Consider the following 56,803-nt stretch of genomic DNA (forward strand, 5'->3'; position numbering starts at 1 on the left):
GCCGCCCCTGCACACCACAACCGCCCGCAACAGTCGGAATCAACAACAACCGACTCCAGACAGCTTGACATTGAGCGTTTTTCCGCAAACGCGCGCGCGTTCGCCATACGCGCGCGAATTCGACACCGATCCGTTGACGATTCCGAACGCGTCTGACAATTCCGCGCGCATCTGTTCCTGCGCGCAACTCGCCGACTCACGTGAGCCCGCGGGCCGCCAGAATTGCCGCTTCACGGTCTGCCGAGAGCCCGTCTGGACGTCGATCACTCCTCATCGGCGATCGACCTGTCAGCGATTGCAGCCACGTCCACGTGTCCGCGACGGTCTCCTGAATCGGTCGCGTCCGAAGCCCCACGGCGAATGCCTTCGATACGTCGGATGCATGCAGCGAATCATGATCCGCGCCCGGCGGAATCCAGATCGGGAGCTCCGTCCACGGCTGCACACCTGCAGTGCGGAGCACGTCCGGCTCCACCCAGCACAAGCGTGCGTCGGACCGGGTGGCGGCGATGCAGCACTGCAGAAGCTCGCCGATCGTGGCGTGACCCGGCCGACTCACCACGTCGAATGCCCCGCCGAGACCCCGGGCGGCAGCGTCCAGACTCCAAGCGACCAGATCACGGCCATCGATGTACTGCAGTGCCAGATCGACCGGACCGGGCGCAAGCACAGCCCCGGCGTGCTCGATTCTGTTCAGCCACCAGGGAAGTCGACCGATATTTTCGTAGGGTCCCAGGATCAGACCGGCACGAACCAGCAACGCATCAGTACCGAAGCCGGCGACTACGGCCTGCTCGCCGCCGAGCTTGCATCGCGCATAGTCCTCGCCAGGTCCCTGCACCGTCGGCCAGGTCTCGGTAGCTCCCGCTTGCGGGGCGTCGTACACCGAACAGCTGGAGACATACACGTAGCTACCGACTCGACCGGCGAGCAGCGCCGCCGACTGTGCCACCACGTCCGGTTCCCACGACCAGGTGTCGAAGGCTATGTCCCAGTTACCTTCTCGGGTCTCATTCAGTCCGTTGGGCGAGCGTCTGTCTCCCCGAAGTTGCGTGACACGAGGATCCGACGCGGTTGTGCCGCGATTGAGTACTGTGACGTCCCACTGCAGATCGAGAGCATGTTCGACGGCAGTTCGCCCCACGAAGTCGCTGCCACCGAGGACCAATAGCTTCATGAATCCAGTGTGCCGGTGAGCAGTCCGTCCGTTCTGCCGAACGCCCGGTTCGGATCTCTGCTGACAGCAGAGCGGCTCGGGCTACACAGGAAGCTTGCTGTGTCCCGTCTCCTTGATGGTCAGTACCGTCGCTACACCGATGACGCACACGCCCATGACCCAGTACGCCGGTGACATGGCATTGCCGGTCGATTCGACCAATTGTGCTGCAACGTAGGGGGCAGTTCCGCCTGCCGCGATCGTTCCGATGTTGAAGCCCAACGACACTCCGGTGTAGCGAACTGCCCGAGGAAAGAGTTCGGTGAACAGCGGGAAAGCCGGGACCTGCACCACACCGTTGAGCACCATGTAGACGAAGTAGACGACGCCGACGACGAGAATGCTCGACGTGGCACCGAGAATCATGAACACCGGCAGCGCAATGATCACGTAGGCCACATAGCCGAACAGCAGCACCGGTTTGCGGCCGAATCTGTCGGTGAGCATCCCACTCAGCGGGAATGTGGCGCAGGCCAATGCAATTGCCACAGCCGACGTCCAGTACACCGAGTCTTTCGAGAAGCCGAGGTCGTTGATCAGATACACGCTGAAGTAGGTCAGTCCGATGTACCCGGATCCGTTCATGGCGATCGCAATGCCGACGACGCGGAGCACCGACCACGGTTGCTTCTTCACCACGTCGCTCAACGGGCTCTTGGCGACCTCGTTCTTGGCTGCCATTTCCTCGAACTCCGGGCTGTCCTCGAGCTTGAGCCGCACACGGAGGCATACGAAGGCCAGGGGCAGAGCCAGCAGGAACGGGATGCGCCATCCCCACGACGACATTTGTTCGTCGGTCGTGATCAGAGCCACGAGCCCGACGACGGCTGCGGCGACGGCGAAGCCGAGAGTCGATCCCACCGGCGTGAAGGACCCGAAGAATCCCCGACGGTTCGGCGGTGCCGACTCGGCAATGTAGGTTGCGGCACCGCCGATCTCACCACCTGCCGAGAATCCCTGGGCGAGCCTGATGATGACCAGCAGAACGGGGGCCAGCACCCCGACACTCGAGTGCGTCGGCAGCAGTCCGAGAATGCCGCAGGCAACACCCATGCACACCACGGTGATGACGAGGGCGTGCCGACGACCCTTGCGGTCTCCGAGCCGACCGAAGAAGATTCCGCCGAGCGGACGGGCGACATAGGCGACGCCGAACACGGCCAGGGTCGCGAGAATCGACACGCCTGGGCTGGTGGATGGGAAGAACAGCGGTGCGATGATGACGGCGAGGAAGCCGTAGACCGCGAAGTCGTAGTACTCGATGAGCGTACCGACACCTCCGGCCAGCGCAGCTCGACGCGCGGTCGTGGTGTCCGCCTTGGGCGGTGCAACTCCTGCGCGGGAGTGTTCGGTGTTCGTCATCGCGCTGATCCTTCTGTGAGTGGTTGCTTGCTTCGGTGTTCGGAGAGAAGAAGTTCGTACGAACCGCCCGCTTCGATGACGGCGACGGTTCGGGCATTCGGTGGATGGCCGGTGATCGTGGTGCCGTCCTGCTTCGACACCTCGGCCCGACGCCAGTCGAGTCTGACATCGTCGCCAACGGCCACCGCGTCGGATATCCCGGGAACGGTGATCAGGGGCATACCGTTGAAGGTCTCTCCACGCCAGAATCCAGGCGAGAACGATTCCGCCACAACGCCGCTGATGCCCAGGTTGCGCAGCGCGACCATCGGCGGATAGTGCGGATGTCCGTAGCCGAAGTTCCGCCCACCGACGATGATGTCTCCGGGTCGAACTCGATCCACGAATTCCGGGTCGTACGCCGCCATGCAGACCGACCTCAAATGATCGGGGTCGTAGGACTTGATGTTCGCAACGCCCACGACCAGGTCGATATCGAAGTCGTCACCGAATATCCACGCGACCGCACCGTCGATGACGTCGGGCGGGGGCGGGTAGGCGCTCACGACCCCACCTGCGCGATCGTCCCGGCGAGGGCGCTGGCCGCGACGGTGAAGGGCGAACCCATGTAGATGTTGGCGTCGGAGCTACCCATTCGCCCGGAGATGTTGAGCACCCCGGTGGAGATACAGTTCTCGCCGGCCGCGAGGGGCTTCTGGTATCCGAAGCAGAAGTCGCAGCTCGACACCGCGATGTGTGCACCAGCTGACCGCAGGATGTCCAGCAGCCCTTCGCTTTCGGCTTGATCATGCACCTTCTGGGAGGTCGGTACCACGTTCAACTCGACGCCGGGGGCGACAGTCCGCCCGTCGAGCACCAGTGCAGCAGCGCGCAGGTCCTCGATGCGGCCGCTGGCGCAGGATCCGATGAACGCCTTCGTGATCGGGATTCCGGCCAGATCGGCAGCGGTATGGGTGTTGGCTGCGCGAGCCGAACCGGGTTGCACCACCTGCGGAACGATGGTCGACAGGTCGATGGTGTGGTGCGCCGCGTAAGTGGCACCCTCGTCGGGGAGCACGGGGGTGAACGCCTGCCGGGCGACGTCGTGGGCGTAGGCGAGCGACAGTTCGTCGGGTTCGAAGATCGCCGAGACCGCGCCGGTGAACATCGCCATTCCGCACAAACCCTGGCGGTGGTCGATCTTCATGGACCGCGCTCCTGGACCACCGAACTCCATCACCTGGTGGGCACACCCGTCGGCACCGACCAGATCGATGATCGTGTGAACGAGATCGCGACTGTCGACGCCGGCACCGAACTCACCCACGAGGTCGAACCGTGTGGTGGCCGGGATGTCGACGTACAGCTGTCCCGTCACCCAGGCCTCGATCAGATCGCGCCTGATGCCCCATCCGAGAGCACCGAAGGCACCGATTCCGCTGATGTGCCCGTCGAAGTGGACGAGAAAGTCTCCTGGCGTCGCGAGTCCGAGTTCGGCTGTGAGCTGGTGGCCGATGCCTCGGCCCTCGTGCAGCTCGATGCCGTAGAACTCGCACCAGTCTCGCGTGACCTGATGCACCTCTTGCTCTTTGGCGTTCTTCTTGGTGAGCATGTGGTCGATGAAGACGACGTAGCGAGATGGGTCGTCGAGTTCGGTGATGCCGAAGTCCTCGCGCATCTGCCGGAACATCACGTCGGTGTAGCCGGGGAAATCGTAGGCAATCATGCGAGCGGGCCGAACTGCGTGATTCTCTCCGGCGTGCACCACATCGGCATCACAGGTTCGGCCGAGGATCTTCTCGACCATCGTCAATGCGTCGGAGCTCATACCGATCACGCCTTCGCGTCGGCGGGAAGGTACTTGCGTTGTGCTGCTTCCACTTCCGGGAAGCCGATGAGATCGACGAACTCGTGGTGCTGCAACGCGTCGGCGCTCACGTCGGCCGGCGCTTCACCTCCGGCCAATCGGCGCAGAGCCTCACGAGCTGCTCCGGTGGCGGCCATCAGCACCTGGGTGGGCAGCAGGGCGAGTCGAACGCCGATCTGCTGCAACACGTCCGGTGTGAACTCACGCTCGGTCCAGGTCGACGCGGTCAGCGTCGCCATCAGCGGAACGCCTACAGCGTCGTGACAGCGAGCCCACTCGTCGGCGGTCTCGAAGGTCTTCGTGACGGGCATGATCATGTCGGCACCGGCGTCGACGTATGCAGTAGCGCGTCGGATCGCGTCGTCGCCACGAGCATCGGTGCGGGCGATCATCAGGACGTGCTCCGGCAGCGAATCCCGGACGGCTCGAACCTTGCCCGACGCTTCCTCGATGCTGATGAGGTCCACCGGCTCGCCAACGCAGATCGGGCACTTCTTGGGTGAGAGCTGGTCTTCCATGAAGACGCCCTGCACGCCCGCGGCAGCGAATCGGCCCGCGGTCCGCGCCGCGTTGACGGCGTTGCCGTAGCCGGTGTCGATGTCCGCGACGAGCGGGAGGGAGGACGCTTCGCCGATCGTGCGCACCGCCTGGAGGTTCTCGGTCATCGTGTAGAGCTCCGCGTCGGGCAGCCCGAGGGCCGCCGACACGGCGAACCCGGATGCACACAGGGCCGAGAACCCGGCCTGTTCGGCCAGCTTCGCCGTCAAGCCGTCCCACACGCCCGGGGCGTACACGAGGCCCTGTTCGGTCAGATCTCTGAGTGTCGCGGTCATGAGCACCATCCATTTCGTATTGCGGAACGCATTCCGAAACTAGAGTGGTGGCGATCACAAGTCAAGGGGGGTTCGTAGGATGGCGGCAGCACTTCCCAGTCCGATCGAAGGAGCACACGTGGCATCGCCCACCGAGTCCGACGACCACGCCGGCCGCGACATCGTGGGCGCGGTGGTCAAGGCCTGCACGCTGCTCGATCATTTCGATACGACGCACCCCGTGTGGACGCTCAACGAGCTGACGACGGCAAGTCGAATGAACAAGACGACAGTGCACAGACTGATGACCACACTGATCCACGCCGGCTGGGTGGACCGGACGGCCGAGGGCTCGTATCGAATCGGCATGCCCGTGTTCGAGATCGGGTCGTCGGCATTGACCCAACTCGACATCCGCGGTGCGGCACAACCGTACCTGTCGGAGATTGCGGAAAAGTTCGGCGACACTGCGTATCTCATGGTTCCCGCAGACGAGGGAGCCGTTTGCATCGATCGCCATGAAGGGAGCAATCCCCTTGTGGTCGCGGGTATTTCCATCGGTTCGGTTCTCCCGTATCACGCCACCGCAGGCCCGATGGCCATGCTGGCGTTCTCAGCTCGGACTCGCGACCGCTGGCTCACCCAGGATCTACCTGCCTTCACGGATCGAACACCGACGGCGCCGGACGAGTTGCTGACACGCCTCGAACAGATCCGATCGAAGGGGTACGCATTGAGCAATTCGGACTACCTCACCGGCGTCGCGGCCGTCGGCGCACCGATACTCGGACGGGACGCCGCGGTCGTTGCGTCGATCAGCGTAGGCGGCCGAGCGGAGACATTCGAGGGCGATGCCCTCAGCGCAAAGGTCGCGACGATTCTGGCCGCCGCGAAGAGTTTGTCTCGGGTTGCAGAGGCCCTACCTGCGCCAGGAGGAGAACATTGAACTATCCGCGTATCTATGAGCTGCGCTAGAGAGCCGAATACTCATCTACCGATTCGTTCGATCAGTTTCATTGCGTCGAAGGGTGCGTGGCCCTTGATGTCGTTGTCGAAGTACACGTGGACGTCTCTGCCGGTTGACGTCCAGTCCGAGATCTTCGCGGCCCATCGATCGAGCGCCGCATCCGTGTAGCCGCTGGCGTACAGCTCCTCGTCGCCGTGCAGGCGGGCGTACATGAAATCGGCTGTGGGGGTGTCGACGTACGGGTACTTACCGGCGGTGTCGGCGACGACGAACGCAATATCGTTCTCTCGCAGCAACTCCACTGCCGCGTCCGAGGCGAAACTCTGATGCCGCGCTTCCACACAGTGCCGAAGCGGCCGCGACGACGAAGCAGGCAACAACACACGATCCTCGGCCAATTTGTCGTCCCTCATGCCCGCCAACGAGACTGCGGCAGAGACCGTTCGGGGCAACATGGCGAAGAAATCCGACATCTTCTGCGCGTCGAATTCGAGGTTCGGCGGCAACTGCCACAGGAACGGGCCGAGCTTGTCGCCCAGCGTCAGTACCCCGGTGGCGAAGAAGTTCGCGAGTGCCGCCTCGACCCCGACGAGCCGCTTGATGTGGGTGACGTACCGACCACCCTTGATGGAGAACACGAAGTCGTCCGGCGTCTCGTCGTGCCACTTGGTGAAGCTCGACGGCTTCTGCATCGCATAGAACGTGCCGTTGATCTCGATCGATGTCAGATGTTCCGACGCGTACCCGAGTTCCTTGCGATGCGCCAAGCCCGCCGGATAGAAATCTCCTCGCCAGGGCGCATACGTCCAACCGGAGATGCCGATCAGAACTCGGGGTCGATGCGACGCGGGCATGAGCAGACTGTAGACGGCCGCACAGGCAGGCACCGCTGGCCGTGATTGCCAACTAGCTGGCACCACCATCGCCACCGGACCATAATCGGTCTCTATGCGGTCGGGTGGACGAGCGGTGGTGCTGACGCTGGTCGCTGCCGGTGTGTGGCTCTTCGCGACGCCGTCGCTCGATCCCGGAACCGCGGACTTCGTCGCAACTCCGGCACCGGCCGTCGCACCCGTCGTCGAACCGCCACCCCTGACGCTCGAAGAGCTCACAGCTCGCGTCGATCCCACCGTCGTCACCTTGTCGGCGTCCGCAGGATTCTCCGGGGTCGCGGGCACGGGCTTCGTCGTCGCCCCCGACGGAATCGTGCTCACCAACTTCCACGTCGTCGAGAACGCCACCGACATCAGCGCAGTGCACATGGGCAACGGACTCATCTACGACGCCACCGTGTTGGGTTACGACAAATCTCGTGACGTGGCGGTCGTGCAGTTGATCACCGCGGCCGACCTGCCGGTGGTCGAGCTTGCCCCGGACCCGCTTCCCGAGGTGGGTGATGCGGTGACCGCCGTCGGGAATGCCTCGGGTGCAGGGGTATTGGTTCCGGCACCGGGAGCGGTGACCGCCCTCGATCAGCAGGTGCGTACGCGCAGTTCGGTGGACGGTTCGGGAAATACGTTGGAGCGAATGATTCGCGTCGATGCCGATGTGCGAGCGGGGGATTCGGGCGGGCCCCTCTTCGATGCCTGGGGCCGAGTGGTGGGCGTGAACACCGCGGGGTTGTCGGACGAGGCGCGCAACGGCACCGAGTTCTCGCCGCCGCAGGCACCCGAGGCGTATGCCGTCCCCATCTCCGAGGCGGTCTCGGTACTCGACCAGGTCCTCGCGGGCCAGTCCGGTGGCACCGTGCATGTGGGTCCCACACCGTATTTCGGAGTGTCGGTGCGCGATGTGTCAGTCTTCGAGAACAAGCCGGCGATCGGGGCGGGGGTGGTATCGGTGACGTTCGATTCCCCGGCGGAGGTCCTGGGACTGTCCGCGGGGGACATCATCGTGACGTTCGACGGCGCGGAGATCGGATCCTCATCGGACCTGTCGGAGGCGCTGCTCGGACGTCGCCCCGGCGAGCCCGCCGTCGTCGAATGGGTCGATGACGCAGGCGTAACCAGCTCCGGCACAATCACACTCGCCGCGGGAATGCCGACAGCCTGAGGGTCAGTCCTGCAGCACCGACAACACATTGCCCGCCGGGTCGGTGAACCAGGCGATCAGCGGTCCGCCATGGCGAAAGATTCCCTTGTCGTCGGTACCCATGGCAGGAGTGGAGCCTGCGGAACGACCCTGTATGTCCGGATACTGCTCGAACACAACTCCTTTGGCGATCAAGGCGTCGACAGCGCTCTCGATATCGGCCACCGGAAAGTTCAGGATGGTGTACTGCGCGGGTACGTGCCCGGGACGCGGATAGATCAGCACGATCGTCCCGGTCCCCAGGTGCAGCTCGAGCATGCCCATCTCGTTCTCGGTGACCGTCAGTCCGAGCGTCTCGGCATAGAACGTGCGCGCCGCCTGCAGGTCGTTTACGCCGAATCCGGAGAACGGCTGCCTGGTCAGCTCCAAGGATGTCATCGTCGAATTATCGCGCTCCGGCACATGCCACGGGCCGATATCCGAGTAGCGTGGATCTCGTGACTATTCGCCTCGGTTACCAGATGCCCAACTTCAGCTACGACGGTTCGGTCGCAGAGCTCTTTCCCCAGGTCATCGCGCAGGCGCGCGAGGCCGAAGCGGCCGGGTTCGACACCGCATTCGTGATGGATCACTTCTACCAACTTCCCGGGATCGGCAAGCCCGACGAGCCCATGCTCGAGGCCTACTCTGCGCTGTCCGCGCTCGCGACGGCCACCGACACCATCCAGCTCTCCGCGCTGGTCACCGGCAACACCTACCGCAACCCGGCGATCCTCGCCAAGACCGTCACCACGTTGGACGTCGTCAGCGGCGGTCGCGCGATCCTCGGGATCGGAGCCGGCTGGTACGAACTCGAGCACCAGAGCTTCGGACTCGAGTTCGGCACGTTCACCGACCGTTTCGAGCGACTCGACGAGGCACTGCAGATCATCGAACCGATGCTCCGCGGCCAGCGTCCCACGTTCGACGGTCTCTGGTACCAGGTCGAGAACGCGATGAACGAGCCCCGCATCCGCGACGACCTGCCGATCATGCTCGGCGGCGGTGGCGAGAAGAAGACGTTCGGCTTGGCCGCACAGTTCGCCGATCACCTCAACATCATCTGCGACGCAAACGAATTGCCGCGCAAGATGGCTGCCGTCCAGGCCCGTTGCGAGGAGGTCGATCGCGACCCCAAGGACCTCGAGACGAGTTTCCTCGCGTTCGTCATCGTCGACGAGGACGGCGACAAGGCCAAGGAACTGCAGCGTGAGTTCGTGCTCAAGCAGGGCCTCGACCTGACGAACCTGTCCGAGGAGGACGCGGCGAAGGCCACCGATCGGCACTTCTGCGGAACCCCCGACGACGTGGCCGAGCAGGTGCAGAAGCGCGTCCTCGATCAGGGCGTCGACGGCATCATCATCAACCTGATCACCAACGGACACCAGCCGGGAGCCGTCGAACTGGCAGGTAAAGCTCTGAAGCCGCTCGTCTAGAATTTTGCTCCAGCAGTAGCCGCGGGGGCGCGTGCGGTGGCATAGTTCCCCCGTGGCTCAGCTGAGGATGAACGGGCACCGTGTCTTGGTCGCCGACCTGACCGGCGACTCCCTGCGCGCGATGTCGGGCTCGATGGTGGCGTACGAGGGCGATGTCGCCTTCAAGAGCGCCGGCATGGGCGGTGGCGGCGGTTTCCGCGCCGCGCTCAAACAGAAGGTGACCGGCGAATCGCTGTCGCTGATGGACGTGTCCGGCAAGGGCACCGTCTACTTCGCCGTCGACGCTCAGGACATCACCCTCGTCGAGGTCCAGGGCGACAACCTGCACGTAGAGTCGTCCCAATTGCTGGCTCTCACAGGGCAACTGAAGACCGACATCAAATTCTCCGGCTTGCGCGGTGCCGGTTCCGGCCAGGGACTGTTCACCACCGTCGTCAGCGGGTCCGGCACCGTGGCATTGCTGTCCAAAGGTGGGCCGATCATCGCCCTCGCCGTCGATCCGCAGTACCCACTCGTCGTCGATCCCGACGCGTTCGTCGCCCATCGCGGCCAACTGAACCAGAGCTTCGTCACCGACGTCACGTGGCGCTCCGCCATCGGCGGCGGCAGCGGCGAGGCGTTCTCCCTCCGCTTCGACGGCCAGGGCGTCGTCTACATCCAACCCGAGGAGCGCTGACGTGCCACTCGAACTGGTCAACAGCAAAGTAGTGAAATCCGTTCTAACACCCAATCAGAACGTGCTCGCGCGTCGAGGATCGATGCTCTACTACACCGGCGACGTTCGGTTCATTCCGCACTCGATGGGTGGCGGCGCGGGTGCCATGCCGGGCATGGGCGGCGTCGCCGGGATGGCCGGACGGATGATGGCAGGCGAGCACGTGGCGATGATGGCCGCAGAGGGGCAGGGCGAAGTCTTCTACGGTCACGCCGGGTTGTACATCGAGGTGATCCATCTCGACGGTTCGTCGATGCTCACCGTCGAAGCCGATCGGCTCCTGGTGCACGACGGCTACCTCCAGAGTTCCATCGTGGCTCTGACCTCGCAGGGCGGTGTCCGCGGAGCAGTGCGCGGTGCGATGACCGGGCAAGGCTTGTTCACGACACAGCTGACCGGCCAGGGCAGCGTCGCGGTTCTCTCGCACGGGGGCGCGACTCCGCTGCAGATCGGACCGGATCACCCCCAGGTGGTGGTCGATCCGCAGGCGTACGTCTGCCACATCGGCAACATCAACGTCGACGTCTCTGCGAACGTCGGGTGGCGCGACGCCGTCGGCAAGGGCAGTGGCGAGGCGATCCAATTGAAGATGACCGGCATGGGCACCGTATGGGTGCAGGCGTCCGAGCAGAAGTTCTAGGGAGCACTGTCGTGGAAATACACACCCCGTACACCCTCCCGGTCAACGACAACGTTCCCGGCAACGACTATGCGTTCTGCGTCGAACTCGCAGGCCAGCCTTGGTTCACGTCGAAGGGCGCGATGATCGCGTACTACGGCAACGTTCGATTCGAGCCGCTCGGGCAGACGTCCATGCCCGCCATCGTCGCGGCGCGGTTCTCGTCTCCGCTGTACTCGAACGACTGGGTACTCGCGCAGGGTCAGGGCAAGCTGATCCTCGGCGATCGCGGTTTCAACATCAACAGCTATGACCTCGACGACGGCAACCTCACCATCCGGGCCGCGAATCTCCTTGCCTTCGAGCCGACTCTGGATCTCAAGCAGTCCATCGTCCCGGGATTCCTGACGCTGCTGGGCACCGGCAAGTTCCTGGCCTCGTCCAACGGCCCCGTCATGTTCGCCGAGCCGCCGCTGCGTATCGACCCGGAAGCCCTTGTCGGATGGGCGGATTGCCCCTCGCCGTCGCATCACTTCGACGCCGACTGGATGCAGAACTTCCTCGGTGCAGCCCGCGGATTCCTCGGGGCGAACAGCGGCGAGGAGCGTCAGTTCGACTTCACCGGGGCCGGCACTGTGCTGATCCAGTCCAGCGAGAAGGTGCTCGACGATTCACACCTGCTGCGGTACGTCGAGTCGCAGACGGTCTCGCTCGGCCAGAACTCGCTGCGGGCGCTGCACAACACCATCGGGGCTCGGCTACAGCAATAGCCGCCTAGCAGCACCTCGACGGTGGACACGGCAGCTGTTCGGCGAGAACGCGCATACTGGAGTTTCACCTTCAGGAGGTACAGCCATGGCCAACCAAGGACCGTTCGGATTCGGATCCGACGACTTCGACAAGTTCGCCCGTGAGGCAACCGAGGGACTACGCGAGGTGGTCGGATCGCTGTTCGCCTCCAACGCCGGGGCACCCAAAGCTCCGCCGGAACCCGAAACCACAGGTCAGAAGGGGGACGGAGTCTGGGCGATCTACAGCGTCGACGACGCCGGATCACCCCAGATCGACCAGCTCTACGCCACCGAACTCGATGCCCTGCGTGCGCACAAGGACAACACCGACCCGCGCCGACGCGTCCGCTTCCTGCCCTACGGCGTGAGCGTCAGCGTTCTGGAGGACTGAATCGGGTGCACTGGACCGCGCTCAGCGCGGCTGGCTGCACCGGATTCACGCATGCTCGACTCGGACCGCGGCTATACCCGGACCTCACCGGTACCGATCGGTGCCGCAAACCGCGATGCAGGACTGCGAGTCGGTCTCGAACAGAAGGTTCGCAGGTTTCTCGATGCGTTTGCTGCGCCGCGCCCGAAAAGTGCCAAACGGTCTATTTTGAGGCAGACTCTGATGCGAACGATGCCACTCGACGACGAGGACCCTTCATGCGAACGACATTGCGCACCTTGGCCATTGCATCAGCTTGCACCACCCTCGCCCTCGTTGCACCCGCGTCGGCGCTCGCGGCCGAGCCCGAGGACATCAGATTCTCGTTCGCGGTCGACGGAACCAGCGTGACCAATACAATCACCAATTCCTCGGGCACGGTTATCGGCTGCGGGACATCGCTCGCACCTGCGCCGAACGGAGTTCTTCCTCCGGTTCTCGAAGTGATCGGCAACGGTCAGTCCCTGTACACCAACGGAGACACCCAGCCGGGTTCGACGGTCCAGACGATTACCGACGTCCCGGCCGGCTCCTATGTCGCGCTGGCGTCGTGCACTTCCGTCGATGGGGACACCACCACCGCATGGATCTCGGATTACCCCGGACTCGACGAATTTCTGAACGGGCTCCCCTGGACTTCACACAAGGTGGAGCAGTCCTCCACAGTTGTCACCGTCGAGCCGAGTACGCCGACCCCCGATCTCGGATCTTTGCTGGACAGCGGTAGCGCCAACTGAATCACCCGAGAAACGCCTCTACCGCATCGGCCGCCTGGTCGACGCCACCGTGTGCTCGCACCTGGGCACTCATTGCCGCTGCGCGCGGTGTCAATTGGCGAGCTTGGGCAACTGCGTCGACCAGGCTCGAAGCCGTGACCTTCTCGAATTCCAGGTGCACGCCGACGCCGAGTTCGGCGAGCATCGCCGCATTGCCGAATTGATCGACGGCCTGGGGGATGGCCACGGTCGGGACACCGAACCACAGCGCCTCGGTACAACCACCCATCCCGGCGTGAGTGACGAAAACGGTCGCAGCATCGAGCACCGCGAGCTGCGGAACATGTTCGTGTACCTGGACATTCGCTGGTAGCTCACCGAGCACGGCCGGGTCGACGCGTCGGCCGATGGAGATCACCACGTGCCAGTCGGTGTTCGCGAAGGTCTCGATGCACAGTCGGTAGAACTCGGGTCGCTCGTTGTAGCCCGTACCGAAGGAGATGTACAGGATCGGCGCGTCGGGTGCCGTCCAGCTGCGGTCCTGCAGGCGTACCGGATCGAGGCACGGCCCGACGAACCGCACCGAATCCGGTACCCGATCCGCGTTGGGCTGCATCACTTTCGGGATGAGCGACAGACAGTGCTGCGGGTAGGTGATCCATTCCCAGGGATCAGCGTCGATGTCGTTGTCTCGCAACCAAGCCGTGTACGAAGCGTGGTATTGCAGGCCACCAGCGGATTCACGCATCGGCGTCAGTACATCGGAAAGATCCTCGGCGTATCCATCCCACGCCACGTACGTCGGCGAGAGCTGTACTGCCGTCACCCCGTAGCGCACCCCGAGGACGGGTGCCGTCATTCCGCCGATGTCGTACAGAAACAGATCCGGCTGATCGTCGTCGTAGAACGCGGTGAGCACCGGATACGACGCGATCGCCTCGTCGAGGAAGACCTGCATCGCCGCGGCCGGATCATCCGGCCATGACGCCTCTCCGTCGGGAAGTATCGAGGTGAACGGCACCACCTCGACGCCCGCGGGTTCGACCACGTGTCGCAGAGAATCACCGACGGCATAGGTGACGCGATGCCCGCGCCGCACCAGCTCGGCAATGACGGCCAGCGATGGATAGATGTGGCTGGGAGCTGTCGTGCCGATCATGGCGATGTGCATGATCCCCACCGTAGGGCGCATCACACACTGCGAGCTAGCGAATTTCGTTGGCGATCAGATCCAGCAGGCCGGGAAATCGATCGTTCAGCTCCTGCCGTCGCAGCGTCACTTTGCGACTGTTGCCGCGGTCGACCTGGAACACCAGACCTGCCTCGCGCAGCACCCGAAAGTGATGCGTCAGAGTCGATTTGGTTACACCGAGTTCGAACGACATGCACGTTCGCTCGGCACCGTCGTCGTCGCCGACGAGTTCGGTGACCACCTTGCGGCGCAGCGGATCCGCCAGTGCAGACATCACCGCACCGAGCTGCATTTCCTCGGGCTCTGGATGCCCGTTCTCGTCCGCCATGAGCTCCTCCCACATCAAGGTACGACTTGCATCATACCTTCAAACCTGTTCTAGTACGAAAAGTATCGTACCTAGTCGCAGGGGGATTCATGAGAACAGTTCTGCCGGTCGTACTCACAGCTCAGTTCGTCGTTCCGATGTCCATCTCGGGCACCGCCATCGCGCTTCCGGTCATCGCAGCCGATCTCGGCTCCGACCCGGCACCGCTGCAATGGGTCGTCAACGGCTTCAACGTTGCCTTCGCGTTGTTCACTGTCGTCTGGGGAGCTGTGTCGGATCGCATCGGCCATCGCACCTCGTTCCGCATCGGCGTCATGCTCACGGCCGCGGCCAGCCTGGCCAGTGCACTGGCACCCTCCCTGCTCCTGCTCGACGCCGCGAGAGTGCTCGCAGGCATCGGTGCCGCAGCAGTACTGGTGGGATCCACGTCAATTCTCTCGCTGTATTTTCACGGGAAGGCACGAGCGACTGCGTTCGCTCTGTTCGGCACCGTGAACGGGCTGGGGTTTGCTCTCGGGCCGACCATCTCCGGACTGCTGATCGCCGTGCTCGATTGGCGCGGAGTGTTCGCCGCTCAGGCGGTCGTCCTTCTCGTCGCCGCCGTCGGCACCCTGGCCCTGCCAGCACTACGCACCCCCACCGCACCGTCGACGCTGCTGGACTTCGCACTTCTGCGCAACCGCCGATTCCTCGCGCTGTGCCTGGTCCCCGTAGCCGGAGCCATCGGCTTCGTCACCCTGCTCACCTATTTGCCCGCCGCCCTCAGCGCCGTCGCGTCCCTGACTCCCGGCCGAGCCGGACTGTTCATGCTGGCGATGACGATCCCGGTACTGATCGCTCCGTTGACGGTCGCCAGGTCTATGACCGCCTTCGAGACCGTCACCCCGAATCGTGTGATCCTGACGAGTCTCGGTTTCTTGATTCTCGGGAATCTCGGCATGCTGGCCCTGCAACCGGGATTCTCGCTCGCCGCCCTCGTGGTCCCGATGATTTCGTTGGGGCTCGGATTCGGGCTCCCGATCGGACTGGTCGACGGCGAAGCACTCGCGGCAGTTCCACCGCACAGCAGCGGCACCGCAGCAGGAGTACTCAATCTCTTCCGCATCGGTAGCGAGGCCGTGATGGTCGCCTGCTACGCCTGGCTGCTGACGATCTTCGTCCGCGGACGCGTGCCCGACCGAACCGACGCCGAGGCAGCCGCGGCCGGGCAACCGGGATTCGCCGACGCCTACGCCCACGCCTTCACCGAAGTGATTGCACTCGTCGTGATGACCGTAGCCGTCACCGCAGCGCTGATCGTCATGCTTTCCCGGACGGGCAGATCCGACGTATCGTCGGCGAATGTCCTTTCTGCAACCGGTGACCCTCACTGACGATCTCGTGACCCTCGAGCCTCTGAGCCACGATCATCTCGAAGGTCTGTGCGATGCCGCCCGCGACGGGGAGCTGTGGAATCTCTGGTACACCAGCGTTCCGAAGCCCGAGGACATGGCGGCCGAGATCGACCGTCGACTCGGATTGCTCGACGCAGGCACGATGCTTCCGTTCACGCTGCGCCGCAACGACACCGGGCAGATCATCGGAGCGACGACATTCTGCAACGCAGACGCCACCAACCGTCGCGTCGAAATCGGATACACGTGGAATGCCCGCTCCGCGCACGGAACCGGCACCAATCCGGCGAGCAAACTGCTGCTGCTGACGCATGCATTCGAGGAACTGGGATGCATCGCCGTCGAGTTTCGTACCCATTGGATGAACCTGCAGTCGCGGACGGCGATCGCGAAGCTGGGTGCGAAGCAGGACGGGATTCTGCGCAATCATCAACGCATGTCCGACGGTTCGTTGCGCGACACCGTCGTGTTCTCGATCATCGAATCCGAATGGCCCACCGTCCGCAACGAACTCCGCAGGCGTACCGCACGGTAGGTTGACCCCATGCGTGTGGATGGGCGGGACATTCCCGTAGCGGGAAACCTGCTTCAGCCGCTGGTGCGGAGAACCAGCGACATCATTCGGGTCGTATCGGCCGCGGCACTGTTGGGCGTGGTGATCGCCGGTTCGCTGATCACCAGAAATCAGTGGGATGCGCTCGAGCAATCGGTCTCGAACATCGTCGGCGTGCTCAGTCCCGACCAATCCAACGCCGTCTACATCGTCTACGGCGTCGCCATTCTCGCGCTCCCGTTCGGCGTCCTGATCGGACTGATCGCCGGCCGCAAATGGAAACTGCTCGCCGGGTACGCGGCCGCAGCACTGCTGGCCGCTCTGGCGCTGTCGATCACCGGAACCGGGATCTCCACTCCCACCTGGGACCTCGACGTTCCCGACCGACTCGACACGTTCCTCGCGCAATTCCTCGACGATTCGCGCTGGATCGCGATGCTGGCCGCGGCTCTGACGGTCTCCGGCCCCGGCCTACCCGCGAAGTGGCGTCGGGCATGGTGGACGCTGTTGCTCGCATTCGTACCGATGCACCTGGTCGTCTCCACCGTGGTCCCGGCTCGCTCGATGCTCGGACTGGCGGTCGGCTGGCTCGTCGGAGCCGTCATCGTGTTGCTCGTCGGCACCCCGGCGCTCGAGGTTCCGCTCGACGCGGCGGTTCGCCTGTTCCACAGCCGCGGTGTCACCGTGCGCAGCTTCACCGTCGTCCGTCCGGCCGGCCCCGGCCCGTTGGTGTTGAACGCACACACTCCCGACGCCGATGTGGTGGTCGAGTTGTACGGGCAGAATCAGCGCAGCGGCGGTGCCCTACGTCAGTCCTGGCGGTGGATCACACTGCGTGGCAGCGAAACTGCGCCATTGCACGCGTCGATGCGCCGGGCCGTCGAGCATCGCGCCCTGATGGGCCTTGCCATCAAGGGGTTGGGTGCGGCGGGAAGTCACCCACTGGCGGTGGCCGCGCTCGACAGAGGATGGACCCTGTACGCGCACAGCCTTCCCATCGGTGATCCGATCGAGGCGGAGCACGACGACGCCACCCTCGGCGCTCTGTGGTCGGCCCTGCACACTCTGCACGAGAACCAGATCTCCCACGGTGACCTGCACCGAAACGAACTCCGGATCCACGACGGCAAGGCCCTCTTCTGCGGCTTCGGCCATGCCGAACTGGGTGCCTCTGATTCCCAGATGCAATCCGACGTCGCGCAGTTGTTGCTCACCACCGCAGACCTGTTCGGCTCCCAGCGCGCCGTCGCGACCGCCATCGACGTACTCGGCTTCGAGACCGTGGTTGCGGCCTCGGGTCGTTTGACCAAGTCCGCCATCCCGCCGCGTATTCGCCAATCGGTGCGCGACGCCGACAAGACGATGAAGGCAGTCCGGCTAGAGGTTCTCGAGCAGACCGGTGCCGCCAAGATCGAGGCCGAACAGGTCACCCGATTCAGCCGCAACCAGATCATCTCGCTCGTGCTGTTGATCGGATTGGTCTACGTCGCATACCCGTTCATCAGTGCGGTGCCCGCGTTCGTCACCGAACTCGGTTCGGCGAACTGGTGGTGGGCTCTGCTCGGTCTGGCGGTGTCCGCGCTGACGTACGTCGGTGCCGGAGCCGCGTTGTGGGCGTGCGCGTTGGGCAAGGTCAGCTTCTGGAATCTGACGGTGATGCAGGTCGCCAACACCTTCGCGGCGACGACGACACCCGCCGGCGTCGGCGGACTGGCCCTGAGCGTGCGCTTCCTGCAGAAGGGTGGGTTGGGAACGGTTCGCGCGACGGCGGCTGTGGCGCTGCAACAATCGGTCCAGGTGATCACGCACGTGAGCCTGCTGATCTTCTTCAGCGTCGTCGCAGGCACCTCGTCCGGTCTGTCGAACATGGTGCCGGGCAACACCGTGCTGTATCTCATCGCAGGTGCCGCTTTCGGCGTCGTCGGGACGTTCATGTTCGTACCCAAGCTACGACGCTGGCTGCGGGTCGCCGTTCGTCCGCAGATCAAGGAAGTCCTCGGCGAACTGGGCGAACTCGCCCGCGACCCCAAACGGTTCTCGATCATCATCCTCGGCTGCGCGGCCACGACGTTGGGTGCCGCGCTCGCACTGTGGGCGAGCATCGAGGCCTTCGGCGGCGGCACCACGTTCGTCACCGTGACGGTGGTGACGATGATCGGCGGAACTCTGGCCTCGGCCGCGCCGACGCCGGGCGGTGTGGGTGCCGTGGAGGCCGCACTCATCGGCGGTCTGGCCGCCTTCGGAGTGCCCGCCTCCATCGCCGTGCCGTCGGTCTTGCTCTATCGCGTCCTGACCTGCTGGTTGCCGGTGTTTCTCGGGTGGCCGACACTACGGTGGCTCACCAAGCGAGACATGGTCTGATTCGTCCGATTCAGGGTGCGTGTTCACCGTGAGTGCTAGCGTTCATGCAGGTTGGGAGCCTCATACGACGGAGGGCGTTGCGATTTCCGATCCGGGAGAGTTCATTCCCACCGCAGAGGAGCGATGGGTTCGGCTGTTCATCAGCGGAATGACGCTGACGTTCGGACTGGCCGGTGTGCTGATGATCCCGGCGGGACAGTTCTCCGAGTCGGCCTCGATCGCGGTACTCGTCGCGTCGGCCACCACGATGCCCGTGGCCATCGCCTGGTACATCCGTCCTTGGACTTCCCCGCGGCTGGCGACCGCCTACGTCCTGTACGCCGATGTCGGCATCGTGTCGGTTCTGTTCTCGTTCCGCACCCACTTCGACGCCATGCCGGGTTGCGCGATGTTCGCGATCGTCGCCGCCTTCATCGTCGTCGGAAGTTCCTACCGAATGGTGTTGATTCACCTCGGCGTCGCCACCATCACGCTGCTGACGCTCGGTGTGCTGGCCGTCTCGGCCGGTGCCGACCCGTGGTCGACCGCGTCCCGCATCGTGACCATCGGTTCTCTCTACGCGGCACCCTTCATGATCAAGGCGTACATAGGGCAATTACGTCTCAAGGCCGCGCGGGCGCTGACCGACCCGTTGACCGGCCTGTGGAATCGCCGCGGTCTGCTGGACACCGTGGACACCCTGGGTGTCTCACCGTCCGAGGCCGGTCAAGCGGTGGGGGTCACGGTCCTCGATATCGACCGTTTCAAGCAGATCAACGACCGATTCGGGCATCCATCGGGCGACGCCGTTCTCATCGAAGTCGCCCGACGCCTGTCCGAGGCTGTGGGCGATCGGTCGGCGGTCGCACGCCTGGGCGGTGATGAGTTCGTGGTTGTCAGAACCGGAACTCGAGAGGAGATCACTCAGTCGGACAACAGGATTCGGGCTGCGCTCGAGGAAACGTTCGACGGTCCTCGGTTCACCACCAGCCTCGGTTCGGCCGTCGAGGCACTCGACTCCGACACCAGCATTCATGTTCTGGTTCGACGGTTGATCGCGCTGGCCGACATCGAGATGTACCGATTCAAGGCACGAACCTCCGGAAGCGCGGCGTCCGATCGTCTTCCCGAAGCGAACTCGCACGAGCAGACGCGGAGCCGGATCGACGAACTCATCGCATCCGGCGGCCCCGACATCTTCTTCCAGCCCATCTGCGACACCGTCAAGGGATCCGTCGTCGGTTTCGAGGCACTCTCGCGCTTTCCGTTCGGTGCCGGATCGCCGCTCTCGTGGTACCGAGACGCCACCGAGGCCGGCATCGGTCCCCGCCTCGAACGTGCCGCACTCGACCGGGCGCTCGACTCGATACATGCGCTACCGCCGGGATCATTCGTCTCGCTGAACGCATCCGCGGACACCATCCGCACGACGAACCTGCTCGATCGACTACGCCCGCACCTGGCGTCGCGGACGTTCTTCCTCGAGATCACCGAACACGAGCGAGTCGACGACTACCTCGCGGTCACGCGAGCCATCGACAGCCTGCGTGCTGCGGGAGTACAGATTTGCATCGACGACGTCGGTGCCGGATTCGCCGGTCTACGCCACGTCATCGAATTGCGGCCCGACATCCTCAAAGTGGACTATGCGCTGGTCCACGGAATCGACCGCGATCCCCTGCGTCGAGCAGCCGCGACCGCGATCGTCGACTTCGCCCGGCAGATCGACGCCACCGTCATCATGGAAGGCGTCGAGACCGAAGCGGAACTGCAAGTGGCGCACGAATTGGGAGCCCAAATGGTTCAGGGCTTCCTCACCGGCCGACCGGAACCTGCTTCTGCACACTCCCACCACCAGGTGACGAGGTAGCCGAATACTTGCTGATCAGATCGACGAGTCGACCGTGAATTTCGTCAGTGTCGGAGCGGCAGCGAGCATCGGCGGCAGTTCGGTGATCTGGCCGGGACCGGCGCGGAACTCGCGGTACTTCGCATCGGCCTCGGCCGACTCCCACGTCTCGTAGGCCACCACGTGGGCTTCGTTCTCCTCGTCGACCCACACGTCGACGCCGAGGCAACCCTCGAACGCGCGGGTATCGGCCAGCACCGTGCGCAGCAGTGCTCGCGCGTCGGCGAGAGACTCGGGCTTGAACGTCAGATCCAGTGTTGCAATGAGAGCCATGGCTCCAGGGTAGACCGCGACGGGTCACCGCAGCCGTAAAGCCAAGTAGAACTCGATCCTGTCCTCCAGTCGCGACAGATCGCGGCCGGTCAGTTCTTCGATGCGCTGGATGCGATATCGGACGGAATTGACGTGCATGTGCAGTTGTTCGGCACATCGCGTCCAGGCTCCGTTGGTGTCGAGGTACACCGACAGCGTCTCGACGAGATCACTGTTGTGCAGGTCGTCGTAGTCGACCAGGGGAGTCAGCAGTCTCGAGGTGAACATGCGTCGCACGTCATCGGGAACGTTGGCGAGAAGTATTGTCAGCGTGGCCAATTCATCGTGCCCGACGACACTGCAATCCGAGCCACGACGCTCGGCGAGTCTGCGGGCGTAGCGCGCTTCCTCGATCGCGCTTCGGATGTCGGCGGGCGCGGTCGGAGCGCTGACACCGATCGAGGTGCCGCTACCGATCAGTCCCGGCGCCAACGTGTGGACCGCTCGCCGGACGGAATCGGTTCGATCGGTTCGCGCCTCCACCAACGCGATGGCCTCGCCGTCGACGATTCCGAGCGTGATCTCCAACGGTGCCAGCACTTCTCGCAGCAGCGGGCGTAGCTCGCCGAGCCGCAACGTCTCCCCGGACGTGGCCACAGCCACTGCAGCGTACCGTGTTTCGATATCGAGCCCGATGACGTGCATCTGGGCGAGGATGTCAGCGGCCGTCGCACCGCCGACGATCGTGCGCACGAATTCCTGCGCCAGAATTCCCGACCCGGACAGGCGATCGTCGACGCGACTGCGTTCCACCGCCACGATCGACGCCAGCTGCCCGGCCAGCGAAAGCCTCGGCGCATCCCATGTCTGCCAATCGCTTTCGAAGGCCACGAACCAATCCACCACCCGCGGTGCGGACTCACCGTCGACGGCGAACACCGAGACTCGCTGCTCCGGGCAGTACCGCGGCAGCCGCACCGAGCTCATGAATTCCTGCGCGACGGCTTCGGTGTCCGGCGGATTGTCGGATCCGGCGAGTACCCGTCCCGACGAGGTGACCACCCAGCAGTTCATACCCAGATCGGAGCTGACCATCTCCAGCAGCGGACCGAGACCCCCACCGGGCCCCGCGCTCGCCACCAGGCGTCGGTGCCGATCGAGCACCAGGCTCAGGTCCGAGGCCCGGGCCGTGGACAGTTGCCGGACCACGCTCTCGGTGACGGTGGCGAAAGCGATGTCTGCGGGGACCCGAAAGAGCGGCAGGCCGTGCTCGAGGCAGGCGTCGACCAGATCGTCGGGCACCACGCCGTCGTCGGATGCCGCCAGCGCCGAGATCCCGGCCTTGGACACCGCCCGGACGAACGTCCTCGAGTCCTCGGGGCCCGTCCGCCACATCAGACCGGTCAGCACCAGCTCTCCGCCGCTGAGGTATCGGCTCGGATCGAGCATGTCGGTGGTCACGACCCATCGGATGGTCGGATCGAAGTGTTCGGGGGTGACGATCGGCTGCAGTTTCAGGTCGGGGAGATCGGCCAGATCACGCAGTCTCACGGTGCATCGACCTCCTCTTCGTAGGATCCTCCAAAACCTACACTGTGATCGGCGTCATACTTCGTCGTTCCTGTCTCTCGTTCGCGTGGCCTCCGGCGGCTGTACTGGGTGAACACGACCGAAAGACACGTGAGCGGAGAACAGCACGATGGAATTTCTACGACCACAGACCTGGGGCGACGCGTTGGCCGCGAAGGCCGACGACGTCGACGTGGTGCCCATCCAGGGCGGCACCGACGTCATGGTCGAGATGAACTTCGACCTGCACCGGCCGGGCGCATTGCTGGATCTGAACCCGATCACCGAACTCACCGAATGGGAGCACCTTCCCGACGGGACGCTGCGGGTCGGCGCAGGCGTGCCGTACGTCCGCATCATCGCCGAGCTCGGAGACATGCTCCCCGGCATCTCCCAGGCCTCCCGCACCGTCGGTTCACCGCAGATCCGCAATCGCGGGACCGTCGGCGGCAACCTCGGCGGCGCGTCACCAGCAGGCGATCTGCACGCGCCTCTGCTCGCGGCGGGCGCGACCGTCGAGGTCGAATCGGCCGAGCGCGGAGTACGCATGATCCCCGCCACCGAGTTCTACCTCGGCGTCAAGCGCAATTCCTGCCTGCCCGACGAACTCATCCGCGCCTTTCACGTAGCGCCGGCAGCGGGACCGCAGTACTTCTCCAAGATCGGCACCCGCAACGCGATGGTCATCGCCGTCTGCTCGTTCTCGATCGCACTGTTTCCGCAGGAGGGTCGCGTGGGTACCGGACTCGGCTCCGCTGCGCCGACGCCGCGCCGGGCTTACGATGCCGAGAACTACCTCGCGGCCGAACTCGAGTGGGACGGTGCCCTCGATCCGCGGGTATCGGAGGAATTCGGCCGATTGGTCAGTGCGGCAGCAAGTCCCATCGACGACGTACGAGGCACTGCCGATTACCGCAAGCACGCCCTGTCCGTGATGGCCCGGCGAACACTGGGCTGGGCATGGCGAGACCTCACAGCCGCACGGAAGGTGGCCTGAACATGCGAGTCAACTGCACCATCAACGGAAAAGACATGGAAGCCGACGACGTCTGGGAGGGCGAGAGTCTGCTCTACCTGCTGCGTGAACGCATGGGACTCCCCGGATCCAAGAATGCCTGCGAGCAAGGTGAATGCGGTTCGTGCACCGTCTATCTCGACGGCGTCCCCGCATGTGCCTGCCTGGTGGCCGCCGGTCAGGTCGAGGGCCGCGAGATCCGTACCGTCGAAGGCCTCGCCGAAGGCGACAAGCTCGATCCGATGCAGGAGGCGTTCGTCGAATGCGGAGCCGTCCAATGCGGCTTCTGCACACCCGGGCTCGTGGTGCAAGCACACGATCTGATCGAGCGCGTTCCCAATCCGTCGGACGTCGAGATCCGTGAATCACTCGCCGGAAACCTCTGCCGCTGCACCGGATACGAGAAGATCCTGGACGCCGTGCGGCTTGCAGCAACTCGAAAGGCCGAAGCCAAATGACCACTGTCATCTCGGGTGCCTACATCGCGCCCATCGTCGGAGACGAAATCCCCGACGGCTACCTCGTCGTCGAGGGCACGATGATCACCGCCATCGGATCGGGTCCCGCCCCGATCATCCCCGGCGCCGAGACCATCGACGCCTCCGGTTGCCTGGTCACCCCGGGCCTGGTGAACACACACCACCACCTCTACCAGTGGGCGTCCCAGGGCCTGGCCAAGGACAACACGCTCTTCGAATGGCTTGTCGCTCTGTACAAGCCGTGGTCCAAGATGGACGCCGAGGTCGTCGGCGGTGCCGCCGCGGCCGGGCTCGGATGGCTGGCCAAATCGGGATGCACCACCAGCACCGATCATCACTACATCTTCCCCCAGGGCCGAGGCGATCTGTTCGCCGCCGAGATCGACGCGGCGCAACGCATCGGAGTCCGCTTCCAGCCGTGCCGAGGCTCGATGGACCGGGGTGTGTCCGACGGCGGCCTGCCACCGGACGAGGTCGTCGAATCACTCGACGACATCCTCACGGCCACCGCCGAGGCCATCGACACCTACCACGACGCCTCCTTCGGTTCCATGCTCCGCATCGCGGTCGCGCCCTGCTCACCGTTCTCGATCAGCAAGGAGCTACTCGTCGAGTCCGCGACCCTCGCTCGTGCGAAAGGTGTTCGGCTGCATACGCATCTGGCCGAGACCCTCGACGAAGAAGAGCACTGCCTCGCTCAGATGAACTGCACCCCGGTCGAATACATGGAGCAGGTCGGCTGGCTGGGCGACGACGTGTGGTTCGCACACGCAGTGCACCTGCACGATTCCGACATCGCAAAGATGGCGGCCACCGGAACCGGCACCGCCCACTGCCCGAGCTCCAATGCTCGGCTCGGCGCGGGTATCGCCCGGATCTCGGACCTGCTCGCCGCCGGCGCACCCGTCGGCCTGGGGGTCGACGGTTCCGCCTCGGCCGAAATGGTGCCGCTGGCAGGCGAGGTCCGTCAGGCCATGTACATGCAGCGGGCCAAGTACGGACCGACAGCACTGACCGCGCGTCAGGCACTCGAGATCGGAACACTGGGCGGCGCAACGGTACTGGGCCGTCAGAGCGAGATCGGTTCGCTCGAGGTCGGCAAGCTCGCCGACATCGCGATCTGGCGCACCGACGGGTTCTACTCGGCCGTGGACGACCCGGTCGTGGCGTTCGCGTACGGGCAGACACCACCGCTCGCGCGCTTGATGGTGGGAGGCCGGACGATCGTCGAGAACGATGTCTTGACCAGCGCACCGCAGGACGAAATAGGCCGCGCCGGAGCCGATGCGCACCGTCGCCTGATGAAACTCGCGGAGGACGTGCTGTGAGCGCCCCGACCACCACACCCCGGCAAGCTCCCGCCGACATCCCCGCCCCGGGTCGCGGTCGCGTCGGCGACAGCCCGCTGCGACCCGACGGCACGCTGAAGGTCAAGGGCGAGTTCGCCTACTCATCGGATCTGTTCATCGACGGGATGCTCTGGGGCGCAACCCTTCGTAGCCCACATCCCCGCGCGAAGATCGTCTCTGTCGACATCTCGAAGGCGCTGGCAACTCCCGGCGTCGAGGCGGTACTCACCCACGAGGACGTGCCCGGGCGCAAGTGCTTCGGACTCGACCACACGTGGGATCAGCCCGTGCTGGCCTTCGACGAGGTGCGGCACGAGGGCGAACCGATCGCGTTGATCGCAGCCGATCATCCCGAAACCGCCCGGCGCGCAATGGAAAAGATCGTCGTGGTCTACGACGTGCTCGAGCCTCTCACCGATGCCCGACGCGCAGCATTGGACCCGGACTACCCGAAGGTGCAGGAACGCGGCGGAGTGGCGCGGCATCAGCCGGTGCGCGTCGGCAACGTCGCCGCCGCCCGGGCCACCGCGGATGTCATCGTCAGCAGCGACTTCGCCGTCGGCATCCAGGATCAAGCGTTCCTCGGACCCGAGTCCGGCTTGGCCGTGCCCGCCGAGGACGGCGGCGTGGATCTCTATGTCGCAACGCAGTGGATGCACAACGATCTGGCGCAGATCGGGCCGTGTCTCGGCCTGCCCGAGGAGAAGATCCGAATGACGCTGGCCGGCGTCGGCGGTGCATTCGGTGGCCGTGAGGACCTGTCGATGCAGATCCACGCGGCGATGCTCGCCATGCACACCGGCAAGCCGGTCAAGATCGTCTACAACCGGTACGAGTCGTTCTTCGGCCACGTACACCGACACCCGGCGCAGATGCACTACGAATACGGTGCAACCCGCGACGGCAAGCTCGTGTTCGCCGATGTCGAGATAATCCTCGACGGCGGTGCGTACACCTCGGCCACCCTCAACGTGGTCGGCAACGCGGCCTCGCTCGGTGTCGGACCGTACGTCATCCCCAACATCGAGATCGACGCGTACGGGGTGTACACCAACAATCCACCGTGCGGTGCGATGCGTGGCTTCGGCGCAGTGCAAGCATGTTTCGCGTACGAGTCGATGATGGACAAGCTCGGCGAGGCCTGCGGTATCGGACCGGTGGCGATCCGCCAGATCAACGCCGTCAGCCAAGGTTCCATCCTCGCGACCGGCCAGGTCATCGAAGCACCTGCCCCACTGGCCGAAATGCTCGCCCGAGCCGAGGCGATGGAACTACCTGCCCCGCTGGACGCGTCGGACATTCGGAATCTGCCGGGTGGGGCATCGCAGACCACCCACGGCGAAGGCGTCGTACGTGGGATCGGGTACGGCGTCGGCATCAAGAACATCTGCTTCTCCGAGAACTACGACGACTACTCCACTGCTCGCGTCCGTCTGGAGGTGATCGGCGGCGAGGCAACGGCATTGGTGCACACGGCTGCTGCCGAGGTGGGCCAGGGACTGGTGACGTTGGAGGCGCAGATCGCGCGCACCGAACTCGGCGTCACCAAGGTCGTCATCCACCCCGCCGACACCAAGGTCGGTAACGCGGGCTCTTCGTCCGCGTCGCGCCAGTCGTACATGACCGGTGGCGCAGTCAAGACCGCGTGCGAGGCCGTGCGCGAGGCGGTGTTCGTCCTGGCCGGACTGTACCTGGGCCGCGCGGTGGCCGACCTCAGCCTCGACGGCGGCAAGATCGTCTCGGCAACCGACGGCGTGCTGGCCACGATCGAGGACGTACTCGGCGATCGCGTCATCGAGCAGACGCGTGAATTCCACCATCGCCCCACCAGCGGAATGGATCCGGTCACCGGACAGGGCGCGAGCCACACGCAGCTCGCCCTGTGTGTGCATCGCGCAGTGGTGGACGTCGACGTCGAACTCGGACTCGTCAAGGTCGTCGAGATGGCGGCCGTACAGGACGTCGGCAAGATCCTCAACCGGCTTTCACTCGAAGGCCAGATCCACGGCGGCACAGCGCAGGGCCTCGGCCTCGCGGTGATGGAGGAGATCGTCGTCGTCGACGGTCTGGTGAAGAACCCGTCGTTCACCGACTACCTCATCCCCACGATTCTCGACATGCCGCCCATGAAGCTGGACATCCTCGAGAACCCGGATCCCCTGGCACCGTACGGCCTTCGTGGTGCCGGCGAGCCACCCACCCTCTCGTCGACGCCCGCCGTCGTCGCCGCCATCCGCAACGCCACCGGACTCGCGTTGACCCGCGTACCCGTTCGACCCGAACACATCATCAACAGCTGATCTGAGTTCCATCCCCATTCGACGAAACCTTCTCCGGCACAACCGTACCGACGCCAACTCCCCCGGCATGTCGGCCCGGCCCGACGCTCGACGAGGTTGATCACGCCCTGGGAGGGCCGATCATGACCGACGTACACACATCCAGCACTCGCCAAAGCGGACGAGGTCGATCCCAGATCGACAAGTTCTTCGACATCACCGGCCGCGGTTCCACGCTGTCACGCGAAATTCGAGGTGGTGTCACCACATTCGTGGCCATGGCCTACCTGATCGTTCTCATCCCTCTGATCATCGGTGATGCACGCGATGTCACCGGTGCCACGCTCGATCCGGCTCAGTTGTCGACCATGGTGGCACTGTCCGCCGGGCTGACGACCATCCTGATGGGGGTCGTCGGAAACGCGCCCCTCGCGATGGCAGCCGGCCTCGGGGTGACGCCGATCGTGGTGTTCCAGGCGGCCCCGTACATGACCTGGCCGCAGGCGATGGGTCTGGTGGTTCTCGAGGGCGTCGTCATCGTCGTCTTCGCTCTCACCGGCATTCGGCAACTCATCATGGATGCCATACCGCTGGTGCTCAAGCAGGCGATCGGCGTCGGGATCGGTGCATTCATCGCGCTCATCGGCCTGGTCGACGCCGGGTTCGTCGGGCACCACGAGTCAGCAGCAACCGCCGTCACCCTCGGCACCTTCGGCAAGCTCGCCGGCTGGCCGGTGTTCGTGTTCTGTGTCGGGCTCATCCTGATGATCATGCTGTTCGTTCGGAGGGTGCCGGGCGCGATGCTGATCGGCATCTTCGTGGCCACCAATCTGGCCATCATCCTGAACTCGGTGTTCGATATCGAGCCGGAGGCGTGGGGCCCGGTGGTACCGAAAGTGCCCGACTCCATCGTCGCCACACCACAATTCGACCTGCTGTTCAACGTCGACCTGTTCGGCGGCTTCGCCCGAGCCGGAATCGTCACGGCATCGGTTGTCCTGTTCACACTGGTGTTGTCGGGCTTCTTCGACGCCATGGGCACCATCCTCGGAGTCGGCGAAGAAGCGGGCCTGGTCGACAAGCAAGGCAGGATGCCCGGACTGAGCCGCATCCTCACCGTCGACGGTATCGGTGCCATCGTCGGAGGCGCAATCAACGGCTCCGCCAACACCGCCGTCGTGGAATCTGCGGCCGGCGTCACCGAAGGAGCCCGAACCGGTCTCGCCAGCGTCGTCACGGGCGGGTTGCTGACCAGCTTGATCTTCTTCACTCCGTTGGCCGGGGTGGTTCCCGTCGGTGCAGCTGCGCCGGCCCTGGTTCTGGTGGGCGCGCTGATGATGACGCACGTACGCAAGATCGATTGGGAGAACACCGAAATCGCGATCCCGGCCTTCCTGACCATTGTCCTGATGCCCTTCACCTACTCGATCACCGTCGGTGTTGCGGCCGGTGTCATCTCGTACACCCTCGTTCGTCTGGCCAAAGGGAAAGCACGCCAGACGCATTGGCTGCTGTATCTGATGTCGGGTATATTCTTGGTCTACTTCGCCCTGCACCCGATCGAAGAAGCGTTGGGAATCTCGTAACGTGAAAGAGATCGTCGATCGTCTGTCGGCCTGGGATCGCGCCGGCATTCCCTATGCGGTAGCGACTGTCATCGCGGTATCCGGAAGTGCCCCAAGGCTTCCGGGTGCCGCGATGGCGGTCTGCGCCGACGGCGAAGCAGTGGGCAGCGTCTCCGGTGGCTGCGTCGAAGGAGCAGTGTACGAGCTGTGCCGCGAGGTTCTCGAGACCGGTGAGTCCAAGCGAGAATCGTTCGGCTACAGCGACGTCGACGCTTTCGCTGTCGGTCTGACCTGCGGGGGAGTGATCGAGGTGTTCGTCCGCCTCGGACCTCCGCGGGCCGTGCTCGCCGCCATCGCGTCGGACACTGCGGTGGCCACGGTGACGATGCTCTCCGGGTCAGGGGAATCGCTTGCAGTGTCCTCCTCGGCCACGATCGGCAGCACCGGGTTCTCCGATGTCGACGCGGTTGTCGTCGGTGAGGCGCTGGCGATGTTGGACTCCGGCGGTACCGGTATCCGCTCGGTGCGGTGCCGGCCTGATCTCGACGTGTTCGTGCAGTCCTACGCCACTGCCCCGAGGCTGCTGATCTTCGGGGCAATCGACTATGCAGGCGCACTCGCCCGCGTGGGTAAGTTCCTCGGGTATCACGTGACGGTCTGTGACGCGCGACCGGTATTCGCCACTGCTGCACGGTTTCCCGACGCCGACGAGGTGGTCACCGAATGGCCGCACAGCTACCTGGCGCGGACGGCCGTCGACGCCCGCACGGTGATTTGCGTCCTGACGCACGACGCCAAATTCGATGTGCCGCTGCTCGAGGTGGCCCTGCGGTTGCCTGTCGCATTCGTCGGGGCGATGGGATCACGCAGGACTCACGACGATCGCGCGGCCCGGTTGCGCGACGTTGGGTTGACCGAGCAGGAGCTCGCACGCTTGAAGTCGCCGATCGGCCTGGACTTGGGGGCAAGAACCCCCGAGGAGACCGCGCTGGCCATCGCTGCGGAATTCGTCGCCGTGCGACGCGGGGGTAGCGCTCTGCCCCTGACACGAACGGCCGGCCCGATTCATCACGACGGGGCGGCGGGGGACGCGAAGTACGCGTAAGTATCGGCCCGACTCAGCCCACACGTATCGTGCGTTCGAGCAAAGGCAACAGACGATCCCAATGCCGTTGCAGTGCAGCTGCATCGAATGCGGTGGTGTCGGCCATCGTAAATCCGTGTACAGCACCGGGATAGACCTCGGAGGTGTACTCGAGTCCAGCCGCGTCGAGGGCTCCGTCGAGCTCGTCGAGGGCCTCGGGCGTCATATCGCCATCAGCGTGGCCGATGTGGACAGCGGCAAGAGTGGAGCCTGCGGAACGATCCGACGTAGCCGCAACGTCAAGGAGTAACCGATGGGGACTGCCCGGCTCGTCGGTCACGAGCTTCCCCGGATGGAAGCTTGCAGCAGCGCTGACTCGATCGGGGAATGCGGCCGCCGTGCGGATCGCCAGGACTCCGCCCATGCAGTAGCCGACCACTGCTACCTTTCCGGCGCCCACTGCCGGCTGTTCGTCGAGAAATGCGAGATAGTCCTCGGCGTCGGCGCGGGCTCGGTCAGCGGTGTGCTCGGCCAACAGCGGCATCAGCTTCTCCACGAGCGCCGGGCGTGACTCGCTGTCGATGAGCTCGGGTAGCTCGACCACCGGTGCTGGTCCGTGTCGGTAGAAGAGGTTGGGGACCAGCACGTAGTAACCGTGCTCGGCCAGTTCGCGGGCCATGGCCTCCAACACTGGTCGCACGCCGAATATGTCCATGTAGAGCAGGACTGCGGGATGCGGCCCATCGCCGTCAGGGTAGGTGACGAACGCGTCCGCCGCGCCGTCGGTCATGGGAATCTGCACATGTGAACTGGGCACTGGAGTCCATTTCGAGTCGAGGAATCGGGCCCTTGCGACCGTACGCCTGTTGCGATTCGACCTTTCGTGGTGTGAGCAACGTAGAAGTGCCCGGCGAAATCTCGAACTAGTGCTCGCGTCGTGAGCGCCATTGACCACGCGCGATGATCGCGATGACGATCACGACCGCCGAGGCAACGGTCGCACCGAACGCCCCTCCAGTGGGAAGCGCGTTAGTCAGGACCGGAACCGGTGCGAGCACAGCCAGCATGACGGCCACAACCACAACCGGGAAGATGACCACCGCCAAGAACTTGTCCTTCTGCCGATCCCAATTCGGTCCGGCTTGCAGTGCCTTCTCCTTACGCATCACCCACGCATAGAACGGGACCAGCGGTACCACGAGCAGTAGAACCGACAGTGGGTATCCGGTTCTGCCGAGGAGCGCGTAGATCAGCGTCGCTGTCGACGCCGAAGCCCATGTCATGATCACCGCCATGCCGAGAGCCAACAAGAATGGGGACTCTCGTTGCGGTCGATCAGATCCGGGCGGAATCTTTTGATCGTTCACTGTCACAACCTCCACGCTGGAAGCACGCCGCGATGATGCCACCGACGCCCGACAAACATGCGGTCGGCTTCCGCGGCTTCAGCGGAAATCGCTCGGAACGTACCACCACTGATACAGGTGAACATGATTCGCGCGGAACTCGCAATGCCGCCGAGCTCGCGGGCGCACCGAGCAGCAGTTCCTCCTGTTGCCCTTGCTCAGAGCGCCCGAGCCAATGTATTTACGTTTCTGTCGGTGGGTCGAGATACCATTCTCTTATTCGAACAGGCGTTCTTGTTTCGGCTCACCGGGGGGTGAAAAAATTGGGTGCTGTACCGACTGTGTCACTGGAGGCGTTGACCGCGGCTGCGCGTGAGGAGAATCGGCAGGCGGCCCGCAAGATCACCGCCTGCTATCGCGTGCACTGCGACTGGATCGCCCGGGACGCCAAGCACAAGCATTACAGCCGATACGGGCGCACGGAGATGGCAGTGGCATTGGGCTGCTCGGCGACGGTCGCCGAAGCGTATGTGTCCGTCGGTGTCGCCCTGCACACCCGGCTTCCTCTGGTGAAGACCACGTTCGAGGCAGGCGAGATCGATCTCCCCCGCGTGCGGACGGTATGCCGGATCCTCGACAACCTCTCCGACGACATCGTCACCCGCGTCGAAGCCGAGGTGGTCGAGGCGGCGCGGAGGTCGTCCCCGGGCCCGCTCGAGCAGGCGATCTGGGACATCCTGCTGCGCGTCGCACCCGAAGAAGCCGCGGCGCTGCGGGAGTTCGCGAAGAAGTTCCGGACCGTCACCTACAGTCCCGCCGGCGAACTGGCCCGCATCCGAGCCGAGCTGACCGCCCCCGAAGCCGCCGCCGCATGGCAACTCCTCGAAGAGATGGCCGACACCCTCTGCCCGAAAGACCCGCGGGGGAAGAAAGAACGCCTGTGCGATGCCTTCATGGCCCGCATGCACGGAGAACCCCGACTGGCATGCCTGTGCCAACGCGAGGATTGCCCGAAGAAAGACACCGCGTTGCCGGATCGACGGGTGCCGCTCACGATGATCACCGTCGACATCGCCACCCTCATCGGGCTACTCGCCAACCCCGCCTACCTCGCCGGGCACGGATCCATCGACCCCGACCTCGCGCGAGAGTTGGCACGCAACAGTCACTGGCAGATCCTGCTTACCGAAGCAGTGACCCTCGCCGAGAAACTCGGACTCGCTGTGCAGAACCCAGAGACCGGGGAATGGGAACGACGCCCAGACAGCGAGAAGACATCGGCTGCAACAGAACCCGAGACGGAAACAGCGACGGACGAAGACAACGACACGGGCTTGGGCTTGGGCTTGGCTGCAGACTCGGCTGCGGCTGCGGCTGCGGCTGAGGGAACTGGGTCGGGGGCGGACTCGAGGTCGGCGACAGATTCCTCGACCGAACCGACCCCGGCCAGTTCACCGGCAGCCGCAGGTGCACCTGCACCTGCACCTGTACCTGTACCTGTACCTGTACCTGTACCTGTACCTCGAAATACCTCGACACCGGCACCGGAGCCCGCAGCACCGGCACCAGCGGCACCTGAGTCACTCGCAGCTGAGGTCGCCGATGCCGAGGAGACCGACGAGACCGGCGAGACCGGCGATGCCGAGGAGAACGACGAGTCCAAACCCGCACCTGCGACCGCCCCTCCAGCTCAGGCAACGTCGGCCACCGACCCAGACACCGATCCTGTTCGGAAGCACGCAGCGACACGCGCAGGGACGCCAGTGATCGCCCCTCCCGCTCAGGCAACATCGGCCACCGGCCCTGACCTCGCTGCGTCGCCTGAACCGGCGTCAGCGTCACCACCACCTGCGAGACGGACACCGCCGGCACCTGCTATCGCACCGAACTGTTCGGAATCACGCTCTCCCGCAACTCCATCCGACTCTGCGACATCCGGGGCGACGTCAGCCCAAGGCCCGGAACCGAGAACAGGCTCCACTGCCACTGCCACTGACGTTGCCGCTGACGCTGCTACTGCCGCCAGCGACAATCCACGCCAGCGTCGCCTGGGATCACTGACCTCCGCTGCAGCCCTGTTCTGCACCCACACACCCGTCGGCCGGGGCACACGGCACAGCTCTGCCCTCGACCTGGACGACATCAGACATCCCGCCCGCAACATGAGAGCACTCGACCTTCGCTCGGCAATCCGGCTGAACAACCCAACAATCCCCACTGCAGACAACACACCCGCAAACCGCACACCCTCAGGCCTCTACCTCGGCAACGCCACCCTCGCCGCAGCGCTCGAAGCCGCCATCGCCGCCGACCCCACCCTCGGCAAATCAGTACCCCGCGATCCACTCACCGACCGCGCCCTGATCTACCGGCCCGACGCCCTCACCACCGCCGCCGTCCGCCTGCGCGACAAACACTGCCGCTTCCCCGGCTGCCACCGACCCGCCGCACGCTGCCAACTCGACCACATAGTGCCCTTCGACCACGCCAACCCTCGCGGCGGCGGCTGGACCACCGTCAACAACCTCCAATGCCTCTGCGACTACCACCACTCCGTCAAAACCGCCGGCTACTGGACAGCCATCATGCTCCCCGGCGGAGCCATCCTGTGGACATCGACATCCAAGACCACCCGAATCACCCTGCCCACCAACGCAACATCCGTACCCATCCTCGGCAACGACCTCAGGCCACACATCCCCACAAAACCGAAACGATCCGGCCACATCGCCTACCCCAACCCACCCGACAACCTTGAGCCCGACAACCACGAGACCGGACGCCACGAGGACACGAAGCCACCGTTCTAGAAGGTCAGCGCTGGCGGCGCAACAACTGTCCGGTCGACAACTCCGAGCCCGCGATCCACGACCGTCGCACCACACCCGATAGGCCCAGTCGATCGTAAGCAGTCACCGGGTTACGGTGGTACAACTGCGCAACGTCGACGCTGAACTCCTCCTCGGGTGCGAACACCACAAGGTCTGCAGCGCAACCGATTTCGATGCGTCCACGATCTGCCATACCCACCTGATCAGCCGTGTTCGTGGCCATCCACCGCACGATGTCGGTCAGCGCGAACCCACGGGCACGCGCCTCAGTCCACACCGCTGCAAGTGACACCTGCAGCGACGCAATCCCACCCCACGCATCGCCGAAGTCTCCGGTGTCGAACCGCTTCAGGTCGGGCGTACAGGGGGAGTGATCGGTGACAATGGTGTCGATCGTGCCGTCGGACAGACCCTGCCACAACAACTCACGGTTACCGGCCTCGCGGATCGGCGGGCAGCACTTGAACTGAGTCGCCCCGGCCGGAACAGCCTCGGCGTCGAAACACAGATAGTGCGGACAGGTTTCGACCGTCACCCGAACACCGTCCCGCTTGGCCGCCGCAATCATCGGCAACGCATCCGCGCTCGACAGGTGCAGAATGTGCACCCGACACCCCGTCCGCCGAGACAGCTCGATCACCTGCTCGATGGCCCGGTTCTCGGCCGCACGCGGACGCGATTCCAGAAATCCCGAGTACTCGCGGCCCGACGCGGACGGTGCCTCGGCGATCACCTCTGCGTTCTCCGCATGGACGATCATCAGCCCGTCGAACGATGCGATCTCGATCAGAGCCTTCTCGAGCTCCGGAATCGTCAGCGGCGGAAATTCGTCCACGCCCGACGCCAGCAGGAAGCACTTGAAGCCGAATACGCCTGCATCGTGCAGTGGCCGCAGCTGATCGACGTTCCCCGGCACGGCACCGCCCCAGAACCCGACGTTCACGACCGACTGATCCGCTGCCACCCGCCGCTTGATTTCCAGAGCTGCTACGTCGACAGTCGGCGGAATGCTGTTGAGCGGCATATCGACAATGGTCGTGATGCCACCCGCCGCGGCAGCCCGGGTGGCGCTCGCGAACCCTTCCCATTCGGTGCGCCCCGGCTCGTTGACGTGAACATGCGTGTCCACCAAACCCGGCAGCAACACCTCGTCCGAGCCGAGCTCGACCACGATGCCGGAGAGCACCGAAGCACCAGCATCATAGGAGTCGATCGCCACGATCCGGCCGTCCACCACCGAGACCGAAGCGGCGACCTCCCGTCCGCCGATCACCGCTCGCGAAGCGCGGACAACGAGATCCGCCGAATCAGACTGCACTGGAGGCACTCTGAAGCTCGGACGACTTCCACGCAACATCTGCCGCATCGAGAGCCTCGGCGTCGAGTTCACCGAACAATCTCAATCGGGACAGTCCGCCGTCGGGGTACACGTCCAATCGCAGGTGCGTGTACGCGTCGAACTCGTTCAGCAGGAAGCGATGACGCGTATCCGGCTGAACGGCGGTGCGGGGCAGAATCTCGCTCCATGCCGTCGGGTCCGTGATGTGTCGACGACGAGAATCGATGGCGCTGAGTCGAATCCACCCCGGCGCGTTTCCGACGTAGTAGCTGGTGTCGACCTCCACGTGCCGCGGAACACCGGGTGAAGCGAGGGCGAAGACTGCGAAGTCGTTGCCGCCGTTGCGTCGTCGCGAGTTTTCCCAACCTTCACCCATGTTGCGTGCCCGCCCGGGCAGGATGATGTTGGCCGGGGAGGAGTAGAACGCGTCGGAGCAGTCGATCAGCCGAGCTCCGTTCTCGGCGGCCAGCAGATCGACGGTGCCGGCGAGGAACCGCGGATCCTGCACCACCTGGCCGTGCACACGGAACCGGGCAACGCCGCCGTCGGGGTAGATCGACAGACGCACATGCGTCCACCGGTGCCGATCGTCCACCGCATACATGTTCGCAGTGTCACCGGCTGCGGGGGACTTGTCGACGATGCTGTGCCATTCCGCATTCTGCACGTCCTCGATGGACGGGTAGCCCTCGATCGATGCAGCCTCGACGGAGACGAACGGCGGGTAGTTCCCAGTGAAGTGAGCGGTGTCGACCACGACTCCGTGCACGATGCCGGGGGCTCCAAGTCGCACGATCGCCCAGTCGTGACCGCCTTCGTCGCGGCGACGCCGAGTCTCCCAGCCGTCGTACACCTTTCCCTTGTGCCCGAAGTCCTCGGGATCGAACAGCGGAGCGTCCGGCTTGATCAAGTTCTCGCGCTGGGCGAACAGCTCGTCGTTCGCTGCGGAGACGCTGCCGCCGAGCGCCCGAGAAGCAAGGTCGGTCAGCGTGGTGAAATCGGTTCCGGTCATGAAGTTCCTTCCAAAATGTGTGTGGTGGCCAACGTTCGACCTACCTCGTGCAACAACCGAGCCGCGTCACGCATGGAGATCTGCGGGTCCGGCTCCAGGTCGGTCAGCGAATAGGACGCGGTGATACCGAAGGGGCGCAATCGATCCAAGCCGACGACGCTGCGTCCCGCCACGGTGATCACCGAGACCCCCGCCGCGCGCGCTGCATGAGCGACTCCGATCGGTGCCTTTCCGTGCAGGCTCTGCTCGTCCAGCGAACCCTCACCGGTGACGACAAGGTCGGCCGACGCCAGAGCGCTGCCGAAGTCGATCAGCTCGAGCACGGTGTCGATCCCCGGCTTGGCCGCAGCACCGAGTACAGCCATGGCACCGAAGGCGGTTCCGCCGGCCGCCCCGGTGCCGGCGAGACCGCTCACGTCGCGGCCGATTGCGTTGCGTACCAAATGCGCCCACTGCCGCATCCCGTGTTCCAGATACAGCAACTCCTGCGGCCCGGCACCCTTCTGTGGGCCGTAGACAGCCGCGGCTCCGGTGACACCGAGCAACGGATTATCGACGTCACAAGCCAGCTCGAACACCGCATTCCGAGCCGACGGCATTAGACCGCTCAGGTCGAGGTGGACTGCACCCCGCAGCGGACCGCCGCCGAGCGCAACGTCGTTGCCGTCGGCATCGAGGATGCGGGCACCGAGCGCGCTGAGCATTCCGGCACCGCCGTCGGTGGATGCGCTGCCCCCGAGTCCGACGACGAGATGCCGCGCACCTCCCTCCAGAGCGTGCCCGATGACGGTACCGAGACCGAACGTACTGGCCCCCAGCGCATCCGGCTGTCCATTCGGCAGCAGCTCGAGCCCTACCGCCGAGGCCAACTCGACGACCGCAGTATCACCACGACGGGCATACGACGTATCGACCGGCTCACCGGTCGGCCCCGAGCAGGTCACTGCCACTCGATCCCACCCGGCGGTGACGGCAGCATCGACGGTGCCGTCACCGCCGTCGGCGACGGGTAGGCACACCGTTTCGAGCGACGAGTCGACCGAGAGCATCCCCTCGGCCACCGCCTGCGCGACCTCCGCTGCCGACAGCGAGCCCTTGAACTTGTCGGGAGCGAGCAGAATGCGCGTCATCTCTAGTCCAGCAGGAGCAGCGCAGTGGGGGCATCGGCCGATGTGTTGGCCAGCTCCTCGAACTCGCCGACGTTGTCGATTTCGGTGCCCATCGAGATGTTCGTGACCCGCTCGAGAATGATCTCCACCACGACGGGGACCTTGTGCTCGTTCGCCAACGTCCTGGCCCGCACCAACGTCTCGCCGATGAGGTCGGGCTCGGTGACTCGAAGCGCTTTGCAGCCCAGCCCTTCTGCCACCTGCACGTGGTCGACGCCGTAGCCCTTCGGGATACCGGGCTGAGCGTCCAAGGTCTCCTGGTGGTTGATGTTGTCGAATCCGAGCTGCACGCAGAAGTCCATGTCGAAGGCGCGCTGCGCCTGCCGGATCAGCCCGAGGTACGAGTTGTTCACCACCACGTGCACGTACGGCAGGTTGAACTGCGCACCGACGGCCAACTCCTCGATCATGAATTGGAAGTCGTAATCACCGGACAGTGCAACGACATTCGCCGACGGATCGGCAGCCACTGCTCCCAGTGCCGCGGGAATGGTCCAGCCCAGTGGGCCGGCCTGACCGCAGTTGATCCAGTTGCGGGGAGAGTAGACGTGCAGGAACTGCCCGCCCGCGATCTGCGAGAGTCCGATGGTGCTGATGTAGCGGGTGTCGCGGTCGAAGACCTTGTTCATCTCCTCGTACACGCGCTGCGGTTTGATCGGCACGTTGTCGAAGTGCGTGCGCCGATGCATCGTGCGCTTACGCGTCGCGCAGTCATCCACCCAGCCCGAGAGATCACGCAGCGTGCCTGCCGCACGACGCTCCTCGGCGACGGCGACGAACTGCTCGAGGGCCGCCTTGGCGTCGGAGATGATGCCGTAGTCGGGTGCGAAGACACGTCCGATCTGGGTCGGCTCGATGTCGACGTGGACGAACTTGCGTCCCTTGCGGTAGGTCTCCAGCCCGCCGGTATGCCGATTGGCCCAACGGTTTCCGATGCCGAGTACGAAGTCCGAGGCCAACATCGTTGCGTTGCCGTAGCGGTGGGCGGTCTGCAAGCCGACCATGCCTGCGGCGAGACGGTGATCGTCGGGGATGGTGCCCCAGCCCATCAGGGTCGGGATGACCGGAACGTCGAGAATCTCGGCGAGCTGCACGAGCAGGTCGGAGGCGTCGGCGTTGATGATGCCGCCGCCGGCCACGATCAACGGGCGCTCGGCAGCCAGGAGCATGTCGATGGCCTTCTCTGCCTGAGCGCGCGAGGCAACGGGCTTGTGCACGGGCAGCGACTGGTAGGTGTCGGGATCGAAGTCGATCTCGGCCAGCTGCACGTCGATGGGCAGATCGATCAGCACCGGGCCGGGCCGTCCTGAGCGCATCAGGTGGAACGCCTGCGCGAAGGCACCGGGAACCTGGGCCGGTTCGAGCACCGTCATCGCCATCTTGGTCACCGGTGCGGCGATCGACGCGATGTCGACGGCCTGGAAGTCTTCCTTGTGCAACCTCGCGACGGGGGCCTGTCCGGTGATGGCGAGGATCGGAATCGAGTCGGCCATGGCCGAATACAGCCCGGTGATCATGTCGGTTCCGGCCGGGCCGGAGGTTCCGATGCAGATGCCGATGTTGCCCGGAGCAGCCCGGGTGAATCCCTCGGCCATGTGCGAGGCACCTTCGACGTGGCGGGCCAGCACGTGGCGGATCCCCCCGTGGTTGCGCATCGCCGCGTAGAACGGGTTGATCGCGGCACCGGGCAAACCGAATGCCGTTGTTGCACCTTCGAGTTCGAGGATCTTCACTGCGGCATCGGCCGCGCGCATCTTGGCCATGTCAGTTGTCCTTGCTCGAGATCGCGGAGCCCGAGAGCCGAGCGACACCGCGGTACAGCGCCGAATGGTCGAGACCGCCATCGCCGTTGGCGCGGGCCGAGGCCATCAGCTGCGCCAACACGGCACCCATCGGAATCACGACGCCCGCCTCACGTGCAGCGGAGGTGACGATGCCCAGATCCTTGTGGTGCAGGTCGATGCGGAAGCCGGGCTCGAACGAGCGGTCCAGCATCTTCTGCGCCTTCTGATTGAGCACGGCCGAACCGGCGAGGCCTCCGCCGAGAACCTCGACCGACGCTGCCAGATCGACGCCGTAGGCCTCGAGGAACGCGATCGCCTCGGCCAGCACCTGAATGTTGCCGGCCACGATCAGCTGGTTGGCTGCCTTGACCGTCTGCCCGGAGCCACTGGGGCCCACATGAGCGACGGTCTTGCCCACGACGTCGAGAATCGGCTTGGCAGTGGCGAAGTCGTCCGCGCTGCCGCCGACCATGATCGACAGCGTCGCGTTCTCGGCACCGGCCTGGCCGCCGGAGACCGGAGCGTCGAGGATACGGAAGCCGCGCGAGATCGCGTCGGCAGCCAACGTGGCGGTGACGTCGGGACGGATGCTGGAGAAGTCGATGATCAGCGCGTCGCGTCGAGCATTGTCGAACACCCCGCCCTCACCGGCGAGAACCTCCTGCACATCCGGAGAATCGGGGACCATGATCGCGATGACGTCTGCGTCGTGAACGGCCTTGGCGATGGAATCGGCAGCAGTGCCGCCTGCCTCGACCAAAGGACCTGTGCGATCTGGGGTCAGGTTGTAGCCGACCACCTGATGGCCCGCCTTGGCGAGATGAACGGACATGGGGCTGCCCATGATTCCGAGGCCGATGAATGCAATGGTGCTCATGAAAAATCCCTACTTGGTAGTGGTGGCCAGTTCGAGCCACGCGAACGGATCCGGCTGGGTGGCTTTGTATTCGAGTCCGACGTAACCGTCGTAACCCCGTTCGGCGAGGCCGGCGAGTTGTCCGCCGAGGTTGAGTGAGCCGGTACCCGGTTCTCCGCGGCCCGGTGAGTCGGCGATCTGCACGTGCCCGATCAGATCGTGGTGGGCATCGAGCGCCGCGGGCACGTCGTCTCCGTTGACGGCGAGGTGGTACAGGTCGGCAAGCAGACGCAGGTTGTGTACGTCCTGTTCACGCGCGACGCGGAGGATGGTGGCGACGGCACCGGCAGCAGACTTGATCGGGTAGGCGGGCGCGCCGCTGACGGGTTCCACCAGCACGACGGCACCGATCCTCGCTGCGGCCTTCCCTGCTGCCGCCAGGTTCTCGATCGCGACCTCGTCCTGGTCGAGCGGGTCGACGCCGTCGATACGATTTCCGTAGAGGGCGTTGAACGCGGTGGTGCCGAGTTGTTCGCCGATGCCGACCGTGGCGTCGATGTTGTCGCGGAACGCCTGCTTCTGCGCTGGATCGGACAGAATCCCGCGATCGCCTGAGGGCATGTCGCCGGCGGCGAAGTTCAGTCCCGTCAGCTGCACCCCGGCATCACGGACCGAAGACACGAACGCGGTGACATCGGCGTCGGACGGCACCGGATTCGAGAACGGCCACCAGAATTCGACGGCATCGAAGCCGGCATCGCGGGCTCGCTGCGGTCGATCGAGCAACGGAACATCGGTGAAGAGAATGGAACAGTTGACGGTGTAGTGGAGCCGAGAGTCAGCGAAAGTGTTCATGCACGGTGCCTTTCAGTTCTGAGGTTGCGGTAGTCCGCGGTAGCGACGCCAACTGCCGGCATAGGTGATGTCGGTCAACTCGTCCGGTTGCGCATCGAGCACCCCTGGCCGCAGGCCGACGCCCAGGACCGACCGCCCGTCCTCGAGCGCCACCACGGTGAGCTCGAGCTCCGGCGGTTCGTCCGGCAGGAAGGCCGTCCGGATGTCGTCGAGCGGAATGTCGTACAGCTCGCCTTCGATGGCCGCACCGGCAGTGTGATCGAGCAACAGCGCCGGGAATTCGTCCCGTACCGAGAAGAAGCGGTAATTCGGGGTGGTGCGCACCGTCCCCACGAACGGGTGGGACGAGACGTTGTGGTGCAGGCTGCCGCCACGCATCGCACCACCGTTGCAGAAAAGCTCCGTCATGAAGTCGTTCCTCTCGGGCTCGAAGGGCAGGACTAAAAGTCCGTATGGTGGAATATGTATTCCGGTCGATGGACCGAGTGTGGCGTGCACCACGTGGATCTGTCAAGACCCGAGTGCACGGTCCGCGCGACCGCAGTGTCCAATACCGCAGTGCAGCAACGCCGAACGGATCGACGTGGATGCCTCGAGATCGACCCTTGACACTGCATGTGATCGGTGTCACGCTCATTTGGTGGAATCAACATTTCGTATTGCGGAATCGGATACGGTCGCTGACTTGAACACGGCCTCCGAGGCCGACGCGGCACGCACACTCTCGCTGTGCCTCGACGTGCCCCGCTGGGTTCGGGAAGTTCTGAACGCCCGGCCGTTCACCGACGTGCAGGCCCTGCGCCACGCCATCCATCGCGCTGCCACACCATTGACAGCCGATGAGGTTCACCGCACACTCGCCGTACATCCGCGCATCGGCGAGACACCCGACGGAGACGACGCAAGCGCTCGGCACGCGAGTAACGAGCAATCCGGCGTCGACGTCTCGGATGAGGGCGTCGAACAGCGGCTGAGAGCAGGAAATCTGGCCTACGAGAACCGGTTCGGGCAGGTGTTTCTGATCAGGGCCGCCGGCCGGGATGCCCACGCAGTTCTCGACGCTCTGCACAGCAGGCTCGGCAACGACCCCGCGACTGAGGCCGTCGTCGTCGAGCACGAACTGCGGGAGATAGCCGAGATTCGTGCAACAGGAAGCCTCGGCGATGTCTGACCCGAGAAGCCATGTGACCGCTCACGTGCTCGACGCGGCGAGAGGCGTTCCTGCGCAGGGTGTCTCGGTAGTCCTCGCCGATCATCACGGTATCCACGTTGCCGACGCCGTCACCGATGAGCAGGGCCGGGTCGGGACGCTCGGCCCCGCCGAACTGGAACCGGGTACCTACCGACTCACCTTCGCCACCGGTGCGTACTTCGCGGCCCAGCACACCGAGTGCTTTCACCCCGAGGTCGTCGTCACCTTCGAGATCACCGCACCCGACCAGCACTACCACATCCCACTTCTGTTGAGCCCATTCGCTTTCACCACCTATCGAGGGAGCTAGAACCCATGACCATCGTGCTCGGAGCAAACCAGTACGGCAAAGCCGAATGCAGACTCGTCCGCATCGACCGCGAGACTCCTCGCCACCGCATCACCGACGTCAGTGTCACCTCGCAGCTGCGCGGCGACCTCGAGGCCGTCCACACCGAGGGCGACAACGCCCACGTCGTCGCGACCGACACCCAGAAGAACACCGTGTACGCCTTCGCACGGGACGGCATCGGCGCGATCGAGAGTTTCGCACTTCGTCTCGGGAAACACTTCACCGGCAACTTCGACTGGATCACCGGTGGACGCTGGGAGATCGAGCAGTATCAGTGGTCGCGGATCGCGAACGGTGAGGACGGACGCGACCACTCGTTCGTCAAGGCCGGCGACGAGAAGCGGAACACGATCGTCACGATCGACGGAGAAGACATCTCCATCGTCTCGGGCATCAGCGACCTCGTCGTGCTCAATTCGACGGCGTCGGAGTTCTGGGGTTACCCGAAGGACCGGTACACCACACTGAAGGAGACCACGGACCGCATCCTGGCCACGTCGGTCAGCGCCCGCTGGCGGTACCTCACCACCGAGCTGGACTTCGACAAGACCTTCGACGACGTCCGTTCCATCATGCTCGACGCCTTCGCGTCCACTCACTCTCTTGCGTTGCAGCAGAGCTTGTTCCAGATGGGTAAGCAGGTTCTCGAAGCCCACCCGGAGATCGGCGAGATCAAGTTCTCGATGCCCAACATCCATCACTTCCTCGTCGACCTCGAGCCCTTCGGACTCGACAACCCCGGTGAGGTCTTCTACGTCGCGGATCGCCCCTACGGTCTGATCGAGGCCACGGTGGAACGCGACGATGCCCCGGACGCGGGCCGCGCCTGGGATACCGTGCCCGGATTCTGCTAGGAGCGAGGCAACATGAAGCTGACGAAGCGCAAGCCGAACAACAACCGTGCGCCGCATGACCCCGCCCGTCCCGAGGACGAGCGTTTGTCGATCGGCAGGTCGTATGTCTATGGATTGCAGCACATCCTGACGATGTACGGCGGAGTCATCGCACCGCCCCTGATCGTGGGCGGCGCAGCGGGACTGACCGGAACCGAGATCGCGCTGCTGGTCTCGGCCGCGTTGTTCGTCAGCGGAGCGGCCACCTTGCTGCAAACCCTGGGAGTGCCTTATTTCGGGGCGAAGTTGCCGCTGGTGCAGGGTATTTCGTTCGCGTCGGTGTCGACGATGGTGGCCGTCGCGAGCGGGCCGGGTGGCTTGAACTCGGTGTTCGGTGCCATCATCGCTGCCGGTGCCATCGGGATCCTCATCACCCCGTTCTTCAGCAAGATCGTGCGATTCTTCCCACCGGTGGTGACCGGCACGATCATCACCGTCATCGGTATATCGCTACTGCCCGTTGCGGTTCGGTGGGCGATGGGCGGTGATCAGCAGGCCGCCGACTGGGGCTCGATGTCCAACATCGGGCTTGCGGCCTTCAGCCTCGTGGTGGTGCTGCTGGTGAGCAGGCTGGTGCAGGGCACTCTCTCGCGCTTGTCGATCCTGATCGGCATCATCGTCGGCACGCTGTTCGCCGTTCTCGTCGGCAAGGCCGATTTCTCCGGAGTGGGCGACGGTGCCATCTTCAGCCTCCCCGAGCCGTTCGCGTTCGGAGCCCCGACCTTCCAGATCGCGGCGATCCTGTCGATGGTGGTGGTCATTCTCGTCATCATGACCGAGACCACCGCGGACATCCTGGCCGTGGGCGAGATCGTCGGCACCGATGTCGATGCTCGACGCGTCGGCGACGGACTGCGAGCGGACATGGTCGCCACCACCATCGCTCCCGTGTTCGGCACCTTCCCGGCCAGTGCGTTCGCCCAGAACGTCGGTCTCGTGGCCGTCACCGGAATCAAGAGTCGTTACGTCGTCGCGGCCGGCGGCTCGGTACTGCTGTTCCTCGGGCTCTTCCCCGTCCTCGGACTGGTGGTCGCCTCGGTGCCGCTGCCGGTACTCGGCGGTGCGGGCATCGTGCTGTTCGGCTCGGTGGCAGCCAGCGGCATCCGGACGCTGTCCAAGGTGGAATTCGAGGGCAACCTGAACCTCGTCATCGTGGCGGTGGCCATCGGCTTCGGCGTCATCCCCATCGCGGTGCCGGGCTTCTACGCGGCATTCCCGGACTGGGTCCACGTGGTGCTCGACTCCGGCATCAGCGCCGCGAGCATCGTCGCCGTCGTGCTGAACATCCTGTTCAACGTCATCACCATGGGTCAGAAACCCTCGCCCTCGGTGGTCACCGCTGCACCGCCGGTGGCGACGCGGCATCACCAGTAGTGTTCTATCGAGATCGGTAGAAGCTACGAGCATGCGAGGTGGGACTGTGGCGGCAGGTGGCGGGGTGCAGTCCGTGGAGCGTGCGTTCGAGTTGCTCGACATCATGGCTGCCTCGGGCGGATCCATCGGGATCAGCGAACTGGCCGAGGGTACCGATCTGCCGATGCCGACGGTGCACCGACTGATCGGAACCCTCGTCTCGCTCGGCTACGTCCGCCGGCTGCCGTCCCGCCGATACGCACTGGGCACCAAGCTCATTCGGCTGGGCGACAGCGCCTCGAAGTTGATCGGCGGATGGGCCAAGCCGTATCTGGCGGAACTGGTCCGGATCACGCACGAGACGTCGAACATGGCGTTTCTCGAGGACGACATGGCGGTGTACGTCGCGCAAGTCCCGTCCGAACACGCGATGCGGATGTTCAACGAGGTGGGTCAGCGCGTGTTGCCGCATTCCACCGGCGTCGGCAAGGCGCTGCTCTCGCAGTTGGACGACGACGCTGTCCGTGCGATCGTCGGCCGCCTCGGCATGGCTCCCCGCACCGTCAACACCATCACCACGCTCGACGCGTTGCTCGAGGACCTCGCGGTGATCCGCGAACGCGGCTATGCCATCGACGACGGCGAGCAGGAAGTGGGCGTCCGCTGCTTCGCCGTACCGGTACTCGGTGCCCCGACCCTCACTGCGATGTCGATCGCCGGACCGACTGCGCGCGTCACCCTCGAATCGGCCGAGCAGTTCGTGCCCCTGCTGATCTCGGCCGCCGAGCGACTGGCGAAAGACCTCGCGAGCAACAACCCAGCACCTTGATGTTGCAGCGCCCTAATCCCGCAACACTTTCGCATCACGCGCGAAGGACTGCACTTCCTCCGTCAACCACACGTGCGCCGGAACAGCGCCACCGAGAAGCTCCCGAGCCAGAGACGGCGAATCCCCGATCGGCACATCGCTGCCCGCAATGATGATGTTGCCGTAGCGCCTGCCCTTGAGCATCGCCGGATCCGCGACGATCGCGAGGTGCGGAAAGACACTGCGAAGAGTCGACGCCTCCTGCTTCGCGAGCGACAGATCCCGGCGGTCACCGCAATTGATGACGTACATGCCGCCGGGCGAGAGGACGCGTCGAACATGCTCGGTGAACTCGGCCGTGAGCAGCGGCTCCGGAGTTGTTGCTCCCGCGAACACATCTCGCACGATGAGGTCGCGACTGTTCTCGCTGAGCGTCTCGGTGACCGCCCGAGCTTCGCCGACGCGGATGCGCAGCAGCGGTGCTCGTGGCAGGTCGAACCATTCGCGCACCAGCTCTGAAAGCTTGCCGTCGAGCTCCACCACCACCTGACGCGCCCCGGGATATTCCGCGGTGAACGAGCGCGCCAGGGTGCACGCCCCGCCCCCGAGGTGCAGCGCCCGCAGCGGAAAGCTCGAATCCCACTGCGCACGAACGAGGCCCGAGATCCAGCGCATGTACTCGAACTCGAGCACCGTGGGGTCGTTCATGTCGATGTGCGAACTCGGGACGTCGTTGACGTTGACGACCCACCCGTCGTCCGAGAACGCGTCACGGACCAATTCACATGTGCCCGAATCGATTTGGAACACTCCGGGTTTCAGGGAGCCGGCCGGTGCCGATGCCCGCTTCCTACCCACGTTGGCCCTCGAGTCTGAAGTCCTCGAAATCGAATCCCGGGGTGACGGTGCAGCTGACCAGGCTCGGTTCGTTGCCCACCGGCCGAGCGCGCTGCCACACGGACGGCGGCACGATTTGCTGCGGAGATTCCGGCCCGACCAGCAGCGAAGTCACTTCACCCGGCTCGGTCCCTGAGCCGCCGAGATCGAGCTGCACCGGACTACCCCGGTGGTACAGCCACATCTCGGTGCCGCGGACGGTATGCCACGCCGACTGCTGACCGGGCATGAGCAGGAACAGGATTGCCGTGCCTGCGGCGCGCGGGCCGGGATAACCGTCGGGCAGAGATGTCTGTGGAATCGTGACCTCGCTGCGCCAGGTCTCCCGGAACCAACCACCCTCGGGGTGGGGTGCGAGGTCGAGGGCCTGAGCCCAGTCGGGCAGCGACGTCATGTACGCAACCCTAGTCAGTCGAAACCTGAACCCGGAACCTGTCGCGTTCGGTGTGCAGGCTCCACAGCTGCTCGGCGAGTGCCTCGGGGCTCTTCTTCGGATCCTTGCCGTCGATGGCGCCACCGATGATCAACTGCGACACCTGGATTCCTTCGCCCGCCAACTCCTCGTTGAGCAGCTGCGCGTATGCGGCCTGGCCTGCGAACGCGATGGAGGTGCCGGTGACCGTACGCCCGGGCTTCACCGCAGAGCCGCCGTTGACGAACAGAATCGTGCCCTTGTTCTCGCCGAGGAACCGCATGCCCGGCAACACCTGATGGACGGCGGCGATCGGTCCGTAGATGGAGAACTCGACCGGCCCGACCATGTCGGCCGGGGTGGTCTCGAGCACGGGCCGCATGAAGTCCTTCTGCGGCAGCGGGCTGTACTGCAGCACCTCGATGGGTCCGAGTGTTTCGGTGACCTGCTCCAAGGCTGCGGCGATCGAGGCCGGATCGCGCACATCGGCGACGAAGCCCTTCGCGGACACGCCGTCGGCGACCAGCTGATCGGCGAGTGCGTCGACGCGGGACTGATTACGAGAGATGAGGCCGACCGAGAAGCCCTGCGCGCCGAACTTGCGCGCGACTGCTGCTCCGAGACCTGCACCTGCTCCGACTATTGCTATCGATGTCATGTCGAATGCAAGGACCGAGGCTCGAAGACTATTCCGACGACCGTCTCGAGCAGGGCCTCCGCAGTCCGATGCAACGCGGTGACATCCCCGGTCCAGCCGAGTACCCGCAGAGCGGCCTCGGCGATTCCGGCCGCGTCCGCCGTCGCGTCCCGGCGGCCGTTCTCCCGATCGGCTCGCGCGTTCACCACGGTCTCCACCAGGCGAAACGGTAGGTCCTCGGTACCCGGCCTGCGCTCGGAATCGAGCTGGACCAACGTGTCCGACGCAATGTCCGCATACAAGCTCATCAGCGTGTACCGATGGTCGCGGAAGGTCTCGAAGCGCTCGCTGCGCAGTTCGGGCAGTAGATAGAGCGCGCCGAGATTCCAGGTGGACGCACCGAGCTGTCCGGCGTCGAAGTAGGCCAGCGCGTACATCTGGGTCGCCGCCTCGGCTCCCGACTGCCGAATGCGCAGCGCGACGGCCAGCGGCGCATCGACCGTGCCGCTGAGCAGCGCGTCGAGTATGTCGTCCTTGGTGGCGAAGTGGTGATAGAGCGAGGCCTGACGCAAACCGACGGCGTCGGCTATGACGCGGGTGGAGGTATTTGTGAATCCGCGAGTGGTGAAGAGCTCGGCCGAGGCGTCGAGAATTTCCTCGCGAGCGGTGTCGCCCGGCCGCTTCTTCGTGCTCAGCCTTGGCCTGCCTGCTCCGGTCATGACTGCATCTTGTCAGGTCGACGTGACGGTGAGATTTCTGTCATCTGATCGAAATAGACGAAACGAGGTTGTTTCACGACGGACACCGCCAGGGAACGGCGGTGCCGAAAACTATCAACTGACAGAAACCCGCCTCGGCGATGCAGCGGGCGGTCACTCACCACCCACCTCGCCCGTAGGAGACTTCCATGAGCTCGACAACACTGCCGGCCCCGGGCTCGGGTTCGGAACCCTCGCCCACCACCGACCATTCCGATCTGGCTTCCCTCGGCTACGACCAGCAGCTGCACCGCAGCCTCGGCAAGTACGCGTCCTTCGCCGCCGGCTTCTCGTTCGTCTCGATTCTCACCACCATCTTCCAGCTCTTCGGACTCGGCTTCAGCTTCGGTGGCCCGGCCTTCTTCCTCACCTGGCCGCTCGTGTTTCTCGGGCAGTTCATGGTGGCCCTGAACTTCGCCGAACTCGCTGCCCGCTATCCCATCTCGGGCGCGATCTACCACTGGTCCAGGCGTATGGGCGGTGAGCTGGTCGGGTGGTTCGCCGGCTGGTTCATGATCATCGCGCAGATCGTCACCGCCTCCGCCGCCGCGATCGCACTGCAGGTCGTTCTCCCCAGCATCTGGGGCGGCTTCCAGCTGATCGGCGAGGACACCGCGCTCACCTCGCCGAGCGGAGCCGCGAATGCCGTTGTGCTGGGCTCGATTCTGCTGGTGCTCACCACCACGATCAACTGCATCGGCGTGAACTGGATGTCGCGCATCAACAGCATCGGCGTCACCTGCGAGATCGTCGGCGTCATCGCGCTGGTGCTGGTGTTCTTCACGCACGCCGAGCGCGGACCACAGGTGGTGTTCGATACCGGAAGTGCCGGAGCCGATCCCGGCTACATCGGTGCCTGGATCGTCTCGGGCCTGATGGCGGCCTACGTCATGGTCGGCTTCGGCTCGGCAGGCGAACTCGCCGAGGAAACCCGCAATCCCCGACGCGTCGCGCCGCGCACCATCCGTCTGGCCCTCTCCGCATCGGCACTGGGCGGTGGCCTGATGATCGTCGGCGCACTGATGGCCGCACCGAGCCTCACCGACGGTCAGCTCGCAACCCAGGGGCTTCCGTACGTCATCGACTCGATCCTCACCTCACCGTGGGGCAAGGTCCTGCTGGTCGACGTCGCCATCGCGGTGTTCATCTGCACCCTCGCCATCCAGACCGCGGCATCGCGGCTGATGTTCTCCATGGCCCGCGACGGACGCCTGCCCGCCTCGACGGCTCTCGCGAAGGTCAACTCGCGCACCGGAACTCCCATCGCACCCTCGGTCCTGATCGGTCTGGCCTGCGTGGCGATCCTGGCCGTCAACGTCGGCAACTCCGCGATCTTCACCACGCTCTCCAGCGTCTGCATCGTGCTGATCTACCTCGCGTACATGATGGTCACCGTCCCGCTGCTGATCCAGCGACTCAAGGGCTGGCCGCACGGCGGCGTGCAACACGACTCCGACGGCCAGAAGCTCTTCACCCTCGGACGCCTCGGCCTGCCGGTCAACATCGCCGCAGTTCTCTACGGCGGCCTGATGGTGGTCAACCTGTCGTGGCCGCGGGCCGAGATCTTCGACCCCACCGGCGAATTCCCACTGCTGCGCTGGGCCGCACCCCTGACCGTCCTAGCCGTGATCGTCGTAGGTATCGCCTGCCTACCCCGCGGCAAAGCCCACCCCAAGCCCGTCACGATCGGAGCCTGAACCAGTATGAGCACGGCAACTGCAACCACCCACTCCGCCAAGGAACACGCACGCTCCCAGGCGACGGTCGCACCGGCACCCACTGCACCGGAGGGCATCTCGGAGCTCACTTGGGCAGAATCGGTCCCCGGCGGCAGCTACACCACCAAGGTCCTCGCTCGCGGAACCCGGCTACGCCTCGTCGACGTCGACGGTGATGCCTGCGCCAATCTGCTGCTCTACCGCGCCGACGCCCCGTGGGAGCGACTCAACACCGCCGACACCGTCAAGGTGCCGTGGCAGGCGTATCTGAGTGCCGGCCATCCTCTGCTCTCGGATCAGGGGCGCGTGCTGGCGACCATCGTCGACGACACCTCCGGCCACCACGACGCCCTGTGCGGCACCACCTCCACCGCTACCAACACCGCGAAATACGGAGTCAGCGGACCACATTCGTCCGCTCCCGCAGGCCGCGAACTGTTCACCCTGGCCGCGGCGAAGCACGGACTGGAACCACGCGACGTCGCACCGTCCCTGTCGTTCTTCCACGGCGTGAGAGTCGACGCCGACGGGGCTCTTGTCGGCACCGGCTCGGCGGGAGCGGGGAAGTCGGTGGACCTGCTGATCCACCTGCCGGTGATCGTGTTGCTGGCCAACACCGCTCACCCGCTCGACCCGAGGTCCGAGTTCCCTACGACGGCCCTCGACGTGCTGGCGTGGCGAGCACCCGAGGAACTACTCACCCTCGACAACACCGAACCGGAATACCAGCGCGCAGTACAGAACACCGAGAACGCATGGAAGGCAGCGCAATGACCGCCAGCACCCTCGAGACCACGATCGTTCGTGACGAGATCGCCCCCGCATTCGGCCCGTGGTCCGCCGTCGTCGAAGCCGGTGACGTACTGACGATCGTCGATCTGTACGGCAATCAAGCCGTCGACACCCTGATGTACGGCGCGCACGATCACTCGATCCGTTACTCCGCCCCCGCCACCGTCACCGCTCAGCAGAACCTGTTCCTGACCACCGGAACCGTTCTGCGCAGCGATGATTCGACTCCGATCATGACGATCGTCGACGACGAGGTCGGCAACCACGACACCGTCGGAGGTGCGTGCTCCAAGGAATCGAACACCCTGCGCTACGGCCACCACACTCAGCATCAGCACGCGTGCGTCGAGAACTTCCTCATCGAGGGATCCAAGTGGGGACTCGGCAAACGGGACCTGGTGCCCAACATCAACTTCTTCATGAACGTCCCCGTCGACGCCGACGGCACGCTCGGCATCGTCGACGGTCTGTCGGCTCCCGGCAAGAAGCTCTCCTTGCGTGCCGAGATCGACACGCTGGTACTGGTGTCCAACTGCCCCCAGATCAACAACCCCTGCAACGGATTCGACCCCACCGCGGTGCGGATGATCGTGACGCGAGAGCCGGGCGGTCGAGCATGAACGCGACCAAGATGACCGTCCAGCGACCCGGCATGATCACCACCGTGCAGGACTGGCCGGGTCGCATCGGGTACTGGAAGGTGGGCGTACCGCCGTCGGGGCCGATGGACGACCTGTCGTTCCGGCTCGGCAACGTCGCGCTCGGCAACCCCGAGGGTGCCCCGGGCCTCGAATCCACCATGGCCGGGCCGGCATTGACGTTCGACGCCGACACCTACGTCTGCGTCACCGGCGCAGCGGTACCGGTTCGCATCGACGGCCGATCGGCCGCGCAGTGGAAGCCGGTGCTGGTTCCCGCCGGCGCCACCCTCGATGTCGGCACCACCACCGGGCACGGGCTACGGGTCTACGTTCTGATCCAGGGCAGCCTCGAGGTCGACGACTATCTCGGCAGCGCAGCAACGTTCACTCTCGGTAAGTTCGGTGGACATCGCGGCGGCATCCTCGGTGAGGGCGACGTCATCGGCCTGGCCGGACGCTCGGACAACTCCGAGATTCTCGGTCCGATACCGATGGAACACCTGCCGGTGCTGACGTCGAACTGGGACATCGCCGTCACCGAGGGCCCCCACGGCGCACCGGAGTTCTTCACCCGCGAGGACATCGACACCCTCTACGCCACCCGCTACGAGGTGCACTTCAACTCCGATCGCACCGGGGTCCGGCTCATCGGGCCGAAGCCGCAGTGGGCTAGGACCGACGGCGGCGAAGCCGGACTGCACCCGTCCAACATTCACGACAACGCCTACAGCGTCGGCGCACTGGACTTCACCGGCGACACCCCGATCCTGCTCGGACCGGACGGCCCGAGTCTGGGCGGATTCGTCTGCCCCGTCACCGTTATCGCCGCCGAGCGGTGGAAGCTCGGCCAGCTCCGCCCCGGGGACACCATCCGCTTCGTACCGGTGCGAGCCGCGGCCACCGCGCCGTTGGGATCACTCGGACTCGCTCGGCGCGCTTCTCTGCCTGCAGTGTTCTCCGCAGGCGGCGACGGGGACGACGGCGTCCTCGCTCGACGCGACGCCGATACGTGCGTCACCTACCGGCGCTCGGGAGACGACAACGTCCTCGTCGAGTACGGCGACATGAAACTCGACCTGGCCCTGCGTGCCCGAGTCCACGCCCTGCACCAGCGCGTCGAGGCACTCGCCCCGCGCGGGTTGGTGGACCTGACCCCGGGCATCCGCTCGTTGCAGGTGAAGGTGAATCCCGATGTGCTGTCCATCGATTCGTTGATGGGTCTGCTGTCCGAGGTGGAGGACGATCTTCCCGCGGCCTCGGAGCTCGTGGTTCCCAGCCGCCAGGTTCGGCTTCCGCTCTCGTGGGACGACCCCTCGACCCGCGAGGCGATCCAGCGGTACATGCACGGTGTGCGCGCCGACGCTCCATGGTGCCCCTGGAACATCGAGTTCATTCGGCGCATGAACGGACTCGACTCGGTGGCAGACGTGTTCGACACCGTCTTCGCCGCCGACTACATGGTGCTCGGACTCGGCGACGTGTATCTGGGCGCTCCGGTGGCGACACCACTCGATCCGCGACACCGCCTGGTGACGACGAAGTACAACCCGGCGCGAACCTGGACGCCGGAGAACGCCGTCGGCATCGGTGGGGCATACCTGTGCATCTACGGCATGGAGGGTCCCGGCGGATACCAGTTCGTGGGTCGCACCACACAGGTGTGGAACCACAGCGCCGCCTACAGTGACGGCCCGTTCGAGGAGGGCACCCCGTGGTTGCTCCGGTTCTTCGACCGAATCTCCTGGTACTCGGTCGAACCCGAGGAACTGATGGATCTGCGCGCCGATCTGGCGGCCGGCCGCGGCGGCGGCGTGGACATCACCGACGGTGAATTCTCGCTGGCCGAGCACGAGAACTTCCTGGAGACCAACGCGGACTCCATCGCCGAGTTCCGCGCGACGCAAGCCGTTGCCTTCGGTGCCGAGCGCGATGCGTGGTCGGCAGCAGGCGAATTCGATACGACGAAGGGCAAGACCGATGCAGCCTGAGGTGCGAGAGCGAGTTCTGCAGGCCTACAAGCGGATCGCCGAGGTGGATCGGCCCGAGGTCTGGATCACCCTGCGTGACGAGAACGACGTGCTGGCCGAGGCAGTCGCCCTCGAGGAGGCGCTCGCGGCCGGTGCGGAGCTACCGCTCGCGGGCACACTGGTCGCGGTCAAGGACAACATCGACGTGGCCGGTCTGCCCACCACCGCGGCCTGCCCCGAGTTCGCCTACACCCCTTCGGCATCTGCTGTCGCCATCGAACGACTGACCAGCCAGGGCGCACTGATACTGGGCAAGACCAACCTCGACCAGTTCGCCACCGGATTGGTCGGCACTCGCAGCCCCTACGGCGCGGTGCGGTGTGCCTGGGATCCCACGCTGGTCTCGGGAGGCTCGAGTTCCGGGTCCGCCGTCGCGGTGGCACTGGGCATCGCGGACATCGGAATCGGAACCGACACAGCAGGATCGGGTCGAGTACCCGCAGCCTTCCACGGAATCGTGGGCATCAAGACCTCACTGGGTATCGTGCCGAACACCGGTGTCGTTCCCGCCTGCGCCGACTACGACTGCGTCACCGTCCTCGCCCGTGATCTCGACAGTGCCACTGCGGCCATGAAAGTCATGACCGGCCCGACTGCCACCGATTCCCGCAGCCGGGCCTGGCCCGCCGACGTCGGACTGGCCGCATCCCCGCAGCCCCGTGTGGCCGTCCCACGAGGTGAGGATCTGACGTCGCTCAGCCCGGCGTACCGTCGAGCATTCGAGGAGACGGTCGCCGGCCTGGCCGACAAGGGAATGTCCTACGCCGAGGTCGACATCTCGGCGCTGCTCGACGCGGCGACACTGCTGTACGACGGAGCGATTGTGGCGCAGCGCTATTCGGCCGTGGGGGAGTTCCTCGACACCGCGCCTGCCGGTGCCGATCCCACGGTGGCCGCGATCGTCCGCTCGGCCGCAGGGCCGTCCGCGCACCGATACGTGGATGATCTCGACACCCTTGCGCGAACGAAGACAGCAGCCCGCACATTCCTCAGCGAGTTCGACGGCCTGCTGTTACCCACCACCACCGAACATCCCACTATTGCAGCGGTGCAGTCGGATCCGATGAGCATCAACCGGCGACTGGGTACGTTCACCAACTTCTGCAACCTGCTCGACATGGCCGCAGTCGCCGTTCCCGGAGCTCCGACGGCGGACGGCACTCCGTTCGGAGTCATGGTCGTCGTACCCGCGTTCGAGGATCAGATCGCAATCGACCTGGCGGCACAGTTGAGCGGAATCGAGTCACCGTCGTTGATCGACGACGGCATCGAGGTACTGGCCGTCGGCGCACATCTGCGCGGTTTTCCGGTGCATCACCAGTTGACCGATCGCGGTGCGCGATTCAGCGGCGAGGTGACGACCACGGCGGACTACCGGCTGGTGGATCTGCACACCACCCCGCCCAAGCCCGGCCTGATACGGCGGGCAGGCGACGGCGCTCCCATCTCCGGAGAGCTCTATCGCATGTCCGCTGCGGCGCTCGGGACCTTCCTCGCGGGGTTGCCCGCGCCGATGGGTCTGGGTCCGGTCGAATTGTCCGACGGTCGCTGGGTCACCGGATTCTGCTGTGCGCACGACGCGGCCGAGGCGGGAACCGACATCACCGAATTCGGCGGCTGGCGCGCGTACAGAGCTCACGCCGGGACCGGTTTGCCCCCGTCGGTCGCCACTCGTACCGCGAGCAGCCCGAGCACCGTGCCCATGACGTAGCGCTGCACCCGCAGCCACGTCGGGCGAACGGCGAGGAACCGCGCGATCGATCCGGCGAGCACCACGATCGCCAGGTTGACCGCTACGGCCACGGCGATCTGCACCCCGCCGAGCGTGAATCCCTGCAGCAGAATGTGTCCCGCTGCAGGGTCGACGAATTGCGGGATGACCGAGATGTACATGATCGCGATCTTCGGATTCAGCAGGTTGGTCACCAAGCCCGTCGTGAACAGCCGGCGGTTCGAATCCTGTTGCAGCTCGGTCGGTTCGAATGCCGACACCGTCCCGCGCACGGCCTGCACCGCCAACCAGGCGAGGTAGGCCGCGCCGGCGAGCTTGACCGCCGTGTACAGGGCGGGCACGGCCGTGAACACCGCGGCCAGGCCGAGATTGGTGGCCGTCAGATAGATCAGGAATCCGATCGCGACGCCGGCCAGCGATACGAATCCCGCCCGTCGGCCCTGCGAAATACTGCGCGAGACAAGGTAGATCATGTTCGGCCCCGGCGTCAGAACCAACGCGAGAGCCACTGCGAACACACCGAGAACTGCGGAGTACGAGACCATGCGGTCAAGACTTCACGTCTACCGGCCTGCAGGAGAAGAGCCAGTTACGGTGTCGTGGTTCCCTTATCCGGCACGCACTGCCGAGGCCACCGCGGCACCGATCGCCGCCATTCCCGCCGCCGTCGGATGCAGGGGTGCCGCAGGATTCTGCGGGACGACCCCCTCGAAGTACCGCTGATCGGCAGCCACGCACACGTCGTGGCCGACACTCAACGGCTCGGTGTCGACGAACTCTGCACCGTGTTCTTCGGCCTGGGTCTGCAGGGCGTCGTTCATGGCGGTGATGCTGCCCTGGATGTAGTCGGCGTCCTCGGGCAGCATGGGTTGAGTGGGGAAGCAGCCGCCGTCCGGCAGATAGGTGCCGTAGCCGACGACCAGAATTCGAGCATCGGGCGCACGCTCGCCCACCGCGTCGAGCATGGCACCCCAGCTGGGGGCCTTGTCTTCGATGGCAGCGGCGACGGTATCCACGCCACCTGCGGTGAGCCGGTCCTTGCAGACGTTGGCGGCGGAGGTGTCCGCGAAGGTGAGGCATTGCACGGCTGTCGAGACCAGCCCGATGTCGT

55 protein-coding genes (1 of these 55 cut by a window edge) are annotated in these 56,803 nt (G+C 65.0%); 29 read left to right on the forward strand and 26 right to left on the reverse strand.

All coding sequences use genetic code 11. From position 1 onward, the window contains the following. Positions 1–196: 196 nt before the first annotated feature. From R4P47_RS10600 to R4P47_RS10620, 5 genes are all read right to left on the reverse strand, one after another. Positions 197–1,177 carry an NAD-dependent epimerase/dehydratase family protein gene (locus R4P47_RS10600; RefSeq protein WP_317533069.1) on the reverse strand — a complete coding sequence of 327 codons (981 nt, stop codon included), beginning with the start codon at positions 1,175–1,177 and terminating at the stop codon, positions 197–199. Positions 1,178–1,258: 81 nt separating this feature from the next. Continuing rightward, entirely contained in the window at positions 1,259–2,578 is a 1,320-nt protein-coding gene (locus tag R4P47_RS10605) for an MFS transporter (protein WP_068048531.1), read from the reverse strand. Next, entirely contained in the window at positions 2,575–3,123 is a 549-nt protein-coding gene (locus R4P47_RS10610) for a 3-isopropylmalate dehydratase (protein ID WP_149406823.1), read from the reverse strand. The genes R4P47_RS10605 and R4P47_RS10610 overlap by 4 nt, the downstream gene beginning before the upstream one ends. Then, on the reverse strand, positions 3,120–4,385 hold the full coding sequence (locus R4P47_RS10615) for a 3-isopropylmalate dehydratase large subunit (protein WP_394855283.1): 1,266 nt from the start codon (positions 4,383–4,385) through the stop codon (positions 3,120–3,122). The genes R4P47_RS10610 and R4P47_RS10615 overlap by 4 nt, the downstream gene beginning before the upstream one ends. 5 nt (positions 4,386–4,390) lie before the next feature. After that, positions 4,391–5,266: an oxaloacetate decarboxylase gene (locus tag R4P47_RS10620; RefSeq protein WP_149406822.1), complete on the reverse strand. Its 876-nt coding sequence runs from the start codon at positions 5,264–5,266 to the stop codon at positions 4,391–4,393. A gap of 109 nt (positions 5,267–5,375) precedes the next feature. On the opposite strand from R4P47_RS10620, the gene R4P47_RS10625 reads away from it, so the two are divergent. Further along, the gene (locus R4P47_RS10625; RefSeq protein WP_149406821.1) at positions 5,376–6,182 is read left to right on the forward strand and encodes an IclR family transcriptional regulator; all 807 of its coding nucleotides are present in this window, start codon (positions 5,376–5,378) and stop codon (positions 6,180–6,182) included. A 41-nt stretch (positions 6,183–6,223) separates the two neighbouring features. Here the strand turns inward: R4P47_RS10625 and R4P47_RS10630 are convergent, their stop codons facing one another. After that, entirely contained in the window at positions 6,224–7,057 is an 834-nt protein-coding gene (locus R4P47_RS10630) for a DUF72 domain-containing protein (protein WP_149406820.1), read from the reverse strand. A gap of 94 nt (positions 7,058–7,151) precedes the next feature. Between R4P47_RS10630 and R4P47_RS10635 the strand changes: the two genes are divergently transcribed. Next, positions 7,152–8,255 carry a S1C family serine protease gene (locus R4P47_RS10635; RefSeq protein WP_149406819.1) on the forward strand — a complete coding sequence of 368 codons (1,104 nt, stop codon included), beginning with the start codon at positions 7,152–7,154 and terminating at the stop codon, positions 8,253–8,255. 3 nt (positions 8,256–8,258) lie between these two features. Here the strand turns inward: R4P47_RS10635 and R4P47_RS10640 are convergent, their stop codons facing one another. Then, positions 8,259–8,672 carry a VOC family protein gene (locus R4P47_RS10640; protein ID WP_149406818.1) on the reverse strand — a complete coding sequence of 138 codons (414 nt, stop codon included), beginning with the start codon at positions 8,670–8,672 and terminating at the stop codon, positions 8,259–8,261. Positions 8,673–8,731: 59 nt separating this feature from the next. On the opposite strand from R4P47_RS10640, the gene R4P47_RS10645 reads away from it, so the two are divergent. The 6 genes from R4P47_RS10645 to R4P47_RS10670 all read left to right on the forward strand — a co-directional run bounded on the left by R4P47_RS10645 (position 8,732) and on the right by R4P47_RS10670 (position 13,001). Then, the gene (locus R4P47_RS10645; protein WP_170945816.1) at positions 8,732–9,709 is read left to right on the forward strand and encodes an LLM class F420-dependent oxidoreductase; all 978 of its coding nucleotides are present in this window, start codon (positions 8,732–8,734) and stop codon (positions 9,707–9,709) included. A gap of 67 nt (positions 9,710–9,776) precedes the next feature. Then, positions 9,777–10,385, forward strand: a complete 609-nt coding sequence (locus tag R4P47_RS10650) for an AIM24 family protein (protein ID WP_149407070.1) — start codon at positions 9,777–9,779, stop codon at positions 10,383–10,385. A 1-nt stretch (position 10,386) separates the two neighbouring features. Beyond that, a complete protein-coding gene (locus R4P47_RS10655; RefSeq protein WP_149406817.1) occupies positions 10,387–11,064 on the forward strand; it encodes an AIM24 family protein in 678 nt (225 codons plus the stop codon). Next, positions 11,034–11,813, forward strand: a complete 780-nt coding sequence (locus R4P47_RS10660; RefSeq protein ID WP_068048501.1) for an AIM24 family protein — start codon at positions 11,034–11,036, stop codon at positions 11,811–11,813. The genes R4P47_RS10655 and R4P47_RS10660 overlap by 31 nt, the downstream gene beginning before the upstream one ends. 85 nt (positions 11,814–11,898) lie before the next feature. Next, positions 11,899–12,225: a hypothetical protein gene (locus R4P47_RS10665; protein WP_037194906.1), complete on the forward strand. Its 327-nt coding sequence runs from the start codon at positions 11,899–11,901 to the stop codon at positions 12,223–12,225. Between the two features lie 257 nt (positions 12,226–12,482). Then, complete coding sequence (locus R4P47_RS10670) at positions 12,483–13,001, forward strand: hypothetical protein (RefSeq protein ID WP_149406816.1); 519 nt, start codon at positions 12,483–12,485, stop codon at positions 12,999–13,001. 1 nt (position 13,002) lies between these two features. Here the strand turns inward: R4P47_RS10670 and R4P47_RS10675 are convergent, their stop codons facing one another. Together R4P47_RS10675 and R4P47_RS10680 are read right to left on the reverse strand one after the other, a co-directional pair. Further along, the gene (locus R4P47_RS10675; RefSeq protein WP_149406815.1) at positions 13,003–14,151 is read right to left on the reverse strand and encodes a macrolide family glycosyltransferase; all 1,149 of its coding nucleotides are present in this window, start codon (positions 14,149–14,151) and stop codon (positions 13,003–13,005) included. A 34-nt stretch (positions 14,152–14,185) separates the two neighbouring features. Next, positions 14,186–14,500 (reverse strand): ArsR/SmtB family transcription factor, encoded by a 315-nt coding sequence (locus tag R4P47_RS10680; protein WP_149406814.1) that lies wholly within the window; start codon positions 14,498–14,500, stop codon positions 14,186–14,188. Positions 14,501–14,589: 89 nt separating this feature from the next. On the opposite strand from R4P47_RS10680, the gene R4P47_RS10685 reads away from it, so the two are divergent. The 4 genes from R4P47_RS10685 to R4P47_RS10700 are packed head-to-tail and all read left to right on the forward strand — an operon-like array spanning position 14,590 to position 20,657. Next, positions 14,590–15,873 (forward strand): MFS transporter, encoded by a 1,284-nt coding sequence (locus tag R4P47_RS10685; protein WP_149406813.1) that lies wholly within the window; start codon positions 14,590–14,592, stop codon positions 15,871–15,873. Next, positions 15,842–16,429: a GNAT family N-acetyltransferase gene (locus R4P47_RS10690; protein ID WP_068048498.1), complete on the forward strand. Its 588-nt coding sequence runs from the start codon at positions 15,842–15,844 to the stop codon at positions 16,427–16,429. The genes R4P47_RS10685 and R4P47_RS10690 overlap by 32 nt, the downstream gene beginning before the upstream one ends. A 9-nt stretch (positions 16,430–16,438) precedes the next feature. Next, complete coding sequence (locus R4P47_RS10695; protein WP_149406812.1) at positions 16,439–18,808, forward strand: lysylphosphatidylglycerol synthase transmembrane domain-containing protein; 2,370 nt, start codon at positions 16,439–16,441, stop codon at positions 18,806–18,808. A gap of 28 nt (positions 18,809–18,836) precedes the next feature. Continuing rightward, positions 18,837–20,657, forward strand: coding sequence for a bifunctional diguanylate cyclase/phosphodiesterase (locus R4P47_RS10700; RefSeq protein WP_262498482.1), 1,821 nt, complete (start codon positions 18,837–18,839; stop codon positions 20,655–20,657). Positions 20,658–20,672: 15 nt separating this feature from the next. Here R4P47_RS10700 and R4P47_RS10705 read toward each other — a convergent pair whose 3' ends face one another. Then, a complete protein-coding gene (locus R4P47_RS10705; RefSeq protein WP_094687235.1) occupies positions 20,673–20,969 on the reverse strand; it encodes a putative quinol monooxygenase in 297 nt (98 codons plus the stop codon). A 24-nt stretch (positions 20,970–20,993) separates the two neighbouring features. After that, positions 20,994–22,499, reverse strand: a complete 1,506-nt coding sequence (locus tag R4P47_RS10710) for a PucR family transcriptional regulator (protein ID WP_262498481.1) — start codon at positions 22,497–22,499, stop codon at positions 20,994–20,996. Between the two features lie 148 nt (positions 22,500–22,647). Between R4P47_RS10710 and R4P47_RS10715 the strand changes: the two genes are divergently transcribed. The 6 genes from R4P47_RS10715 to R4P47_RS10740 all read left to right on the forward strand — a co-directional run bounded on the left by R4P47_RS10715 (position 22,648) and on the right by R4P47_RS10740 (position 30,309). Beyond that, positions 22,648–23,514, forward strand: coding sequence for an FAD binding domain-containing protein (locus tag R4P47_RS10715; protein ID WP_149406811.1), 867 nt, complete (start codon positions 22,648–22,650; stop codon positions 23,512–23,514). A gap of 2 nt (positions 23,515–23,516) precedes the next feature. Continuing rightward, a complete protein-coding gene (locus R4P47_RS10720; protein ID WP_068048485.1) occupies positions 23,517–23,990 on the forward strand; it encodes a (2Fe-2S)-binding protein in 474 nt (157 codons plus the stop codon). After that, complete coding sequence (locus tag R4P47_RS10725) at positions 23,987–25,339, forward strand: 8-oxoguanine deaminase (protein ID WP_149406810.1); 1,353 nt, start codon at positions 23,987–23,989, stop codon at positions 25,337–25,339. The genes R4P47_RS10720 and R4P47_RS10725 overlap by 4 nt, the downstream gene beginning before the upstream one ends. After that, positions 25,336–27,660 carry a xanthine dehydrogenase family protein molybdopterin-binding subunit gene (locus tag R4P47_RS10730; RefSeq protein ID WP_269596614.1) on the forward strand — a complete coding sequence of 775 codons (2,325 nt, stop codon included), beginning with the start codon at positions 25,336–25,338 and terminating at the stop codon, positions 27,658–27,660. Before R4P47_RS10725 ends, R4P47_RS10730 begins: the two co-directional genes overlap by 4 nt. Positions 27,661–27,782: 122 nt before the next feature. Further along, a complete protein-coding gene (locus R4P47_RS10735) occupies positions 27,783–29,225 on the forward strand; it encodes an NCS2 family permease (protein WP_317533063.1) in 1,443 nt (480 codons plus the stop codon). A 1-nt stretch (position 29,226) separates the two neighbouring features. Next, the gene (locus R4P47_RS10740; protein WP_317533062.1) at positions 29,227–30,309 is read left to right on the forward strand and encodes an XdhC/CoxI family protein; all 1,083 of its coding nucleotides are present in this window, start codon (positions 29,227–29,229) and stop codon (positions 30,307–30,309) included. Positions 30,310–30,322: 13 nt separating this feature from the next. On the opposite strand, the gene R4P47_RS10745 is transcribed toward R4P47_RS10740, so the two are convergent. Then, on the reverse strand, positions 30,323–31,105 hold the full coding sequence (locus tag R4P47_RS10745; RefSeq protein WP_269596617.1) for a dienelactone hydrolase family protein: 783 nt from the start codon (positions 31,103–31,105) through the stop codon (positions 30,323–30,325). A gap of 106 nt (positions 31,106–31,211) precedes the next feature. Continuing rightward, a complete protein-coding gene (locus tag R4P47_RS10750; RefSeq protein WP_317784748.1) occupies positions 31,212–31,655 on the reverse strand; it encodes a hypothetical protein in 444 nt (147 codons plus the stop codon). A gap of 320 nt (positions 31,656–31,975) precedes the next feature. Here R4P47_RS10750 and R4P47_RS10755 point away from each other — a divergent pair, with 320 nt between their 5' ends. Beyond that, the gene (locus R4P47_RS10755) at positions 31,976–34,444 is read left to right on the forward strand and encodes an HNH endonuclease signature motif containing protein (protein WP_317784749.1); all 2,469 of its coding nucleotides are present in this window, start codon (positions 31,976–31,978) and stop codon (positions 34,442–34,444) included. A gap of 4 nt (positions 34,445–34,448) precedes the next feature. Here R4P47_RS10755 and allB read toward each other — a convergent pair whose 3' ends face one another. Genes allB through R4P47_RS10790 form a run of 7 tightly spaced genes read right to left on the reverse strand, consistent with a single transcriptional unit; the run spans position 34,449 to position 41,888 of the window. Further along, complete coding sequence (gene allB / locus R4P47_RS10760; protein ID WP_394855282.1) at positions 34,449–35,822, reverse strand: allantoinase AllB; 1,374 nt, start codon at positions 35,820–35,822, stop codon at positions 34,449–34,451. Further along, positions 35,773–36,816, reverse strand: a complete 1,044-nt coding sequence (gene alc / locus R4P47_RS10765) for an allantoicase (RefSeq protein ID WP_269596138.1) — start codon at positions 36,814–36,816, stop codon at positions 35,773–35,775. Before alc ends, allB begins: the two co-directional genes overlap by 50 nt. Beyond that, entirely contained in the window at positions 36,813–37,946 is a 1,134-nt protein-coding gene (locus tag R4P47_RS10770; RefSeq protein WP_149406804.1) for a glycerate kinase, read from the reverse strand. Before R4P47_RS10770 ends, alc begins: the two co-directional genes overlap by 4 nt. A gap of 2 nt (positions 37,947–37,948) precedes the next feature. Then, entirely contained in the window at positions 37,949–39,748 is a 1,800-nt protein-coding gene (gene gcl / locus R4P47_RS10775; RefSeq protein ID WP_149406803.1) for a glyoxylate carboligase, read from the reverse strand. Position 39,749: 1 nt separating this feature from the next. Then, entirely contained in the window at positions 39,750–40,646 is an 897-nt protein-coding gene (locus R4P47_RS10780; protein ID WP_149406802.1) for a 2-hydroxy-3-oxopropionate reductase, read from the reverse strand. Positions 40,647–40,655: 9 nt separating this feature from the next. Continuing rightward, positions 40,656–41,480 (reverse strand): hydroxypyruvate isomerase family protein, encoded by an 825-nt coding sequence (locus tag R4P47_RS10785; RefSeq protein ID WP_317533059.1) that lies wholly within the window; start codon positions 41,478–41,480, stop codon positions 40,656–40,658. A gap of 12 nt (positions 41,481–41,492) precedes the next feature. Then, the gene (locus R4P47_RS10790; RefSeq protein WP_032385160.1) at positions 41,493–41,888 is read right to left on the reverse strand and encodes a gamma-glutamylcyclotransferase; all 396 of its coding nucleotides are present in this window, start codon (positions 41,886–41,888) and stop codon (positions 41,493–41,495) included. Between the two features lie 232 nt (positions 41,889–42,120). Between R4P47_RS10790 and uraD the strand changes: the two genes are divergently transcribed. Genes uraD through R4P47_RS10815 form a run of 5 tightly spaced genes read left to right on the forward strand, consistent with a single transcriptional unit; the run spans position 42,121 to position 46,099 of the window. Then, positions 42,121–42,651 (forward strand): 2-oxo-4-hydroxy-4-carboxy-5-ureidoimidazoline decarboxylase, encoded by a 531-nt coding sequence (gene uraD, locus R4P47_RS10795; RefSeq protein ID WP_269596141.1) that lies wholly within the window; start codon positions 42,121–42,123, stop codon positions 42,649–42,651. Further along, entirely contained in the window at positions 42,644–42,982 is a 339-nt protein-coding gene (gene uraH, locus R4P47_RS10800; RefSeq protein ID WP_149406799.1) for a hydroxyisourate hydrolase, read from the forward strand. The genes uraD and uraH overlap by 8 nt, the downstream gene beginning before the upstream one ends. Positions 42,983–42,987: 5 nt before the next feature. Then, the gene (pucL, locus tag R4P47_RS10805; RefSeq protein WP_149406798.1) at positions 42,988–43,878 is read left to right on the forward strand and encodes a factor-independent urate hydroxylase; all 891 of its coding nucleotides are present in this window, start codon (positions 42,988–42,990) and stop codon (positions 43,876–43,878) included. A 12-nt stretch (positions 43,879–43,890) separates the two neighbouring features. After that, positions 43,891–45,291 (forward strand): nucleobase:cation symporter-2 family protein, encoded by a 1,401-nt coding sequence (locus R4P47_RS10810; RefSeq protein WP_317533058.1) that lies wholly within the window; start codon positions 43,891–43,893, stop codon positions 45,289–45,291. A gap of 31 nt (positions 45,292–45,322) precedes the next feature. Next, positions 45,323–46,099, forward strand: a complete 777-nt coding sequence (locus tag R4P47_RS10815; RefSeq protein WP_188078727.1) for an IclR family transcriptional regulator — start codon at positions 45,323–45,325, stop codon at positions 46,097–46,099. Positions 46,100–46,111: 12 nt separating this feature from the next. On the opposite strand, the gene R4P47_RS10820 is transcribed toward R4P47_RS10815, so the two are convergent. The 4 genes from R4P47_RS10820 to R4P47_RS10835 are packed head-to-tail and all read right to left on the reverse strand — an operon-like array spanning position 46,112 to position 48,743. Then, positions 46,112–46,936, reverse strand: a complete 825-nt coding sequence (locus R4P47_RS10820) for a spermidine synthase (RefSeq protein ID WP_149406796.1) — start codon at positions 46,934–46,936, stop codon at positions 46,112–46,114. Then, a complete protein-coding gene (locus R4P47_RS10825; RefSeq protein ID WP_149406795.1) occupies positions 46,929–47,369 on the reverse strand; it encodes a cupin domain-containing protein in 441 nt (146 codons plus the stop codon). Before R4P47_RS10825 ends, R4P47_RS10820 begins: the two co-directional genes overlap by 8 nt. Before the next feature lie 10 nt (positions 47,370–47,379). Beyond that, complete coding sequence (locus tag R4P47_RS10830; protein ID WP_149406794.1) at positions 47,380–48,045, reverse strand: SDR family NAD(P)-dependent oxidoreductase; 666 nt, start codon at positions 48,043–48,045, stop codon at positions 47,380–47,382. Beyond that, complete coding sequence (locus R4P47_RS10835; RefSeq protein ID WP_149406793.1) at positions 48,042–48,743, reverse strand: TetR/AcrR family transcriptional regulator; 702 nt, start codon at positions 48,741–48,743, stop codon at positions 48,042–48,044. Before R4P47_RS10835 ends, R4P47_RS10830 begins: the two co-directional genes overlap by 4 nt. A gap of 188 nt (positions 48,744–48,931) precedes the next feature. On the opposite strand from R4P47_RS10835, the gene R4P47_RS10840 reads away from it, so the two are divergent. Genes R4P47_RS10840 through atzF form a run of 5 tightly spaced genes read left to right on the forward strand, consistent with a single transcriptional unit; the run spans position 48,932 to position 55,671 of the window. Next, entirely contained in the window at positions 48,932–50,479 is a 1,548-nt protein-coding gene (locus tag R4P47_RS10840; RefSeq protein WP_068049473.1) for an amino acid permease, read from the forward strand. 6 nt (positions 50,480–50,485) lie between these two features. Then, entirely contained in the window at positions 50,486–51,274 is a 789-nt protein-coding gene (locus R4P47_RS10845; protein ID WP_149406792.1) for an urea amidolyase associated protein UAAP1, read from the forward strand. Further along, positions 51,271–51,912, forward strand: a complete 642-nt coding sequence (locus R4P47_RS10850; protein WP_149406791.1) for an urea amidolyase associated protein UAAP2 — start codon at positions 51,271–51,273, stop codon at positions 51,910–51,912. Before R4P47_RS10845 ends, R4P47_RS10850 begins: the two co-directional genes overlap by 4 nt. Further along, complete coding sequence (locus R4P47_RS10855) at positions 51,909–53,921, forward strand: 5-oxoprolinase/urea amidolyase family protein (RefSeq protein ID WP_317784750.1); 2,013 nt, start codon at positions 51,909–51,911, stop codon at positions 53,919–53,921. Before R4P47_RS10850 ends, R4P47_RS10855 begins: the two co-directional genes overlap by 4 nt. Next, the gene (gene atzF / locus R4P47_RS10860; protein ID WP_259468088.1) at positions 53,911–55,671 is read left to right on the forward strand and encodes an allophanate hydrolase; all 1,761 of its coding nucleotides are present in this window, start codon (positions 53,911–53,913) and stop codon (positions 55,669–55,671) included. Before R4P47_RS10855 ends, atzF begins: the two co-directional genes overlap by 11 nt. Here atzF and R4P47_RS10865 read toward each other — a convergent pair. Together R4P47_RS10865 and R4P47_RS10870 are read right to left on the reverse strand one after the other, a co-directional pair. Continuing rightward, on the reverse strand, positions 55,596–56,237 hold the full coding sequence (locus tag R4P47_RS10865; RefSeq protein WP_121871509.1) for a LysE family translocator: 642 nt from the start codon (positions 56,235–56,237) through the stop codon (positions 55,596–55,598). The two genes, atzF and R4P47_RS10865, sit on opposite strands and share 76 nt — an antisense overlap. 63 nt (positions 56,238–56,300) lie before the next feature. After that, positions 56,301–56,803, reverse strand: partial view of an SGNH/GDSL hydrolase family protein gene (locus R4P47_RS10870; protein ID WP_269596144.1) — the 3' portion only. 388 nt of this gene lie beyond the right edge of the window; the window shows 503 of its 891 coding nt (coding positions 389–891); its start codon lies off the right edge, out of view; its stop codon occupies positions 56,301–56,303.

The organism is Rhodococcus sp. IEGM 1370, assembly GCF_033142325.1.
Classification (GTDB): Bacteria; Actinomycetota; Actinomycetes; order Mycobacteriales; family Mycobacteriaceae; genus Rhodococcoides.

What these genes read in the sequence shown, in the direction of transcription:
- R4P47_RS10600 (WP_317533069.1), bottom strand. Translation starts at nt 1,177, where the DNA reads ATGAAGCTATTGGTCCTCGGTGGCAGCGACTTCGTGGGGCGAACTGCC.
- pucL (WP_149406798.1), top strand. Translation starts at nt 42,988, where the DNA reads ATGACCATCGTGCTCGGAGCAAACCAGTACGGCAAAGCCGAATGCAGA.
- R4P47_RS10810 (WP_317533058.1), top strand. Translation starts at nt 43,891, where the DNA reads ATGAAGCTGACGAAGCGCAAGCCGAACAACAACCGTGCGCCGCATGAC.
- R4P47_RS10780 (WP_149406802.1), bottom strand. Translation starts at nt 40,646, where the DNA reads ATGAGCACCATTGCATTCATCGGCCTCGGAATCATGGGCAGCCCCATG.
- R4P47_RS10635 (WP_149406819.1), top strand. Translation starts at nt 7,152, where the DNA reads ATGCGGTCGGGTGGACGAGCGGTGGTGCTGACGCTGGTCGCTGCCGGT.
- R4P47_RS10605 (WP_068048531.1), bottom strand. Translation starts at nt 2,578, where the DNA reads ATGACGAACACCGAACACTCCCGCGCAGGAGTTGCACCGCCCAAGGCG.
- R4P47_RS10830 (WP_149406794.1), bottom strand. Translation starts at nt 48,045, where the DNA reads ATGACATCGATAGCAATAGTCGGAGCAGGTGCAGGTCTCGGAGCAGCA.
- R4P47_RS10855 (WP_317784750.1), top strand. Translation starts at nt 51,909, where the DNA reads ATGAACGCGACCAAGATGACCGTCCAGCGACCCGGCATGATCACCACC.
- R4P47_RS10815 (WP_188078727.1), top strand. Translation starts at nt 45,323, where the DNA reads ATGCGAGGTGGGACTGTGGCGGCAGGTGGCGGGGTGCAGTCCGTGGAG.
- gcl (WP_149406803.1), bottom strand. Translation starts at nt 39,748, where the DNA reads ATGGCCAAGATGCGCGCGGCCGATGCCGCAGTGAAGATCCTCGAACTC.
- R4P47_RS10825 (WP_149406795.1), bottom strand. Translation starts at nt 47,369, where the DNA reads ATGACGTCGCTGCCCGACTGGGCTCAGGCCCTCGACCTCGCACCCCAC.
- R4P47_RS10735 (WP_317533063.1), top strand. Translation starts at nt 27,783, where the DNA reads ATGACCGACGTACACACATCCAGCACTCGCCAAAGCGGACGAGGTCGA.
- R4P47_RS10835 (WP_149406793.1), bottom strand. Translation starts at nt 48,743, where the DNA reads ATGACCGGAGCAGGCAGGCCAAGGCTGAGCACGAAGAAGCGGCCGGGC.
- R4P47_RS10670 (WP_149406816.1), top strand. Translation starts at nt 12,483, where the DNA reads ATGCGAACGACATTGCGCACCTTGGCCATTGCATCAGCTTGCACCACC.
- R4P47_RS10725 (WP_149406810.1), top strand. Translation starts at nt 23,987, where the DNA reads ATGACCACTGTCATCTCGGGTGCCTACATCGCGCCCATCGTCGGAGAC.
- R4P47_RS10640 (WP_149406818.1), bottom strand. Translation starts at nt 8,672, where the DNA reads ATGACATCCTTGGAGCTGACCAGGCAGCCGTTCTCCGGATTCGGCGTA.
- R4P47_RS10865 (WP_121871509.1), bottom strand. Translation starts at nt 56,237, where the DNA reads ATGGTCTCGTACTCCGCAGTTCTCGGTGTGTTCGCAGTGGCTCTCGCG.
- R4P47_RS10845 (WP_149406792.1), top strand. Translation starts at nt 50,486, where the DNA reads ATGAGCACGGCAACTGCAACCACCCACTCCGCCAAGGAACACGCACGC.
- R4P47_RS10675 (WP_149406815.1), bottom strand. Translation starts at nt 14,151, where the DNA reads ATGCACATCGCCATGATCGGCACGACAGCTCCCAGCCACATCTATCCA.
- R4P47_RS10850 (WP_149406791.1), top strand. Translation starts at nt 51,271, where the DNA reads ATGACCGCCAGCACCCTCGAGACCACGATCGTTCGTGACGAGATCGCC.
- R4P47_RS10685 (WP_149406813.1), top strand. Translation starts at nt 14,590, where the DNA reads ATGAGAACAGTTCTGCCGGTCGTACTCACAGCTCAGTTCGTCGTTCCG.
- R4P47_RS10650 (WP_149407070.1), top strand. Translation starts at nt 9,777, where the DNA reads ATGAACGGGCACCGTGTCTTGGTCGCCGACCTGACCGGCGACTCCCTG.
- R4P47_RS10715 (WP_149406811.1), top strand. Translation starts at nt 22,648, where the DNA reads ATGGAATTTCTACGACCACAGACCTGGGGCGACGCGTTGGCCGCGAAG.
- atzF (WP_259468088.1), top strand. Translation starts at nt 53,911, where the DNA reads ATGCAGCCTGAGGTGCGAGAGCGAGTTCTGCAGGCCTACAAGCGGATC.
- R4P47_RS10615 (WP_394855283.1), bottom strand. Translation starts at nt 4,385, where the DNA reads ATGAGCTCCGACGCATTGACGATGGTCGAGAAGATCCTCGGCCGAACC.
- R4P47_RS10840 (WP_068049473.1), top strand. Translation starts at nt 48,932, where the DNA reads ATGAGCTCGACAACACTGCCGGCCCCGGGCTCGGGTTCGGAACCCTCG.
- R4P47_RS10790 (WP_032385160.1), bottom strand. Translation starts at nt 41,888, where the DNA reads ATGACGGAGCTTTTCTGCAACGGTGGTGCGATGCGTGGCGGCAGCCTG.
- R4P47_RS10695 (WP_149406812.1), top strand. Translation starts at nt 16,439, where the DNA reads ATGCGTGTGGATGGGCGGGACATTCCCGTAGCGGGAAACCTGCTTCAG.
- R4P47_RS10705 (WP_094687235.1), bottom strand. Translation starts at nt 20,969, where the DNA reads ATGGCTCTCATTGCAACACTGGATCTGACGTTCAAGCCCGAGTCTCTC.
- R4P47_RS10620 (WP_149406822.1), bottom strand. Translation starts at nt 5,266, where the DNA reads ATGGTGCTCATGACCGCGACACTCAGAGATCTGACCGAACAGGGCCTC.
- R4P47_RS10660 (WP_068048501.1), top strand. Translation starts at nt 11,034, where the DNA reads ATGGGTGCAGGCGTCCGAGCAGAAGTTCTAGGGAGCACTGTCGTGGAA.
- R4P47_RS10630 (WP_149406820.1), bottom strand. Translation starts at nt 7,057, where the DNA reads ATGCCCGCGTCGCATCGACCCCGAGTTCTGATCGGCATCTCCGGTTGG.
- R4P47_RS10665 (WP_037194906.1), top strand. Translation starts at nt 11,899, where the DNA reads ATGGCCAACCAAGGACCGTTCGGATTCGGATCCGACGACTTCGACAAG.
- uraH (WP_149406799.1), top strand. Translation starts at nt 42,644, where the DNA reads ATGTCTGACCCGAGAAGCCATGTGACCGCTCACGTGCTCGACGCGGCG.
- R4P47_RS10770 (WP_149406804.1), bottom strand. Translation starts at nt 37,946, where the DNA reads ATGACGCGCATTCTGCTCGCTCCCGACAAGTTCAAGGGCTCGCTGTCG.
- R4P47_RS10720 (WP_068048485.1), top strand. Translation starts at nt 23,517, where the DNA reads ATGCGAGTCAACTGCACCATCAACGGAAAAGACATGGAAGCCGACGAC.
- R4P47_RS10680 (WP_149406814.1), bottom strand. Translation starts at nt 14,500, where the DNA reads ATGGCGGACGAGAACGGGCATCCAGAGCCCGAGGAAATGCAGCTCGGT.
- allB (WP_394855282.1), bottom strand. Translation starts at nt 35,822, where the DNA reads ATGTTGCGTGGAAGTCGTCCGAGCTTCAGAGTGCCTCCAGTGCAGTCT.
- alc (WP_269596138.1), bottom strand. Translation starts at nt 36,816, where the DNA reads ATGACCGGAACCGATTTCACCACGCTGACCGACCTTGCTTCTCGGGCG.
- R4P47_RS10690 (WP_068048498.1), top strand. Translation starts at nt 15,842, where the DNA reads ATGTCCTTTCTGCAACCGGTGACCCTCACTGACGATCTCGTGACCCTC.
- R4P47_RS10785 (WP_317533059.1), bottom strand. Translation starts at nt 41,480, where the DNA reads ATGAACACTTTCGCTGACTCTCGGCTCCACTACACCGTCAACTGTTCC.